The sequence below is a fragment of the Xanthomonas maliensis genome (assembly GCF_009192945.1).
GTDB classification, from domain to species: domain Bacteria; phylum Pseudomonadota; class Gammaproteobacteria; order Xanthomonadales; family Xanthomonadaceae; genus Xanthomonas; species Xanthomonas maliensis.
Map to the genome: position 1 here is coordinate 114,042 of NZ_NSET01000019.1, position 57,671 is coordinate 171,712.

Annotated in this window: 47 protein-coding genes, 1 other RNA gene and 1 pseudogene (1 of these 49 only partly in view); 20 read left to right on the top strand and 29 right to left on the bottom strand. The window is 66.7% G+C overall.

The window, feature by feature from the left end; all coding sequences use genetic code 11:
- Positions 1 to 156: 156 nt before the first annotated feature.
- Both CKY51_RS05095 and CKY51_RS05100 read right to left on the bottom strand, forming a co-directional pair.
- On the bottom strand, positions 157 to 339 hold the full coding sequence (locus CKY51_RS05095; RefSeq protein ID WP_022974055.1) for a 30S ribosomal protein THX: 183 nt from the start codon (positions 337 to 339) through the stop codon (positions 157 to 159).
- Between the two features lie 123 nt (positions 340 to 462).
- Positions 463 to 879 carry a MerC domain-containing protein gene (locus CKY51_RS05100; RefSeq protein WP_031340675.1) on the bottom strand — a complete coding sequence of 139 codons (417 nt, stop codon included), beginning with the start codon at positions 877 to 879 and terminating at the stop codon, positions 463 to 465.
- A 159-nt stretch (positions 880 to 1,038) separates the two neighbouring features.
- On the opposite strand from CKY51_RS05100, the gene CKY51_RS05105 reads away from it, so the two are divergent.
- Both CKY51_RS05105 and CKY51_RS05110 read left to right on the top strand, forming a co-directional pair.
- On the top strand, positions 1,039 to 3,105 hold the full coding sequence (locus tag CKY51_RS05105) for a TonB-dependent receptor (RefSeq protein WP_022974057.1): 2,067 nt from the start codon (positions 1,039 to 1,041) through the stop codon (positions 3,103 to 3,105).
- Positions 3,106 to 3,813: 708 nt separating this feature from the next.
- Positions 3,814 to 6,192, top strand: a complete 2,379-nt coding sequence (locus tag CKY51_RS05110) for a TonB-dependent receptor (RefSeq protein ID WP_152248962.1) — start codon at positions 3,814 to 3,816, stop codon at positions 6,190 to 6,192.
- Between the two features lie 255 nt (positions 6,193 to 6,447).
- Here the strand turns inward: CKY51_RS05110 and CKY51_RS05115 are convergent, their stop codons facing one another.
- Positions 6,448 to 7,656 (bottom strand): MFS transporter, encoded by a 1,209-nt coding sequence (locus CKY51_RS05115; protein ID WP_052172303.1) that lies wholly within the window; start codon positions 7,654 to 7,656, stop codon positions 6,448 to 6,450.
- A 100-nt stretch (positions 7,657 to 7,756) separates the two neighbouring features.
- Here CKY51_RS05115 and CKY51_RS05120 point away from each other — a divergent pair, with 100 nt between their 5' ends.
- The gene (locus CKY51_RS05120) at positions 7,757 to 8,701 is read left to right on the top strand and encodes a LysR family transcriptional regulator (protein WP_052172304.1); all 945 of its coding nucleotides are present in this window, start codon (positions 7,757 to 7,759) and stop codon (positions 8,699 to 8,701) included.
- A gap of 7 nt (positions 8,702 to 8,708) precedes the next feature.
- Here the strand turns inward: CKY51_RS05120 and CKY51_RS05125 are convergent, their stop codons facing one another.
- A complete protein-coding gene (locus CKY51_RS05125; RefSeq protein WP_022974064.1) occupies positions 8,709 to 8,921 on the bottom strand; it encodes a hypothetical protein in 213 nt (70 codons plus the stop codon).
- 171 nt (positions 8,922 to 9,092) lie between these two features.
- Here CKY51_RS05125 and CKY51_RS05130 point away from each other — a divergent pair, with 171 nt between their 5' ends.
- Positions 9,093 to 9,998, top strand: a complete 906-nt coding sequence (locus tag CKY51_RS05130) for an AraC family transcriptional regulator (protein ID WP_022974065.1) — start codon at positions 9,093 to 9,095, stop codon at positions 9,996 to 9,998.
- Between the two features lie 182 nt (positions 9,999 to 10,180).
- On the opposite strand, the gene CKY51_RS05135 is transcribed toward CKY51_RS05130, so the two are convergent.
- From CKY51_RS05135 to CKY51_RS05150, 4 genes are read right to left on the bottom strand one after another with little or no spacing between them, the layout of a single operon-like run.
- On the bottom strand, positions 10,181 to 10,876 hold the full coding sequence (locus CKY51_RS05135) for a TetR/AcrR family transcriptional regulator (RefSeq protein WP_022974066.1): 696 nt from the start codon (positions 10,874 to 10,876) through the stop codon (positions 10,181 to 10,183).
- Positions 10,869 to 12,359, bottom strand: coding sequence for an efflux transporter outer membrane subunit (locus CKY51_RS05140; protein WP_031340682.1), 1,491 nt, complete (start codon positions 12,357 to 12,359; stop codon positions 10,869 to 10,871). The genes CKY51_RS05135 and CKY51_RS05140 overlap by 8 nt, the downstream gene beginning before the upstream one ends.
- Positions 12,360 to 12,361: 2 nt before the next feature.
- On the bottom strand, positions 12,362 to 15,502 hold the full coding sequence (locus CKY51_RS05145; protein ID WP_152248963.1) for an efflux RND transporter permease subunit: 3,141 nt from the start codon (positions 15,500 to 15,502) through the stop codon (positions 12,362 to 12,364).
- A gap of 15 nt (positions 15,503 to 15,517) precedes the next feature.
- Positions 15,518 to 16,723 carry an efflux RND transporter periplasmic adaptor subunit gene (locus tag CKY51_RS05150; RefSeq protein ID WP_031340686.1) on the bottom strand — a complete coding sequence of 402 codons (1,206 nt, stop codon included), beginning with the start codon at positions 16,721 to 16,723 and terminating at the stop codon, positions 15,518 to 15,520.
- Positions 16,724 to 16,841: 118 nt separating this feature from the next.
- Between CKY51_RS05150 and CKY51_RS05155 the strand changes: the two genes are divergently transcribed.
- Positions 16,842 to 17,465, top strand: coding sequence for a TetR/AcrR family transcriptional regulator (locus tag CKY51_RS05155; RefSeq protein WP_152248964.1), 624 nt, complete (start codon positions 16,842 to 16,844; stop codon positions 17,463 to 17,465).
- Between the two features lie 186 nt (positions 17,466 to 17,651).
- Here CKY51_RS05155 and CKY51_RS05160 read toward each other — a convergent pair whose 3' ends face one another.
- From CKY51_RS05160 to creB, 10 genes are all read right to left on the bottom strand, one after another.
- Positions 17,652 to 18,146 carry a transcriptional repressor gene (locus CKY51_RS05160; RefSeq protein ID WP_022974072.1) on the bottom strand — a complete coding sequence of 165 codons (495 nt, stop codon included), beginning with the start codon at positions 18,144 to 18,146 and terminating at the stop codon, positions 17,652 to 17,654.
- A gap of 14 nt (positions 18,147 to 18,160) precedes the next feature.
- The gene (gene gltX, locus CKY51_RS05165) at positions 18,161 to 19,564 is read right to left on the bottom strand and encodes a glutamate--tRNA ligase (protein ID WP_022974073.1); all 1,404 of its coding nucleotides are present in this window, start codon (positions 19,562 to 19,564) and stop codon (positions 18,161 to 18,163) included.
- A 63-nt stretch (positions 19,565 to 19,627) separates the two neighbouring features.
- Positions 19,628 to 20,719 (bottom strand): DUF3616 domain-containing protein, encoded by a 1,092-nt coding sequence (locus CKY51_RS05170; RefSeq protein ID WP_022974074.1) that lies wholly within the window; start codon positions 20,717 to 20,719, stop codon positions 19,628 to 19,630.
- A gap of 41 nt (positions 20,720 to 20,760) precedes the next feature.
- On the bottom strand, positions 20,761 to 21,645 hold the full coding sequence (locus CKY51_RS05175; RefSeq protein WP_022974075.1) for a carbon-nitrogen hydrolase family protein: 885 nt from the start codon (positions 21,643 to 21,645) through the stop codon (positions 20,761 to 20,763).
- Between the two features lie 74 nt (positions 21,646 to 21,719).
- Complete coding sequence (locus CKY51_RS05180; protein WP_031340688.1) at positions 21,720 to 22,331, bottom strand: GNAT family N-acetyltransferase; 612 nt, start codon at positions 22,329 to 22,331, stop codon at positions 21,720 to 21,722.
- 132 nt (positions 22,332 to 22,463) lie between these two features.
- Complete coding sequence (locus CKY51_RS05185) at positions 22,464 to 22,865, bottom strand: hypothetical protein (protein ID WP_031340689.1); 402 nt, start codon at positions 22,863 to 22,865, stop codon at positions 22,464 to 22,466.
- A gap of 7 nt (positions 22,866 to 22,872) precedes the next feature.
- The gene (gene creD / locus CKY51_RS05190) at positions 22,873 to 24,192 is read right to left on the bottom strand and encodes a cell envelope integrity protein CreD (protein WP_022974078.1); all 1,320 of its coding nucleotides are present in this window, start codon (positions 24,190 to 24,192) and stop codon (positions 22,873 to 22,875) included.
- Positions 24,193 to 24,333: 141 nt separating this feature from the next.
- The gene (locus CKY51_RS05195; RefSeq protein ID WP_022974079.1) at positions 24,334 to 25,152 is read right to left on the bottom strand and encodes a C1 family peptidase; all 819 of its coding nucleotides are present in this window, start codon (positions 25,150 to 25,152) and stop codon (positions 24,334 to 24,336) included.
- A gap of 643 nt (positions 25,153 to 25,795) precedes the next feature.
- On the bottom strand, positions 25,796 to 27,238 hold the full coding sequence (gene creC, locus CKY51_RS05205; RefSeq protein WP_022974080.1) for a two-component system sensor histidine kinase CreC: 1,443 nt from the start codon (positions 27,236 to 27,238) through the stop codon (positions 25,796 to 25,798).
- 128 nt (positions 27,239 to 27,366) lie between these two features.
- On the bottom strand, positions 27,367 to 28,068 hold the full coding sequence (creB, locus tag CKY51_RS05210; RefSeq protein ID WP_022974081.1) for a two-component system response regulator CreB: 702 nt from the start codon (positions 28,066 to 28,068) through the stop codon (positions 27,367 to 27,369).
- Between the two features lie 34 nt (positions 28,069 to 28,102).
- Between creB and CKY51_RS05215 the strand changes: the two genes are divergently transcribed.
- The 3 genes from CKY51_RS05215 to mfd all read left to right on the top strand — a co-directional run bounded on the left by CKY51_RS05215 (position 28,103) and on the right by mfd (position 33,367).
- Positions 28,103 to 28,978: a 23S rRNA (adenine(2030)-N(6))-methyltransferase RlmJ gene (locus tag CKY51_RS05215; protein WP_022974082.1), complete on the top strand. Its 876-nt coding sequence runs from the start codon at positions 28,103 to 28,105 to the stop codon at positions 28,976 to 28,978.
- A gap of 165 nt (positions 28,979 to 29,143) precedes the next feature.
- Positions 29,144 to 29,686 (top strand): GNAT family N-acetyltransferase, encoded by a 543-nt coding sequence (locus CKY51_RS05220; protein ID WP_022974083.1) that lies wholly within the window; start codon positions 29,144 to 29,146, stop codon positions 29,684 to 29,686.
- Between the two features lie 213 nt (positions 29,687 to 29,899).
- Positions 29,900 to 33,367: a transcription-repair coupling factor gene (gene mfd / locus CKY51_RS05225; protein ID WP_022974084.1), complete on the top strand. Its 3,468-nt coding sequence runs from the start codon at positions 29,900 to 29,902 to the stop codon at positions 33,365 to 33,367.
- Between the two features lie 3 nt (positions 33,368 to 33,370).
- Here mfd and CKY51_RS05230 read toward each other — a convergent pair.
- A non-coding RNA gene (locus tag CKY51_RS05230) (sX9 sRNA) lies at positions 33,371 to 33,446 on the bottom strand.
- A gap of 632 nt (positions 33,447 to 34,078) precedes the next feature.
- Between CKY51_RS05230 and CKY51_RS05235 the strand changes: the two genes are divergently transcribed.
- From CKY51_RS05235 to CKY51_RS05265, 7 genes and pseudogenes are all read left to right on the top strand, one after another.
- Positions 34,079 to 34,408, top strand: a complete 330-nt coding sequence (locus tag CKY51_RS05235) for an STAS domain-containing protein (RefSeq protein WP_022974085.1) — start codon at positions 34,079 to 34,081, stop codon at positions 34,406 to 34,408.
- Between the two features lie 14 nt (positions 34,409 to 34,422).
- Complete coding sequence (locus CKY51_RS05240) at positions 34,423 to 36,414, top strand: chemotaxis protein CheA (RefSeq protein WP_022974086.1); 1,992 nt, start codon at positions 34,423 to 34,425, stop codon at positions 36,412 to 36,414.
- Between the two features lie 59 nt (positions 36,415 to 36,473).
- Positions 36,474 to 38,475 (top strand): annotated as a pseudogene (locus tag CKY51_RS05245) (methyl-accepting chemotaxis protein); the annotation flags it as partial.
- A gap of 161 nt (positions 38,476 to 38,636) precedes the next feature.
- Positions 38,637 to 39,152, top strand: coding sequence for a chemotaxis protein CheW (locus CKY51_RS05250; RefSeq protein ID WP_022974088.1), 516 nt, complete (start codon positions 38,637 to 38,639; stop codon positions 39,150 to 39,152).
- 23 nt (positions 39,153 to 39,175) lie between these two features.
- On the top strand, positions 39,176 to 40,459 hold the full coding sequence (locus tag CKY51_RS05255; protein WP_022974089.1) for an EAL domain-containing response regulator: 1,284 nt from the start codon (positions 39,176 to 39,178) through the stop codon (positions 40,457 to 40,459).
- Positions 40,460 to 40,461: 2 nt separating this feature from the next.
- The gene (locus CKY51_RS05260) at positions 40,462 to 41,268 is read left to right on the top strand and encodes a CheR family methyltransferase (protein WP_022974090.1); all 807 of its coding nucleotides are present in this window, start codon (positions 40,462 to 40,464) and stop codon (positions 41,266 to 41,268) included.
- A gap of 14 nt (positions 41,269 to 41,282) precedes the next feature.
- The gene (locus CKY51_RS05265; RefSeq protein WP_022974091.1) at positions 41,283 to 42,392 is read left to right on the top strand and encodes a protein-glutamate methylesterase/protein-glutamine glutaminase; all 1,110 of its coding nucleotides are present in this window, start codon (positions 41,283 to 41,285) and stop codon (positions 42,390 to 42,392) included.
- 92 nt (positions 42,393 to 42,484) lie between these two features.
- Here the strand turns inward: CKY51_RS05265 and CKY51_RS05270 are convergent, their stop codons facing one another.
- From CKY51_RS05270 to gpmA, 4 genes are all read right to left on the bottom strand, one after another.
- A complete protein-coding gene (locus CKY51_RS05270) occupies positions 42,485 to 44,047 on the bottom strand; it encodes a phospholipase D family protein (protein ID WP_152248965.1) in 1,563 nt (520 codons plus the stop codon).
- Positions 44,048 to 44,185: 138 nt separating this feature from the next.
- Entirely contained in the window at positions 44,186 to 46,291 is a 2,106-nt protein-coding gene (locus CKY51_RS05275) for a M13 family metallopeptidase (protein ID WP_022974093.1), read from the bottom strand.
- 178 nt (positions 46,292 to 46,469) lie between these two features.
- Positions 46,470 to 46,787, bottom strand: coding sequence for a hypothetical protein (locus tag CKY51_RS05280; protein ID WP_022974094.1), 318 nt, complete (start codon positions 46,785 to 46,787; stop codon positions 46,470 to 46,472).
- Between the two features lie 127 nt (positions 46,788 to 46,914).
- Complete coding sequence (gpmA, locus tag CKY51_RS05285; protein ID WP_022974095.1) at positions 46,915 to 47,664, bottom strand: 2,3-diphosphoglycerate-dependent phosphoglycerate mutase; 750 nt, start codon at positions 47,662 to 47,664, stop codon at positions 46,915 to 46,917.
- A 101-nt stretch (positions 47,665 to 47,765) separates the two neighbouring features.
- Here gpmA and nfi point away from each other — a divergent pair, with 101 nt between their 5' ends.
- The 3 genes from nfi to CKY51_RS05300 all read left to right on the top strand — a co-directional run bounded on the left by nfi (position 47,766) and on the right by CKY51_RS05300 (position 50,174).
- Complete coding sequence (gene nfi, locus CKY51_RS05290; protein ID WP_031340700.1) at positions 47,766 to 48,479, top strand: deoxyribonuclease V; 714 nt, start codon at positions 47,766 to 47,768, stop codon at positions 48,477 to 48,479.
- Positions 48,480 to 48,573: 94 nt separating this feature from the next.
- Complete coding sequence (locus CKY51_RS05295) at positions 48,574 to 49,464, top strand: pirin family protein (RefSeq protein WP_022974097.1); 891 nt, start codon at positions 48,574 to 48,576, stop codon at positions 49,462 to 49,464.
- A gap of 248 nt (positions 49,465 to 49,712) precedes the next feature.
- Complete coding sequence (locus CKY51_RS05300) at positions 49,713 to 50,174, top strand: hypothetical protein (protein WP_022974098.1); 462 nt, start codon at positions 49,713 to 49,715, stop codon at positions 50,172 to 50,174.
- A gap of 109 nt (positions 50,175 to 50,283) precedes the next feature.
- Here CKY51_RS05300 and CKY51_RS05305 read toward each other — a convergent pair whose 3' ends face one another.
- Positions 50,284 to 50,709: an OsmC family protein gene (locus CKY51_RS05305; protein WP_022974099.1), complete on the bottom strand. Its 426-nt coding sequence runs from the start codon at positions 50,707 to 50,709 to the stop codon at positions 50,284 to 50,286.
- 39 nt (positions 50,710 to 50,748) lie between these two features.
- Entirely contained in the window at positions 50,749 to 51,606 is an 858-nt protein-coding gene (locus CKY51_RS05310; RefSeq protein ID WP_022974100.1) for a pirin family protein, read from the bottom strand.
- Positions 51,607 to 51,832: 226 nt separating this feature from the next.
- Here CKY51_RS05310 and CKY51_RS05315 point away from each other — a divergent pair, with 226 nt between their 5' ends.
- Both CKY51_RS05315 and CKY51_RS05320 read left to right on the top strand, forming a co-directional pair.
- The gene (locus CKY51_RS05315) at positions 51,833 to 53,905 is read left to right on the top strand and encodes a carbon starvation CstA family protein (protein WP_022974101.1); all 2,073 of its coding nucleotides are present in this window, start codon (positions 51,833 to 51,835) and stop codon (positions 53,903 to 53,905) included.
- The gene (locus CKY51_RS05320) at positions 53,905 to 54,129 is read left to right on the top strand and encodes a YbdD/YjiX family protein (protein WP_022974102.1); all 225 of its coding nucleotides are present in this window, start codon (positions 53,905 to 53,907) and stop codon (positions 54,127 to 54,129) included. The genes CKY51_RS05315 and CKY51_RS05320 overlap by 1 nt, the downstream gene beginning before the upstream one ends.
- Before the next feature lie 247 nt (positions 54,130 to 54,376).
- On the opposite strand, the gene CKY51_RS05325 is transcribed toward CKY51_RS05320, so the two are convergent.
- From CKY51_RS05325 to CKY51_RS05340, 4 genes are all read right to left on the bottom strand, one after another.
- Positions 54,377 to 55,063, bottom strand: coding sequence for an HAD-IA family hydrolase (locus tag CKY51_RS05325; RefSeq protein WP_022974103.1), 687 nt, complete (start codon positions 55,061 to 55,063; stop codon positions 54,377 to 54,379).
- A 53-nt stretch (positions 55,064 to 55,116) separates the two neighbouring features.
- Positions 55,117 to 56,364 (bottom strand): DUF819 family protein, encoded by a 1,248-nt coding sequence (locus tag CKY51_RS05330; protein WP_022974104.1) that lies wholly within the window; start codon positions 56,362 to 56,364, stop codon positions 55,117 to 55,119.
- Between the two features lie 130 nt (positions 56,365 to 56,494).
- Positions 56,495 to 56,710, bottom strand: coding sequence for a hypothetical protein (locus CKY51_RS05335; protein WP_022974105.1), 216 nt, complete (start codon positions 56,708 to 56,710; stop codon positions 56,495 to 56,497).
- A 543-nt stretch (positions 56,711 to 57,253) separates the two neighbouring features.
- Positions 57,254 to 57,671, bottom strand: the 3' portion of a protein-coding gene (locus CKY51_RS05340) for a nucleotidyltransferase family protein (RefSeq protein WP_022974107.1). The gene runs 194 nt beyond the window's last position; only the last 418 of its 612 coding nucleotides appear in the window; the start codon falls outside the window, past its right edge — the gene reads right to left on this strand; the stop codon is at positions 57,254 to 57,256.

A 57,671-nucleotide genomic window follows, 5' to 3' on the forward strand; every position in this document is an offset into this window, starting at 1 on the left:
CGACAAACTCAGCATCCACTGCACGGCAGCGGGCCGTACCTCTTTGGCTTTAGCGCAGGCGACATTCCGTGCCTCCTCCACGGGGCCGTTCGCATCATGGCGCCCACAAAAAACGCGGCGCAAGCGCCGCGTTTTCGATCACTCAGCAGGCTGGACTCAGCCGGCCTTGGCGACGGTCTTCTTGGCGACGGCCTTCTTGGCCGGAGCCTTGACCACACCCTTCTTCGCGACCGGGGCGCCGGCGCCGACGACGACCTTGCTCACCGCATGCGAGCGGGAATTGCCGTAGCTGGAATTGTAGCGCTTGCCCTTGGCGGTCTTGCGGTCACCCTTACCCATCTGTTCGACTCCTGAATGTGATTACGAATCCCCGTGCGGACACGGGGTCTGGCGAGTGAAGCCATAAGGCGCCCTCGCGCGAGGCCGGCAAGCCTATCACGTCGCCCGTGGTGGCGCAGCTAGCTAGTGGGCGCAACTGGCGTCGTGGACGTGACCGTGGCCATGGTTCAGGCGCAGATTGACCAGATGGGCGATGCCCACCAGCGACCCGCCCAGCGTCATGACCACTGCGTGCGGCACCGCGGCGTGATGCAGGGCATCGACCAACAGCCCTGCCCACAGCAGCACCAGCCCCGGCAGCAACAAGGCCAGGGCATGCAGGGCCCGGTGACGGCGATAGCCGAGGATGAGGCTGAATGAGCCGAGCAGGCTCACGAACACCACGATCGCCAATTCCACCCCATCGCTGAGCCAGAACGACAGGCCCAGCGACGGCGCCAGCGCCAGCGCTACCGGCAGTACGGCACAGTGGACCGCACACAGCAACGAGCCGGTCGCACCGAAACGATCGAGCACATGACGAAAGGGTGACAAGGGCATGACTTCCGGCAGAAGGTCGCGACAACGTGGAATAATATAACATCTCCGTGTTCCAGGCCTGAATCGCTGCATTGCATGGCCTGCACCCTTCCCCGCGGCGGCCCGCCGCGACCTCCTCCTGCTGATCCTTCGTCACAACCTAAAGAGCCCAGATCTGCCATGTCACCACGTCTCGCCGTTTCGTTGCGCCGCTCCACCCTCGCGCTGGCCCTGGCCAGTCTCCTGACCCCGGCACTGGCCATGGCAGAGGAAACGTCGACGGCGACCGACCCGCAGACGCCGCCCCGTTCGGACACTCGCCACGATGCCAGTGCCAGCAGCGGCCGCCACATCAAGGACCTGGACCAGGTGGTGGTGACTGCCAGCCCGCTGCGCGACGCCGCCGGCGAGCTGAGTCGACCGGTGGCCGTACTGGCCGGTGAACGTCTGGACGAGAATCGCGCCGCCAGTCTGGGCGAGACCGTGGCCAGCCTGCCGGGCGTGCAGAGCTCCAATTTCGGCCCCGGCGTGGGCCGGCCGATCATCCGCGGCCTGGATGGCCCCCGCGTGGCGGTGTTGCGTGACGGCCTGTCCACGCAGGACGTGTCCACGGTGAGCCAGGACCACTCGCCGGCGATCGAACCATTCCTGGCCAACCAGATCGAAGTGCTCAAGGGTCCCTCCACCCTGCTCTACGGCTCGGGCGCGATCGGCGGCGTGGTCAACGTCGTCGACGGCCGTATCGCCGAAACGCCGGTGGATGGCTTCAACGGCCGTGCCGAAGTGCGCTTCGATGGCGGCGACAAGGATGGCAACACCGACATGTTCCGGGTCGACGCCGGCAACGGCAGCGGCCTGTCGATTCATGCCGATGGCGTCTATCGCAATCAGAAGGACTACGACACGCCGGAAGGCCGCCAGGCCAATTCCTGGATCGACTCCAAGGTCGGCTCGGTCGGCGCCTCGCTGGCCGGCGACTGGGGATTCGTTGGCGTGTCGGCCTCGCGTTTCCGCGACAACTACGGCAATCCCGGTGAACCCGGCGATCTGTCCATCGGCGAGCGCGGCGTGTCGCTCAAGCTGCAGCAGGACCGCTACGACCTCAAGGGCGGCCTGACCGATCCCTGGGGCGATGGCAGCGCGCTGCGCTATAGCTTCGGACACACCGACTACGCGCACACCGAATTCGAAGGCGAGGAAGTGGGCACGATCTTCTCCAAGCGCGCCAACGAAGGACGCGTGGAAGCCTCCTTCAGCTTCGGCGGCGGCTGGCAGACGGCGTTCGGCGTACAGGGCAGCGACTCCACCTTCCAGGCCATCGGCGAAGAATCCTTCGTGCCCAAGACCGATACCCGCGCAATCGGTGTGTTCGGCGTCGCGCGCAACACCTGGGACCGCATCAGTGCCGACGTCGGCGCGCGCGGCGACAAGGTCAAGTACCGCACCGACACTGGCGTGGACCGCAACTTCAGCCCGACCAGCTTTTCGGCCAGCGCCGGCTTCCGCTTCAACCCACAGTGGCGCCTGACCCTCAACCTGGACCATGCCGAACGCGCGCCGGCCGAGGAGGAACTGTTCGCCAACGGTCCGCACATCGCCACGCTGGCCTATGAGATCGGCGGCGCCAACCTCAAGACCGAAAAGGCCAACCAGGCCGAACTCGGACTGAGCTTCCAGAACGACTGGGTGGATGCCAAGGTGTCGGCGTACTACAACCGCTACAACGACTTCATCTACATCGTCGACACCGGCGAACAGTGGTTCCACGAAGAAGACAACGACTTCCTGCCGATCCGCCAGTGGACACAGGCCGATGCCATCTTCCACGGTTTCGAAGGCGAAGCCACCTTCCACCTGGCCAACAACGACACCGGCGCCTGGGATCTGCGCGTGTTCGGCGACACGGTGCGGGCGCGCCTGAAGGATGGCGGCAATCTGCCGCGCATCGCGCCCGCGCGCGTGGGCGCGCAGATGCGCTGGAACGCCGACCAATGGCGCGCCTCGCTGGGTGCGACCCGCACCATGAAGCAGGACAAGGTGGCGGTGAACGAGACGCCCACCGACGGCTACACCATGGTCGATGCCCACCTGGCCTACCACGTGGACCAGGGCAGCACCGCATGGGAAGTGTTCCTGGATGGCAACAATCTGACCAATCAGGACGCGCGCGTGCACACCTCCTTCCTCAAGGACGACGTCATGCTGCCCGGACGCAATGCTTCGTTCGGCGTGCGCCTGTTCTTCTGACGGCAGGCATTCTGCGCTATCGACTGAAAGCGAGGCCGCCTACGGGCGGCCTCGTCACATCGGGAACGCGGTGGCGTTGTCGCGCTGGCGTTCGCTGACAGCGACGCGTATCGATGCAGTGTGATCGACGGCGAAGGCACGCAGCGCCGTGCACCTGACCGCCATGGCCGCGGTGCGACACGATCGCTTGACGCACGCCAGCGCTCTCGAGGCCAAGCACGCAGCGAACGCCACGCATACGACAGTCCCGCCTGGCAACGCATCCGACATCCGCAACACGGTTGTCGCGCCATCGCATTGCCCTGCGCGGCGCCCGCATCGTCGGCCCGCGCCGCACACGCATCGCGACGTCACTGCAGCGCATTGCGTGACTGACCTAACGCGTCGCAAGCGCATCTCACCGTGGTCACGTACATCGTTGCGATATCGCATATTGCGCACCTGCGACGCTGCCGTTGCGCACGCTTGCGACGTGCTGCGTTTGCGTTTAATCGCCGCGGATTCGGCCGCGCAAGCTGCGTGCATTGGCCGCAGGTTGTCGCGGTGCACAACATGTTTTGTCAGCGATTCCGTTAGAACTTCCGAGAGCATCCGTCGCCACGCCATCGCACGCGAGCCGCGGATGTGTCGCCCTTCCCACTTCGATCCGCGCGCGCCGCGCGCAGGGACCGCATCCGCCTCATCCATCCATTGCCCGGGAGAACCCGCATGATTCCTTCGATGCCTCGGTACGCGCTGTCATTGGCCATCGGCGCCCTGCTTGCCCCGTCCGCACACGCACAGCAGGCCACACCTGCCACGACGCAGCAGCAGGCCACTACGCTGGATGCGATCGTGGTCAGCGGTACCGCTCGCTTCAGCGGTGTCTCCAAACGCGATGCCAGCTTTTCGATCACGACCGCCAGCCCCGAACAGATCCAGCAAGCCGTGCCGCAAAGCACTGCGGACCTGCTGAAGATCGTGCCGGGCGTGTGGGCCGAACCCAGCGGTGGCGGCACCGGCGCGAACATCTTCGTGCGGGGCATGCCCTCCGAAGGCGATGCGCCGTTCGTGACCATGCAATTGGACGGCTCGCCGCTGTTCCCGCCACCGACGTTGTCCTTCCTGGAGAACTCCACGTTGTTCCGCGTCGACGACACCGTCGAGCGAATGGAGGTGCTGCGCGGCGGCTCCAGTCCGATCTTCTCCAATGGCCAGCCCGGACTGACCGTCAATTTCATCCAGAAGAAGGGCCAGGACGAACCCGAAGGCAGCGTGCGCGTGACCGGCGGCAACAATGCCTTGCGCCGGATCGACCTGTTCAACAGCGGGCCGATGGGCAACGGCTGGTATTACAGCATCGGCGGCTTCTTCCGCGAGACCGATGGCGTGCGCGATCCGCAGTTCGCCGCCGACAAGGGCGGACAGTTCAGCGCCACCCTGAGCAAGCGCTGGGACAGCGGCGAGCTGAGCTTCTACGCGCGCCACACCGACGACAACAATGCCTTCTACACCGCCATCCCCTTGCTGTCGCGCAACGAGGGCCGCGACCTCTCCAGCTTCCCCGGATTGGATGCGCAAAGCGGCACGCTGCTCGGACGCGACTTCCGCAATGTCGACTTGCTGGTCGGGCCGAATGGCCAGAGCCTGCGCCGTGATCTGGCCGACGGCCGCGGCATCAATATCGATCTCTTCGGCGGCGAACTGAACTGGGACGTGGGCGACTGGACGCTCGCCGACCGCTTCAACGTGCTCGGCGGCACCGCTCCCACCTATGCACTGTTCACTGGCGACGCCCCACAACGCCTGGGCGACTTCATCGCCAGCTACGGCAGCGGCGGCACGGCTACCTTCACCAATGGCGGCGGGGTGGTCGATCCCAACCAACAGGTACTGGAAGCTGGCTGGTGGTCGGTCGACAAGCGCCTGAACTCCTTCACCAACGATCTGCGCCTGAGCCGCACGCTGTTTGCCGGCAACACGCTGACGATCGGTAGCTACTACGCCAAATATTCGTCCACCGACACCTGGTATCTGGGCAACAACATGCTGCTGACTGCGCAGAACAACGCGCGTCGCATCGATGTGGCGCTCGACGATGGTCGCCAGGTCACGCGCCAGGGCTTCACCAGCACGGCGTTTCTCAACCTGCGCGCCCGCTACAACGGCGAGAATCTGGCGGCCTTCGTCGCCGACGAATGGGAACTCAACGAGCGCCTGCGCCTGGACCTGGGGGCCCGCTACGAGCGCCAGCGCGTCACCGGCGACGTGCATGACACCACTACTGTCGATCTGGACGGCAATCCGGCCACGCTGTACGACAACGCCACCTCGCTGGCGCTGCCGAGCACCCGCCACATCGACCAGGACGACGAAGCGGTGTCCTGGACCGCCGGCCTGAACTTCACCCTGGATGCGAACAACAGCCTGTTTGCGCGCGCCAACTCGGGGGTCAAGTTCCCAGGCTTCGACAATCTGCGCGATGGCCAGTCCCGCAAGCAGGAAGTCGACCAATACGAGCTGGGCCTCAAATCCGGCGCGAGCAATTACGACCTGTATCTGACCGCTTTCTACAACACCTTCAAGAACTCGCCGTTCCAGGCCTTCCTGTCGGATGGAACCAACTTCACCGCCAGCGGCGATTCGCGCGCCTATGGCATGGAGGTAGAAGGCGCCATTCGCCCGTTCGGCGGCTTCGAGCTGGCCGGCACCGGCGTGTGGCTGGATGCCAAGTACCGCAACTACCGCGAGTTCACCGGCAACCAGGTGATGCGTCAACCCAAGCGGCAGTTCCGCCTGACGCCGAGCTATTACTGGATGCTGCCGTTCGGCGACCTCAAGCTGTTCGCCACCTATTCCTATATCGGCGAGCGCTTCGCCGACCTGGCCAACAGCCAACGGCTGCCGTCCTACGACATGCTGGATATCGGCGCCAATCTGCACGTAGGCGACCACTGGGAAGTCACTGCCAGCGGCAGCAACGTCACCGATGCACTGGGACTGACCGAAGGCAATGTCCGCGTGCCGGGGGCAGCGACTGGCGGGGTCTTCATGGGACGGCCGATTGCCGGGCGGCAATACCAGATGTCGATCGCCTATCGCTGGTAGTCGATCGACGCCGGCGGCGTAGCTGACGGCCGCCGCCGCAATCGCTTGCCGAGGCCTGTGCTCCATCACCAATGCCTTGTACACGCCGGTGATGCAGCACGAATAGAACATGGGTGAGGCACAGCGGCCTACGCTGATCGCCCGTTGCAGCAGGCATCGTGCCGACCAGCCATTGCTATAGGCGATACGACTGCCGGCACGCTGTCCTCGAAGGTCGCGTTGCTGGCACCTCGCGCATATTGCCGCAGCGCCACCTCAGCGCGTCTGCAGACAGGCGTCGGCGCCAATGGCGCAGCGACGCTGCACCCGTACGCTCCACACCGCGATGCCCAAACCAATGGCGCTCAACAGCGCAGCGACCCACGGGGTGGCCAACAGACCCGCCTGCGTGGCGATCACCATCCCGCCCAGCCAAGCGCCCAGCGCGTTGCCGAGGTTGAACGCGGCGATATTGAGACTGGACGCCAGGTTCTGGCCGGCACCGCGCGCATGTTCAAGTACCCGCAGCTGCAGCGGCGCCACGGTAGCGAAAGCGGCCACACCCAACAAGCCGACAAACAGCACCATTGCGGGCTTGCTGTGCAGAACGAAACCCATCGCCCCCAGCACCGCCACCAGCGCGCCCAGACTCCCCAGCAGCGCAGCGGTCGGACGACGATCGGCCAGCCGCCCGCCCACGAGGTTGCCGACGATCATTCCCACGCCGAACACCAGCAGCACCGGCGACACCGCCGTCTGTGCAAAGCCGGTGACCTGCACCAGCAACGGCTGGATATAGGTGAACACCGCAAACACGCCGGCATAGCCCACTACCGTCATCGCCAGTGCCAGCAGCACCTGGCCGCGCCCGAGTACCGTGACTTCCTGTCGCCACGACACCGTTGCTGCAGCTCCTGCGGCGGCCGGCACCCACAGCATCACCGCCGCGGTCGCGAGCAGGCCAATCAGGGTCACTGCCCAGAAGGTGGCGCGCCAGCCCAGCTGCAGGCCCAGCCAGGCACCGACCGGCACGCCGAGCAGGGTCGCCACGGTCAGCCCGGCAAACATCAGCGAGATCGCCGAGGCACGACGCTCGGCCGGCACCAGCGAGGTCGCCACGACCGCACCCACGCCAAAGAAGGTGCCGTGGGCCAGCGAGGTCAGCACGCGCGCCGCCATCAGCACGCTGTAGTCCGGCGCCAGTGCGCAGGCCACGTTGCCGACGGTGAAGATGCCCATCAAACCGACCAGCACCGCCTTGCGCGGCAAGCGCGCGGTGGCCAGCGTCAGCACCGGCGCGCCGACAAACACGCCCAGTGCATACCCGCTGATCAGCAGGCCAGCAGCGCTGAGCGATACCCGTAGATCGGTCGCCACCTGCTGCAGCAACCCCATGATGACGAACTCGGTGGTGCCGATGCCGAAGGCACCGATCGTCAAGGCCAGCAAGGCCGGTGGGAGGCGGGACGAAGCGGAGCGGGACATGAGCGTCAGCCAGGAAGGAAGGCGCACAGCGTGCGCTGGCAAGCCCTGTGCAAAAAGCCTTGGTATGCTGATTCACTATCAACGGATCATTGAGAATCGCGTGGACCGCCTGGGTGACATCGCCTTGTTCCTGCGCGTGCTCGACCTCGGGTCGATCACCGCCGCCGCCCGCAGCCTGGACCTGTCGGTCGCGGTCGCCAGCCAGCGCTTGAAGCGCCTGGAGCGCGACCTGGGCGTGCGCCTGCTGCACCGAACCACGCGCCGCCTGCATCCCACCGCCGAAGGGCAACAGCTGGCCGAACGTGGGCGCGTGCTGGTGGAAGATCTGGACGCCCTGGCCGACGACCTGCGCGAAAGCGCCCAGGATGTCGGTGGCACCCTGCGGATGACGCTGTCGGCCACCTTCGGGCGCCAATACGTGTCACCGCTGCTGACCGAATTCCAGGCACGCCATCCACGCCTGCGCATCAGCGCGCACCTCAGCGACGACGTGGTGGATCTGGTCAAGCAGGGCTTCGACCTGGCGATCCGCATCGGTCCGCTGGACGACTCCGGACTGGTGGCGCGGCGCATCGCCGACAACCGCCGCACCCTGGCCGCCTCGCCCGACTATCTCCGTCGCCACGGCACCCCGCGCACGCCGGACGAGCTGGCGCAACACGTCGGCGTGCTGTTGATGGGCCGCGACGGGCGCCAGGACGTGTGGACCTTGCAGACGCCGGCCGGCGACCTGGTCCGGGTGCGCATGCAGAGCCGCTTCGAGAGCAATCTTGGCGAGCTGGTACGCGACGCGGTGGTGGCCGGCCAGGGCATCGCCGTGCATTCGTACTGGCATATCGCCGATGAGTTGCGTCACGGCCGACTGGTGGAAGTGATGCCCGACTACCGCCCCCCGGCCTCGCAGATCAGCGCGGTGATGCCGGCACGGCGTCTGCAACCGCCGCGCGTACGCGCCTTCGTCGACTTCCTGTTGGAACGCTTCGGCGAGATTCCGCCCTGGGACAGCAGCCCGCGCTCGCAAGCGCGCGAACGCCGGCGGCGATAACGCGCGCTCAAGCCGAACGGCCGGCAGCGCGCTGTAGCCGCCGCCGCAAGCCGCGACGCTGCATATCGCTGAGCAAATGGCCGTGGGTGGTCAGCAACCCGACGATGTGCTGGTGCGCCAGCTGGGTCCGCCTGGCGAGCTCGGCCTTGGCGGCCTGTTCGATCGCCTTCCACTCGGCAGGCGTTGCGGGATCGGCAGGGAGCGGGCGTTTTGCGGGCATGGACAAGGCATCGGGACGAAGACGCCGCATGATACGAGCCCGCCGTGAGCATGCGATCAGTCCCAGGGGCACGCGCGCCATCGGGCACTGTCGGTGATGAGGCGACCACGCCCGCTCTTGTAGCATCGGCGCATTGCCGGGCCCGTCCACTCCAGCCCAGGAACGTACCGCATGTCCTCTTCCAACGCCGATCTGGCCGACGTCGTCTTGCGTCACGCGCCCACCGAAGGCAGCTACGACACCGCCGTGCCCGGCTTGCGCTTGATCCATTGGTCCACGCCGAGCAGCGCCATCCCGACCGTCTACACCCCGACCCTGTGCCTGGTGGCGCAAGGACGCAAACGGGCGATGGTGGGCGCCACCGTCTATCACTACCATCCGGACATGTACCTGGTGGCGTCGGTGGATCTGCCGGTCATCGGTTCGGTGATCGAAGCAAGCCCGGCGCATCCCTATCTGTGTGTCAGTCTGGATCTGGACGTCGCCATCCTCAGCGACCTGGCCATTCGCCACCCGGACCTGAGCATGGCTGCCGGCGATCCCCCCAGCGCCGGCCTGTCGCTCAACCGCAGCACCCCGGAGCTGCGCGACACCGCGCTGCGGCTGACCCGCCTGCTCGACCAACCGCGCGACATCGAGGCGCTGGCGCCGCTGATCACCCGCGAGCTGCTGTATCGGTTGATGGCCGCCCCAGGCAACGCCATGGTGCGCCAGATGGCGGTGGCCGATAGTCGGCTCAATCAGATCTCCCGGGCCATCGTGTGGTTGCGCGAACACTATGCGCAGCGTTTCAGCATCGAGCAGATCGCCGACCTGTCGGCGATGAGTCGCTCCACCTTCCATGCGCACTTCAAGGCAGTCACCTCGATGACGCCGCTGGAATACCGCTCGCACCTGCGCGTCCAGGAAGCGCGCCGACTGATGGTGGCCGAGTCACTGACTGCCGCCGATGCAGGCTTCCGGGTCGGCTACGAAAGCGCCTCGCAATTCAGCCGCGACTACGCCCGACTGCTCGGCGTCCCGCCGGCACGCGATGCGCAACGCTTGCGCGCGGCGGAGACGGTAGAGGTGGCGTAATACCGCGACAGGCTGCGGAGCCGCGCGCAGCGAGCGACTCGACAGCTCGGCGGGCGGTTGCCGCAGCGCCCGCACCACCGCGCCTCGCGCCGGACCGGATCAGGCGGCCGACCGCCGGCATGCACGCCAAGTGCACGTACCGGCCGCCTGCACCGGGCAACCGTCGATACCCGCACGCCAGCTTACGTCCGCGTTCGCCGGCGGCTGCCAGCTACTGCCGCTGTCCCAGCCTGCGGCGCCGCGCCGGGGCCGGCAGCCTGACCATAGATCGACAGGAACAAGGCGACCGCCCTGGCCGCCACGGCGCGCTGATGCACCAGGCCGTCGCGGCGGCCGCCAGGCGCGCTCACCAGCGGCAGCCCGGTCACCAAGCCGAAGAAATGCGCCGAGGCCTCGGGCGCGTCGTCGATCGACAGTCTGCCGCGGGCGACCTCGCGGGCGAGCAACACGCGCATGACCGTGTCATAGCGTTCGAAACGCAGCAAGAGCAATTGTTCGTGGACGTGTTCCGGTAGCGTTGGCGGCTGCAGCAGGGCATAGGCCGCCTCGCCCAGGCAATGCCGGCTCCATACCCGCAGCACGCGTTGCGCCACTGCTGTCAGGCGCTGCTGCAACGACCCACGGGTGTGCAACAGCGTCCGCCATTCATCGCGGGCAGCATGCGCTTCCGCCTCCAATGCGGCGCGGCACAGCAGCTCCTTGGACATGAAGTGCGTATAGACCGTCGCCTTCGACACCATCGCCAGCGTGGCCACCGCCTCCATCGTGGTTCTGTCGAAGCCCTCGCGCAGAAACAGCATGCGCGCGGCGGTCAGGATCGCGTCGCGCTTGCCGCGATGGCCGCCGCCCGCAGGCCTTCCCTCCTCGGACTCATCCATGGCGGGGCTCCTGGGTCTGCTCTGCCGAGGCCCGCTCCGCCTGCCAACCGCCCCCCATCGCCCTGTAGAAGGTCACCAGGTTGGTCATCCGCGAGAGCTGGGTATTGATGAGATTCTGCTGGGCGCTGTAAAGCGTGCGTTGCGCATCCAGTACCTGCAGATAACTGTCGACGCCGCGCTCGAAGCGGGCTTGCGACAAGCTGTAGCTGTCCGCACTGGCCACCACCAGTGCCTGCTGAGCTTGCAGTTGGCGCCTCAGCGTATCGCGCGCCACCAGCGCGTCGGACACTTCGCGAAAGGCGGTCTGGATGGCTTTTTCGTACCGCGCCACCTCGATCTCGCGGTTGGCCATGGCACTGTCCAACTGCGCTCGGTTTCGTCCTGCATTGAAGATGGGCAAGGTCAGACTGGGCACGAAGCTCCAGGCGCGGGAACCGGCATCGAAGAGCCGCGACAAGCCGCTGCTGGACGACCCCAACGACGTTGTCAGGCTGATGCTGGGAAAGAACGCCGCGCGTGCGGCACCGATATTGGCGTTGGCCGCACGCAGCGTGCGCTCTGCTTCCAGAATGTCCGGGCGGCGTTGCAACAATTGCGAGGACAGTCCGGCAGGAATCGTGGCCAGGATATTGGCCTCCACGCTCGCGTCGGCCGGCAACGCCCGCGGCAACAGGGTGTCGGGCAGCTGGCTGCCGACCACCAAGGCCAGCGCATTGCGATCCTGCGCCACCAGTGCGGTATAGCGCTCCACATCGACGCGCGCGCTCTCCCTCTGCGTCTGCGCCTGGCGCAGGGTGAGTTGGGACGCCACGCCCAACTCGACACTGCGCTGCTGCAGCCGAACGCTCTCGTCCTGGCTGCGCAGGGTGGACTGCGCCAGCTGCAGCAACGCCTGATCGGCTGCCAACGTCAGGTAATCCGTGGAGACCTCGGCGACCAGGCTGATGTGGGTGCTGCGGCGTGCCTCGACGGTGGCCAGGAACGACTGCAGCGCCTGCTCCTTGAGACTGCGCACGCGTCCGAACACATCCAGCTCATAGGCGCTGATGCCCAGGTTGGCGCTGTAGCTGCGCACGACCGGCGGCTGCCCCGGTACCGCCAACTCGCTCGGCGTGCGTGCGTTGTTGGCGGTACCGGTCGCATCCACCGCGGGCAGCAGCGCCGCGCGCTGCACCCGGTACTCGGCTCGCGCCACCTCGATATTGAGCGCGGCCACGCGTAGGTCGCGATTGTTCTCCAGCGCCAATGCGATCACCTGCTGCAACGCCGGGTCGGTGAACACCTCGCGCCATCCGATGTCGGCAATCAGCAGCGTATCGGCAGCGTCGCCGACCGCCCCGGCTTGCGACGGCACGCTAGGCGGCACGGCCGCAAACCGATCCGGTACCGGGGTGTCGGGGCGGACGTAACGCGGCATCAGGCTGCAGCTGGACAACACGGCGGCAACAGCGACCGCGACAAGCGATTTGTAGCTCGTGTGCATGATCATTGTCCCAGGGGTTGCGGCACGGGTGCGGTCGGTTGGCTGCCGCACCGGAACAGGCGACACACCGACACGAAGAACAAGGGGACGAACACGATCGCCAGCACGGTGCCGGACAACATGCCGCCGATCACCGCCGTGCCCAACGCGTGCTGCGCGCCGGCACCGGCACCGCTACCCAACACCAACGGCAACACGCCGAGGATGAAGGCCAGCGACGTCATCAGAATCGGGCGTAGCCGCATGCGTGCCGCGTCCAGCGCGGCATCGATCAGACTGACGCCACCGGCGTGTAGCTCCCTGGCGAATTCGACGATCAGGATCGCGTTCTTGCAGGCCAGCCCGATCGTGGTCAGCAAGCCGACCTGGAAATAGACATCGTTCATCTTCCACGTCAACAAGGCGCCGAGCAGCGCACCGAAGACGCCCAGCGGCACCACCAGAATCACCGAAAAGGGAATCGCCCAACTCTCGTACAGGGCCGCCAGGCACAGGAACACGATCAGGATCGACAAGCCGTACAACAAGCCGGTCTGGCCACTGGAGGCCTTCTCCTGCCGCGACAAACCCGTCCACTCGTAGCCGATGCCTGGCGGCAGCTTGGCCGCCGCGGCCTCGACGATGGCCAGCGCCTGGCCACTGGAGGCTGCACCTGGCTTTGCCATGCCAAGGATCTCCACCGACGGCACGCTGTTATAGCGCTCCAGCCGCGGCGATCCACTGGTCCAGCTGGCCTTGGCAAAGGACCCGAACGCGACCATGGCCCCGGCGCTGTTGCGCACGTACCAACGATCGATATCCTCCGGCAGCATGCGGTACAACCCATCGGCCTGCAGCATCACCTTCTTGACTCTGCCCTTGTCGATGAAGTCGTTGACGTAGGTACTGCCCCAGGCGCTGGAGAACGTGCTGTTGATATCGGCAATCGACAAGCCCAGCGTTTCGGCCTTGTGTGCGTCGATGTCGAGCTTGAACTCGGGCGCATCTTCCTGCCCGTTCGGACGCACCGCGACCAGCCGCTTGTCCTGCGACAGCTCGGCGAGCAACTGATTGCGCGCCTGCATCAGCGCGGCGTGCCCGAGGTTGCTGCGGTCCTGTAGCATCAGGTCGAAGCCGGTCGCGTTGCCGAGTTCGGACACCGCCGGCGGCGCGAAGGCGAAGACCTTGGCATCACGGATACCGGCAAAGAACGCGCTGGCCTTGGCCGCCACACCGGTCACACTCTGGTCCTTGCCGGTGCGTTCGTTCCACGGCCGCAGCTTGACGAACGCGAAGCCCACGTTCTGCCCGCTGCCGGCGAAACTGAAACCGGACACGGCGAAGATGCCGGCAACCGAATCCTTCTGCTCGACCAGGAAGTGCTGCTCGATCTGCCGGATCACCGCGTCGGTCCGCGCGGCGGTCGCGCCCGGCGGCAGCTGCGCCAGCACGAACAGCGTGCCCTGGTCTTCGTCGGGCAGGAAGCCGACCGGCAACTTCATGAAACCGACCACCACCAGCGCCAGCACCCCCGCATAGACCAGCATGTAGCGCCAGCCTTTGCCCAGCATGTGGCGCACGATGCCCTGGTAGCGGCCGTTGCCGCGATCGAACATGCGGTTGAACCAGCCGAAGAAGCCGCCGGTGGCCAAGCCATGCTGCGTGGACGGCCTGAGCAGGGTCGCGCATAGCGCCGGGGTCAACACCATCGCCACCAGCACCGATAGCGTCATCGCCGCGACGATGGTGATCGAGAACTGCCGGTAGATCACCCCGGTGGAGCCGCCGAAGAACGCCATCGGCACGAAGACCGCGGCCAACACCAGGGCGACGCCAACCAGCGCGCCGGTGATCTGCCCCATCGACTTGCGTGTGGCTTCCTTGGGCGACAACTTCTCCTCGCTCATCACCCGCTCGACGTTCTCCACCACCACGATCGCGTCGTCCACCAACAGGCCGATCGCCAGCACCATCGCGAACATGGTCAGCGTGTTGATGGTGAAGCCGCACGCGGCCAGCACGCCGAAGGTGCCCAGCAACACCACCGGCACGGCAATGGTCGGGATCAGCGTGGCGCGGAAGTTCTGCAGGAACAGGTACATCACCAGGAACACCAGCACGACCGCCTCGACCAGCGTGCGCACCACCTCCTCGATCGAGATACGCACGAACGGCGTGGTGTCGTACGGCTTCTGCACCTTCATCCCTGGCGGGAAGAACTTCTCCTGCTCGGCGATGCTGGCATCGATCGCCTTGACCGTATCCAGCGCGTTGGCACCCGTGGCCAGCTTGATCGCCAGGCCGGCAGCGGGCTTGCCGTTGTAGCGGCCGACGGTGTTATAGCTCTCGCTGCCTAGTTCGATGCGTGCCACATCGCGCAGCCGGACCTGCGACCCGTCGGACTGCGTACGCAGCAGGATGTCCTCGAACTCGGCGGCGGTCTTCAACCGGGTCTGCGCGGTGATCGTGGCGTTGAGTTGCTGGTTGGCCGAGGCCGGCAACGCACCGAGCTGGCCGGCAGAGACTTGCGCATTCTGCGCCTGCAGTGCGGTCTTGACGTCCAGTGGAGTCAGGCTGAAGTTGCTCAGCTTGTTGGGGTCCAACCAGATTCGCATCGCGTATTGCGAGCCGAACAAGGTCGTGTCGCCGACACCTTCGACGCGGCTGATCGCTTCCTGGACATTGGCCGCCACGTAATCGGACAGATTCGAATCGCTCATGCTGCCGTCTTCGGAGGTGAAGGCCAGCACGTTGAGGAAGTTGGTCGCCGATTTGGTGACAGTCACGCCCTGCTGCTGCACTTCCTGCGGCAGTAGCGGCGTCGCCAGCGACAACTTGTTCTGCACCTGTACCTGCGCGGTATCGGGGTCGGTGCCGTTGTCGAAGGTCAGGGTGATGGTCACCTGGCCGCTGGACTCGCTGGTGGAGGCCATGTAGCTCAGGTGGTCAAGGCCCTTCATCTTCTGCTCGATGACCTGGGTGACGGTGTCCTCCAGGGTCTTGGCCGAGGCGCCGGGATAGTTGGCAGTGATCGCCACTGCCGGCGGTGCGATGCTCGGATATTGCGCGATGGGCAAGGTGACGACTGCCAGAATGCCGGCCAGCATCACGATGATGGCCAGCACCCAGGCGAAGATCGGGCGGTCGATGAAGAAGCGTGCCATGTCGTGTGCTCCGCCTCAGTGCGCTGCGCGTTGCGGGGCCGGCGACGTACCGCCGGCTGGCGCTGGGTCCGGAGCGGCGTGCGCTGGCGTCCACGGCACCGTCTTGACCTCGATTCCGTCGCGCGCGCGTGACAGCCCGTCGACCGCCACCTGCTCGCCCGGCTGCAAGCCGCCGCGCACCAGCCACTGATCTCCCAGCGCACGCTCGGTGTCCAGCACGCGCAGATGCAATTTGCGGTCGGCTCCCACCACGAACGCGGTCGGCTTGCCGGCTCCGTTGCGTGACACCGCCTGCTGCGGCACCAACACGGCCTGCTGTTTGACGCCCTCCTGCAGCACCGCACGTACGTACATGCCCGGCAGCAAGTCGGCATTGGGATTGGGGAAGACGGCGCGCAGGGTGATCGAGCCGGTACTCTGATCGACGGTGACGTCGGAGAATTCCAACCGCCCGGGCAGCGGATAACGGCTGCCATCCTCCAGCAGCAGCTCCACCTTGGCGGCGCCACCAGCCTGCTCCAAGTCGCCGTGCGCCATCGCCTGCCGTAGCCGCAGTACCGCGGCGCTGGGCTGGGTGACATCGACGTAGATCGGATCCAGTTGCTGGATCGTGGTCAGCGCGGTGGCTTGGTTGGCGGTCACCAGCGCCCCGGGTGTCACCGTGGAGCGACCGATACGACCGGAGATGGGAGCATCCAGGCGGGCGAACGCCAAGTTGATGCGCGCGTTCTCCACACTGGCCTTGCCCGCCGCCACGTCGGCCTCGGCCTGCCCCAGCGCCGCGGCGGTATCGTCGCCGTCCTGTTGACTGATGGCTTTGATCTGCACCAGTTCGCGATAGCGGTCGGCTTTCAACCGCGCAGTCCGCAGATTGGCTTGTGCCTTGGCCAGGGTGGCCTGTGCGCTGGCGTAACTGGCGCGATAGGTCGCTGGATCGATCTGGTACAGGGTCTGGCCGGCGCGGACGTCGGCCCCTTCGGTGAATTGACGGGACTGCACGATGCCACCGACCTGCGGCCGCACCTCGGCGATCAGATAAGGCACGGTCCGCCCCGGCAATTCGGTACTGAGCGTGACCGGCCGCGCTCGCAGCGTTTGCACCCCGACCACGGGCATCCCTTCCGGCGCTGGTGGACCACCGGGAGGACTGCCGCAGGCACTGAGCAGCAAGGTGGCGACGAGAGCGAACAGGACTGAACGGTGGCAGGCATGACGACGCACGAGGATTCTCCAGGGGAGGAAAATAAAACGGTACGGTTCGGTATCTTAAAAGCACGGTCGCGGCCGGTCAAGCATTCCTGCCCTGCCGGTATACTTATGGCATCACAGGAGTCAGACGATGCGGGTTCGGACCGAGGAAAAACGCGCTGCCATCCTTCAGGCTGCCGGCGAAGTGTTCCTGGAGCTTGGCTTCGAGGGCGCATCGATGTCGCAGATCGCCGCCCGGGTCGGCGGCTCCAAACGCACGCTCTACGGCTACTTCCCGTCGAAGGAGGAGTTGTTCATCGCGGTGGCGCATGCCAAGGCCGAGCGCTATATCGAGCCGCTGCTGGACGCGCTTTCGCAGAGCGCCGCGCCGATCGACGTTGCCCTGCAACGCTTCGGCGAGGATCTGCTCGCCTTCGTCTGCTTGCCCGAATCCATCGTCACCTGGCAGACAGTGATCGGCGTGTCCGGACGTTCGGATGTCGGCGCGCTGTTCTTTCGCAGCGGCCCGGAACAGGCCATGCAACGGATCGCGCAGATCCTGCAGACGCAGATGGACAACGGTCAGCTACGCAGCGGCGACGCCCAGTTGGCGGCCAGGCAGTTGAGCGCCCTCTTGCAAGCGGAAACGCTGATGCCCTGCCTGTTCGGCATGCTCAAGGCGCCCTCGCCGCAGTTTCTGCGCCAGGCCACGCAAGGCGCGGTGGCGGCCTTCCTCTGCGGTTATGGACATCCAGCGCCGCTTGCCTCGGCGTGACCCCGCGCGCCCATGGCGGATCTGGCACATGCCACCTGGCCGCGGCTCGCACGAAAGTGACGATGGCGGCGACCAGGTGCCGTCGTAAGCGCCTATCGCGTCGGAAAGCGCGTCACGCGTGCCCGCCCATCGACGCAACCATGACCTTCAGACCGGCAAGCCAACTTGCAAGCGGTACGCGACGATCTAACCGGCCAGCGCGCACTTGGCGCACAGCCCATGCACTTCCAGCGTCTGCGCCTGTGGCTGGAAGCCTAAGGCCTTGGCGCGCGCATCCAACTGCGAGACCACGTCGCGGTCTTCCAGTTCCACCGCGCTATGGCAGCGATCGCAGATCAGAAACGGCACCGAATGCTGTGCGCTGTTCGGATGGTGGCAGGCGACGAAGGCGTTGACCGATTCGAGCTTGTGCACGAAACCGTTGGCCATCAGGAAGTCCAGCGCGCGATACACCGTCGGTGGCGCATCGGCGCCGACGCCCTTGCCTTCGCGCACCCAGTCCAGCAGCTCGTAGGCCTTGACCGGCTTGCCGGCATCGGCGATCAGCCGGAGAACGTTGGCGCGGATCGGCGTCAGCCGCAGCCCGCGCTCGCTGCAGGCGCGTTCGACCGCCCGCACGAACCCATTGGCGTCGTCGACGTGGTGATGCGGGTCGGTGCAGGCGTGGTCGTGATTCTTCATGCGGGGCTCCGGCGTCAGGCCGCTTCCACCTTAATGCGTGCCGCGTCGATGCGTTTCAAGGCCTCGTCGCGGCCCGCCAGGTAGACGGTGTGGGAAATGTCCGGGCTCACCTGGGTACCGGTGATCGCCACGCGCAGCGGCTGCGCCACCTTGCCCATGCCGATCTCCAGCGCAGCAGCGGCCGCATGCAGCGCGCTCGAAACGCTTTCCACGTCCCAGCGCTCCAGCGCCACGAGCTGCGCGCGGGCCGCGTCCAGCGCCAGCTCGGCGCCCGGCTTGAGATGCTTGGCCACCGCCGCCGCATCGTAGCTTTCCAGCGGCTGGTACCAGACCAGCGCCTTTTCGGCCATTTCCTTCAGCGTCTGCACGCGCTCGCGCAACGCGATGACCACGTCGACCGTTGCCGGGCCGTGTGCGGGATCAACGCCGAGCTTGCGCAGTTGATCGTCCAGCTGCGGAGCGATCGTCGCCGGATCGTCGGTCTTGAGGTAATGCTGATTGACCCAGCCCAGCTTGGCCATGTCCAACCGCGCAGCCTTGGAGTTGACGTTGGTGACGTCGAACAGATCGATCAGCTCCTGGCGGCCGAACAGCTCCTGGTCGCCATGCGACCACCCCAGGCGCGCCAGATAATTGATCAAGGCATGCGGCAAATAGCCGGCATCCTTGTACTGCATCACGTCGGCAGCGCCGGTGCGCTTGGACAGCTTGGCGCCCTGCTCGTCCAGGATCATCGGCATGTGCGCGAATTTCGGCACCGGCGCGCCCAGCGCCTGGTAGATGTTGATCTGGCGCGGGGTATTGTTGATGTGGTCGTCGCCGCGGATCACCTCGGTGATGCCCATGTCCCAGTCGTCCACCACCACCGCGAAGTTGTAGGTGGGGTAGCCGTCCGGACGAAAGATCACCATGTCGTCCAGCTCGCTGTTGGCGATCTCGATGCGACCCTTGATCAGATCGTCGAAGGCCACCACGCCATCGGCGGGATTCTTGAAGCGGATCACCCGATTGGGATCGTCGCGATACGGCAGCTGCTGCTCGCGCGCCGCGCCGTTGTAACGCGGCTTTTCCTGCCGCGCCATCGCCGCCTCGCGCATGGCGTCGAGTTCCTCGCGGGTCTCGTAGGCGTAATAGGCCTTGCCCTGGGCCAGCAAGTGCTCGGCCACCTCGCGGTAACGCTCCAGGCGGCGGGTCTGGTAGATCGGACCCTCGTCGTAATCCAGGCCCAGCCACTCCATCGCTTCCAGGATGGCGTCGATCGCCGCCTGGGTGCTGCGCTCGCGGTCGGTGTCCTCGATGCGCAGCACGAACTGCCCGCCACGGTGACGCGCCTCCAGCCAGCAGTACAAGGCGGTACGGGCGCCACCGATGTGCAGATAACCGGTGGGGCTGGGGGCAAAACGGGTGCGGCAGGTCATGGAACGCTCGGCGAACGGGGATCGCCCGATTTTACCTTGCCCGGCCCGCCGCTGCCCGGCGCACTAGCGATTGCGCAGCAGGTCGCCGTAGACCACGTTTTCTTCGGGGTTGCGCTCGGTGGCGGGCGCGTCGTACAGCACCAGCCAGCTCGGGGTGGCACCGGCCAGCCGCGGCGGCAGGTCGCACAGCGCCTCCGCGCGGTCGCAATCCTTGCCATGCGGCAGCACTGCCGCGGTGAGCAGTTCGTGCTGGAAGCGCACCGGCGCGCGGTTGGCGGCCAGGATCGCACGCGCGCCGGGCCACTTGAACAGGCGGATCTCGCCGTTGAGCACCATGGTCGGCCCGGCCAGCACGTAGAGATCGTCGCCGGAATAGTGCAGGTCGCGCACACCCAGCCCGCCCAGTTGCAGGAAATGCTTGCGCAACAGCGTGCCGTCCTCGTCCAGAGGGGCCAGCCGCAGAGACTCGCCATGCGCTTCCACTGCGATTTCCAGCAGCATCGACCAGCCACGCAGCACCGGGCCGCGCAGGCCCAGCAACAGGCGCGCGCCGTCGACCACGATGCCCTCGATGTCCAGGCCGTTGTCCTTGCCGGGGATCTGCAGGAACGGGCCGATGTGCGGGTCGTCGGCCAGCAAGTCGGTCAACTGATTGTGCTTGGCATCGCCCTTCAGACGCCGGGCGCGGCGGCCATCGGCCGCCTCGCGCACCAGCAGCGGCGCGCCATCGGCGTCATGCTCGATCGGCAGGCAGGCCAACAGGCGGCGATTGGCATCCAGTTTGAGCTTGCTCAGTCGCTTGGCGTTCTCGGCGTCGTCGCGACCGGGCTTGGCATTCTTGCGCTTGAGCCCATGCGAGCCGACGACCCACAGATAGCCGTCCGAGAGCCCCATGCCCTCCAGGTCGGCCTCGTCGTCGGCAGTGCCAGGCAGATCCAGCAGTGCGGACAGCGGGAAGCTGCGGCCCTGGCCAAAGCGCAGCGTCTCGCCATGGGCCGACTCGAGCCGACGCAGCCGATCCACCGCACAGGCCTCGTCGCCGGCCACCCACAGCCAATCGTCGGTGAACGCCGCGCCGGAGAGATTGCTGTGGACCAGGGCGCCGGGATTGAACTCCAAGCGGACGCGATGCGGGAACAGGGTTTTCTTGGCCATGGCAACCTGCTGGGCGGCGAGACCCGCCGCCCCGGCCGGGATCAATCGAACGCGACCAGCTTCGCATGCGTCAGGCCCGCGGCCAACTGGCCGCGCCAATCGCGGTCATTGGCGACCTGGGCCTGTGCCCGGCTGGTCTCGAAGGCGTGGAAATCCAGCTCGGCATAGGCCCACACCGTCTCGCCATGCGTCTGCGCCAACACGCCATCGGCAGGGAAGCCGACATCCATCGGCGCATACACCGCCGCCTCGCCGGTATTGACGTCCAGCGCCGGGCTCCATGCTGCCTGCCCGGCGGTGACGGACTGGGCGACGAAGAGGCGGTTCTCCAGCGCACGCGCCAGGCAACCGATCCGCACGCGGGTCGCGCCGGCCTCGGTATCGGTGCAGCTGGGCACGATCAACAGGCGCACGCCGGCCTCGTACTGTGCGCGTACCGGCAGCGGAAACTCGCTGTCGTAGCAGATGGCGATGGCGGCGCGGATGCCGTCCAGCTCGAACACATGCAAGGCATCGCCCGGCACGATCAATCCGCTCGCCTTCTCGAAACCGGTGAGCTGCAACTTGTCCTGCCACGCATGCCCGCCGTCGGGCGTGAACCAGTCGCTGCGATTGCGGTAGTGGCCAGGCGCCACTTCCAGCAGGAAACTGCCGGCAATCACGTGCACCTGGTGCCGCCGCGCCAGCACCGAGAACAGCGCCAGCCACTGCGCGCGCAGCGCCTGGATCGCCGCCAGCGACTCGGCCAGGCCCGCCGATACCTGCGGCCCAAAGGTCGCCGCCAGTTCCAACGACAGATATTCCGGCAACACCACCACCCGCGCACCGGCCCCGGCGGCTTCGCCGATCAGATCGCCCAGACGGGCGGCGAAGGCAGCCACATCGGCGGGCTTGCCGATCGGGTATTTGGCGACGGCGATCTTCATCTGAAATCCTCGGGTGACGAAACGGCGTTGGGTGGCGATCGATGGGACGCGGGCTCGCCCCGGGCAGGCGATCTTCAACGCGGGAGCGCGCGGGTCCAGACCTGCAGGCGGTGCGCGATCTCCCCGTGTTGCAGTTCCGCCCAGCGGAGGTGGACCTGCATCTGCGGCTGCGGCGCGTACCCGCGCTTGCGCCAGAATGCCTCGTTGCTGCGTGCGTCGGCAGGCCGACGCGGATCGTCGGCCGCGCGTTCCACCGCGCAGAAGGCCGTGCATTCGAAACGCCCCAGCGCTTGCGCATGGGCCTCGCGGCGGTCGAAGAAGGCATGCCCCAGGCCGTGCCCGCGATACGCCGGCAACAACACCGATTCGCCGAAGTAGAACACGCTCGCCGGCGCGATGCCCGCCGCGCGGAACGGCTGCTGGAACGCCTCATCATCGTCGACCAACGGCAATCCAGTGGACGCACCGACGATCTGCTCGCCATCGCGGGCCAGCACGAACACGCTGTCCGGTGAGTCGGCATAGGCCGCCAGGTATCCACGCTCGTAATCGGCGTCGCCGTCGTAGAGATAGGGCCAATCGCGGAACACGGCGATCCGCAGCCGTGCCACTGCCTCCAGGTAAGGCAATACCGCAGTGCCGTGCACCGTTTCCACGCTCAGGGAGGAACTGCTCATGGACGGCATGATACGACCGCCCCGGCACCGGCAACCAGGCCGGGCGCGTGCGCCGCGCTTGCGCCGACTGCCATGGATGCGCGGCCGCTCCCGCTGCACGCGGCGGGACCAGCACACCCTCCCTCCGCCGCAGCGCCCTGGCTACCACCAGACCAGCCAGACCGTTGCCTGCGCGGCATCCAGCACGGCCACGCAGCGCAGGTCGACCGCAGGGCTCCAGTAACGGTTGGGGCCAAGTCGCTGCCAGGGCCGGTAGCGCCAGCGTTCCTGCCGCAGGCACCGCGCTTGGTCCGCGATCGCGACAGGCGCACGCGTCACCTGCGCCTGCTGCAGGAACCCGAGCCCCTCGGTGCAGATCCGCTGGTGCGTGCAGGGATGCAGGCGCAGCCCGACCCTGCCCACTCGCCGCGCGCCTGGCAACGACAAGGCCGCCAACGGTGAGGCTTCCCAATCGCTCGCCGTCGCTGGCAACACCCCCACAGTCCGGATCCCGGCGGGCAGCCGCTGCTGCACGCGCCGGTACATCCGCATCGGAACGAACATCCCGTCCTCAGCGCAGGCTGTGGCCGAGCTCATACCAGTCGACCTTGCGGGTCACCCACATGATGGCGGCAAGAATGCCGAACAGCAGCAGCGATCCCATCAGCAAGGCGTTGTCTTCGGAAATCAGCAAGCTATAGAGCACCGCATACAGCGCGGTCAGCATCACCGAGAAGCCCGCTGCCCGCGCCCAGCTGCGCAACACACCCGACAGATAGACGCATTGCAGGCCGATGCACGCCACCGCCGACAGCAGATAGGCCTGCCAAAACGCAATGTGCTCGGACAGGCTCAAAAGCAGCAAGAAGAAGATCGCCAAGGCCAGGCCGACCAGCAGGTATTGCAGCGGATGGATCGGCAGCCGCTTGATCAGCTCGAACAACACGAAGGCCACGAAGGTCAACACCACGAACAGGATGCCGTACTTGCTGGCGCGATCGGCCTGGGTATAGACGTCGACCGGGTCCACCAGGCGCACGTCCAGCATGTCCAGCGACGCGTCATTGACGTTGAGCTGCGCCTGCGCGCCGGTGGCCAGCGAGGACAGCGACCAACTGGCATCGAAGCCCTTCGGGCCGATGGTCGGCGCATTGGGCAGGAAGCGACCGCCGAACAACGGATGCGGCCAGTTGGAGCGCAGCGTGATGTCGTTACTGTCGGCGATCGGGGCGATCGACAGGCTGCGGGTCCCGTCCAGCACGAAGTGCAGGTCCACCGGCCCGGTGGCCGGCAGGCTGCCGGCCGTGGGATCGGACAGTGGCGGCAGATCGGCATGGATGCCACGCGAGCGAGCGGCCAGGCCACCTGCCCCGCTCTGCAAGGCCAACGCCTGCCCGTTCACGCGCAACTGCGGGCTGCCGACCAGGCCACGGACATCGGAGATGCCGATCGCCAGATGCGGCTGGCCATAACGGCGTCCGGCCACCGCCGGGTACACCAATGGATCGAAGTCGGCGCGCAGTTGCGCATGCCATGCGTACACCGGCACCCGGAACAAGCCAACCGTGCGTTCGGACGGGGTCAGGGTACCGTCCAGCTGCAGGCCACGCGGCGCCTGCAGCAACTGGCCCTCGCGGCTACGCCAGACCTTGCGCAGCACGCCTTGTTCGTCGGGCTCGCTGACCTGGACCTGCTCGGTATAGGGCAGCACGCGCACCGGTGCAATGAACGCCTGTTCGCCAGCCTTGCTCTGCGCCACCCGCTCCACGGCCTGGTCGCGGTAGCTCACCCGGTCCTGCACGGTGCCGCGGATCAACAGCAGCGGAATCAACAGCAGTAGCGCCAGCCCAGCCACGGTGGCGAAACGCAACAGGAGTTTCAGGGATTTCATCGGCGGTCCTCGCAATGGGAGGCCGCCAGCGTGGCGTCGGCACGTGTGCCGCGATTGAGGCGAATTTGAAGCCAATGTGAAGTGGCGGTCGCCAGGCCCACACTGACGTGCGGCCCGGCGACGCACGGGCGATCCTGTCGCCTAGTGGACGACCACGGCCCCGATCACATCCTTGGCCACCACCGCCCAGGACAGCTTGGCGAAGCCCTTGTTGCCCCAGTTCTCGCCCCAGCTGTTCTCGATCAACAAGCCCTCCCTGTCGTAACCCAGTGCGATGACTTCATGACCGCCGAGGATCGCGCTGTGGGTGTCGTAATCGACCTGATGTTTGGCATCGAGGTCCTCGAAGCCCTGGCGCACTTCGAATCCGATGGCGACCGGGGTGGATGCAGCCAGCGCGCGCTTGATCTGCTCGATCAGCGCAGCGCCGCCATTGCCATTGCCCGAGTACAGCACGGTGTAATTGCGGTACGGGGTCGGATTGGCGGCCGCATCGGCGCGATCGGCCGCGGTCGGCTGATGCTGCCAGTCGTAATTGCCCCAGGAATAGTTCTGCTCGGTGGCGATACCTTGCGCGACCGCGATATCCAGCGGCGCTTCCATCGTCGAGCCCTCGTCCACGCCGCCATCGACCTGGCTGTAGAGATACATCGGCGCAAAGCGCGTCTGCGTTTGCTTGGCGACGTTGGCATACCAGCCGGTCAGCGTATGCGCGGTGGCCCAGGAGGCGCAGGAGCCGACCTGCCCCTGGTCGCCGGGCGCGATTGCCCAAGACGTCAGATCCACCTTGGCAGGCAGGGCGGTCGCATCGGTGCTGGCGGTACCGAACAGCGGCAGCACCGGCTGCAACTGCGATGAGGGCTTCAAACCCATGCCATGCCGCGGCGGTTGCGCTGCCGCCGACGCGGCAACGCCAAGCCCAAGCAGCAGGCACGCAGACAGAAAGCGGTCATTGATCATCAGAATGCTCCACGATAGGAAGACGGGAGATCGCGCCGATGTCCCCAACGGCATGATCCGTATGACGAACGATCCGAATCAGAACGCGTGCGTCGCCCCTGTTCGTACCGTCATCCGCGTAACGGGATGACCCTTGACGCATCGCCACGGCATCGTTGCGCTTTGCCATCCGCTGCTCTGCAATGCAGGCGAAACGGGTCCGCGATAACGGAAGGCGGGTGTGGGCAGCGTCCGCAGTTTCGTGTGTCGACGGATGTCGGCGTGACCCGGTCGCTGCCTGCGACCGGGTTACCTAGAACGTGCATGCCCTTTGAAGTGAGTGCGAAGCGTCCTGTGGTGCGTCGAGACCAGACGTGCGCCTTGCCCAGGCTGGCTCTGCCTGGGCAAGGCGCGCAACGCGGTCTCGGCGCGCCACAGGGCGCTTCCGGCAGGGTTGACCGCCAGCGGCACGGAGCGTGCGCCGCGCGACTAGCCGTGGCGCCACCACGCCGGCGCCACGCAGCAGCCGCGCCGCACCGCTGATGGCCAACGCAGCGCATCTGAACGTGCATAACGCGCTCTAGCTGCGCGGTTGCGCCGACGCAGCGCGCCACTCAGGCGGTTCGGGCTCCGCGGGGCGGCGTCCTGCTTGTGCAACGGGCGATCAGGCCGTTGGCAAGCGCAGCACGGCGGCCACGCCGCCGCCTGCGCGGTTGCTCAGCGCCACTCCACCGCCATGCAGGCGCGCCACCTCGCGCACGAACGGCAGACCGAGCCCGGAGCTGCGCTGGCCGGTGTGCGGGCGCGCCAGCGAATAGAAGCGCTCGAACACACGTTCCAGCGCGTAGTCCGGCACCCCGCTGCCGCGATCTTCCACCCGCAGGTGCAGCTGACCGGGCGCCATCTGCACACGCACCACCACCTGCCCGCCCGCCGGCGAGAACGCCAGCGCGTTCTCCAGCAGGTTGATCAGCGCCTGCCGCACCAGATAGGGATCGCCATGCAGGTCCGGCACAGCGGCCGGCAGCGGATCCAGCGCCACCGACACCTCCGCGGCCGCTGCACGCGCGGACACCGCTTGCAGCACCGCATGCAGCAGCGCCGACAGATCGATGCGCTCGCGCGTCTGCAGCCAACCATGTTGCTCGACCTCGGCCAGCGCCAGCAGCTTGTCGATGGTCTCGGTCAGCCGATGCTCCTGGGCGCGGATGCTGGCCACGAACTGCTGGCGATCGGCCTCTGGCAAGGGATCGGCCAGGAGTTCGGCCGCCGCCCGGATGGCAGCCAGCGGGCTCTTCATCTCGTGTGTCAGCGACTGCACGTACTGCTCCACGTAGGCCTTGCCTTCCAGCTTGCGGCGCATGCGCTCCAGCGCCTGGCCGAGATCGCCGATTTCGTCGCGTGCGGGTGTCGGCGGCGGCACTGGCTCGCCCGCGCTGACCGCTTGCGCATAGCGGTTGAGCCGACCAATCCGGCGCGTCAGCCATGCGGTCATCCCTAGTCCGATCAACGCCGAGATGCCGATCAACCAGGCGCCACGCTGCAGGATGTTGCGTTGGCTGGCGGCGATGAAGGGGTCGATGCTGCGATTGGGTTGCGCCAGCGTCAGCACGCCGATCAGCCGGCCGGGCGCATCCGGCGCATAGATCGGCGCGGCCACGTGCATCACGGTTGCCCCTGCCGGGCCGCCATCCTCCGGACTGGAACGGGCACCGTATTGGCCGCGCAAGGTGCGGTAGACATCGTTCCAGCGCGAATTGTCGCGACCGATGTCGCGGCCGGCCGAGTCGAACACCACCACGCCGCGCACGTCGGTGATGGTCACGCGGTAGTCCACCTGATGCTTGCGAAAACGCCAGACCCAGGCCTTGGGGTCGCGCTGCTGCGCCTGCGCCACGTCGCGCGCGAAGCGGCCATCGGCGATGTGGCCGGCGGCCAGTTCGTCGGCGGCCAGCGCGGCCAGGACATTGGCCGCATCCACCAGGGTGGACTCCATCGCCTGCCGCACCCCTGGCTTGACCTCGTTGACGAACACCCGCATGACGAAGAACGCGGCCAGACCGACGATCAGGAAGAACGCCAGGAACAGCTTCAGACCCAGCCGCATGCGATCACCCCCCGTGCCGGCATGGTGTGACGCGTCGCCGCACCGGCACTGCCGCACGCACCGGCCTGTCGAGGCGCTGGCCTGACCAAACCGTCCTTCACTGCCGTTGCTCCCTGCCCACGCACGCGCTACAGCTCCAACGCGTAACCCAGCCCACGATGGGTCCGGATCGGATCGGCCGCCGCACCGGCCTGGCGCAGCTTGGCGCGCAAGGTCTTGACGTGGGTGTCGACGGTGCGGTCGGCGCTGTCGGCGCTGGCATCCCAACCGCGGTCCATCAACTGGGCGCGGCTCAGGATCGCGCCCGGCCGTTGCAGTAGCGCGGCCAACAAGGCGTATTCGTAGCGGGTCAATGGCAGCAGCGCATCGCCATAGCGGATCCGGTGGCCTTCGCGATCGATCGCAAAGGCACCGATGTCCTGCCAGCCGCTGGCCGGCGCGGCGACCGCACTGCGGCGCAGACGTGCGCGTATCCGCGCCAACAGTTCGCGCGGCGAAAACGGCTTGGCCATGTAGTCGTCGGCGCCCACCTCCAGCCCGAGCACGCGGTCGATCTCCTCGTTGCGCGCGGTCAGGAAGATCACCGGCACCTCACTGAAGCTGCGCAGGCTGCGGCATACCTCCAAACCGCTGAGATCGGGCAAGCCGACGTCCAGCACCACCAGGTCGACCGGCTCGGTGCGCAGTTGTGCCAGCGCTTCGCGCCCGAGCACGCAATGCGTCGGCAGATAGCCTGCGCTGCGCAAGGCGTACAGCACGGTCTCGGCGATGGCAGGTTCGTCCTCGACGAGCAGGACGCGGGCGGGAGCATCGGACATGGCGCGCAGCATAGCCGCACGCGGGCGCGGTCCGTACACTGCCGCGATGAACTACCGCCATGCCTTCCACGCCGGCAACCATGCCGACGTGCTCAAGCACATCGCCCTGCTGGCGTTGATCGACACCCTCAAGCGCAAGGACAGCCCGTTCTTCGTGCTCGATACCCACGCCGGGCGCGGCCGCTACGCGCTCGGCGGCGAGGACAGCCGCAAGACCGGCGAAGCCGACGCCGGCGTCATGCGACTGATGGCCGAGCCACGCCTGCCGGAGGCGGTGGAGCGCTATCTGCGCGCCGTGCAGGCCGACAATGCCGACAGCGCGCGCGCCAGCGGAATCCAGATCAGCCATTACCCCGGCTCGCCGGCGCTGGCCGCGCAGGCACTGCGCACCCAGGACCGCATGGCCTTCTGCGAAATGCAGGCCGACGAGGCGGCAGCGCTGAAGTCCCTGTTCGCCCACGACAGCCGGGTGCGGGTGCACAGCGGCGATGGCTATGCCGCAGTCCGGGCGTTTCTGCCGCCGCGCGCCGGCACGTCGAAGATCGGCCGCGGCCTGGTGCTGATCGACCCGCCGTACGAGGCGCAGGATGCGGAGTATCCGCAGATCCTCGCCAGCGTGCGCGAGATCCTGAGCCGCTGGCCGCAGGCGATCTGCATGGTGTGGTACCCGATCAAGCTGCGCCGCAGCCTGCAGCCGTTCCTGCGCAAGGCCGCCGCGCTGCCGGCCAAGTCGGTGCTGGTCGCCGAGTTGCAGGTCCGCCCGGACGATTCGCCGCTGCGGCTGACCGGCAGCGGCCTGCTGATCGTCAATGCCCCCTGGCAGTTCGACCAGGTGCTGGCACCGGTGCTGCCAGTGCTGAAGACCCTGTTGGGCGAAGCCGGCGCATCCACTCGACTGGAATGGCTGCGCCAGGACAGCTGAGGCGCGCCTGGACGCGGAATGCTCACGGCCGTCTCACGGCGTCGCTCGGTACAGTGGGACCGGAAGACTGCCACCCGGTTGGCCGCCATGCTGCGCACCGGAATCGTTCATGGTCGCGCTTTGGTCAGGTGCCAGAATCTTCCGATCTTTAAGGAATACCCGGTCATGGCCATCCGCAACCGCATGCCCCCCTGGCATGAAAACTTCAGCCTGCCCAATGGTCGCGTCCTGTTGCTTCGTCCGATCCGGCCGGAGGATGGCCCGCCGCTGCAAGGCGCCTTCAGCCTGCTGGGACCGGAGGAGATTCGCGCCCGCTTCGTGCGCTCGGCCAGCGAGATCACCCCGGAAATGGTGCAGCGGCTGACCCATCCCAATCCCAAGAGCGAGATCGTGCTGGTGGCTGCCGAACAACTCCCGCCGGGCGAGGCGCTGGTTGGCGCGGTGGCACGGGCCGCGCTGGTGCCGGGCACCCGCCAGGCCGAATACACCATCCTGGTCAGCAGCTTCGTGGCCGGCCAGGGCCTGGGCCGGCAGTTGATGCGCAAGCTGGTCAAATGGGCGCGACGCAAATACCTGGACTGCCTGTACGGCGACGTGCTGCAAAGCAACGTCCCGATGCTGCAGCTGGCCGAATCGCTGGGCTTCAAGCCGCAGCCGCACCCGGACTCGCCCGAACTGGTACGCATGGTGCTGGAGCTGGATACCTGAGGCGATCGTCGTCCCCTAGCGCGTGCAGCGACGACCGGCACACCGGCAGCGATTGATCGCCGGACAGTTCCCAGGCGTACCGCACTGGCCGCCTCGGCCAGGCGGATCACGGTGTCCCCGTCGGCATCCGCCTCCGCCCCCCTGCCCGACAGCCCGACGCGTTCACGCCGGTTGGACCGGCCGCGCCAGGGGCTCTGTTAAAATCGCCTGCTGATGCCGTCGCCTACCTTCCCTTCCCCGCCGCTGCCCAAGTCTGGCCAGCTCCGCGCCTACTGGCGTACTCCCGCTTCTCCGACTGCGCTGGCGTGGTCGATCGCCCGCGCTGCCGAGGCCCATGCCGGCCCGGTGCTGGTGATCGCGCGCGACAACCAAAGCGCCCACCAGATCGAGTCGGACCTGCACACCCTGCTGGGCGAGCACTCGACGCTGCCGGTCGTGCCGTTTCCCGACTGGGAAACCCTGCCCTACGATCAGTTCAGCCCACACCCGGAAATCGTCAGCCAGCGGCTGGCCGCGCTGCACCGGCTGCCGGCCCTGCGCCAGGGCGTGGTGGTGGTGCCGGTGCAGACCCTGCTGCAACGGCTGGCGCCGCTGAGCTACATCGTGGGCGGCAGCTTCGACCTGAAGGTCGGCCAGCGGCTGGACCTGGAAGCGGAGAAGCGCCGGCTGGAAAGCGCTGGCTACCGCAACGTGCCGCAGGTCATGGACCCGGGCGACTTCGCGGTGCGCGGCGGCCTGCTCGATGTGTTCCCGATGGGCACCGAAGCGCCCCTGCGCATCGAACTGCTGGACGAGGACATCGATTCGATCCGTGCCTTCGATCCGGAGTCGCAGCGCTCGCTGGACAAGGTCGACGCAGTCAAGCTGCTGCCCGGACGTGAAGTGCCGATGGACGATGCCAGCGTGGAGCGGGTGCTGGCCTGCCTGCGCGAACGCTTCGACGTGGACACCCGCCGCAGTGCGCTGTACCAGGATCTGAAGGCCGGTCTGGCGCCGTCGGGCATCGAGTACTACCTGCCGATGTTCTTCGGCAAGACCGCCACCTTGTTCGACTATCTGCACAAGGATGCCTTGCCGCTGGTTGCCAGCGGCGTGTCCAACGCCGCCGATGCGTTCTGGAGCCAGGCCCAGCAGCGTTACGAACAGCGCCGGCACGACGTCGAACGCCCGTTGCTGCCGCCGGATGAGCTGTATCTGTCGCCGGACGCACTGCGCGAGCGGCTCAATGGTCTGGCGCGCATCGAAGTGTGGCCCAGCGACCATCCACGGCTGTCCGAGGCCGCGCCGTTGGGCGACCAGCCGGTTCCCGCGCTGCCGGTGGCGGCCAAGGACGCGCCGGCCGGTCAGGCGCTGGCAACCTTCCTTCAGCACTACCCGGGCCGAGTGCTGGTGGCGGCCGATTCGGCCGGCCGCCGCGAAGCCTTGATGGAAGTGCTGGCCGCCGCGCAGCTCAAGCCGGACGTGGTGGCCGACCTGCCTGGCTTCCTGGCCAGCCCGTCGCCGCGTTTCGCCATCGCGGTGGCGCCGCTGGAAGATGGCTTTGCGCTGGACGCACCGCAGATCGCCGTGCTCACCGAGCGCCAGCTGTTTCCCGAGCGCGCCAACCAGCCCCGCCGCACGCGGCGGGCCGGCCGCGAGCCGGAAGCGATCATCCGCGACCTGGGCGAGTTGTCCGAAGGCGCACCGATCGTGCACGAGGATCACGGCGTCGGCCGCTACCGCGGCCTGATCGTGCTCGACGCCGGCGGCATGCCCGGCGAGTTTCTGGAGATCGAATACGCCAAGGGCGACCGGCTGTACGTGCCGGTCGCGCAGCTGCACCTGATCAGCCGCTACTCCGGCGCCTCGGCCGAGACCGCGCCGCTGCACTCGCTGGGTGGCGAGCAATGGACCAAGGCCAAGCGCAAGGCCGCCGAGAAAGTGCGCGACGTGGCGGCGGAATTGCTGGAAATCCAGGCCCGCCGGCGCGCCCGCGCCGGGCTGGCGCTGCAGGTGGACCGCGCCATGTACGAGCCGTTCGCCGCCGGCTTCCCGTTCGAGGAAACCGGCGACCAGCTGGCCGCCATCGATGCCACCTTGCGCGACCTGGCCAGCAGCCAGCCGATGGATCGGGTGGTCTGCGGCGATGTCGGCTTCGGCAAGACCGAGGTGGCGGTGCGCGCCGCCTTCGCCGCGGCCAGCGCCGGCAAGCAGGTGGCGGTGCTGGTGCCGACCACGTTGCTGGCCGAGCAGCACTACCGCAATTTCCGCGACCGCTTCGCCGACTATCCGCTCAAGGTCGAGGTGTTGTCGCGTTTCAAGAGCACCAAGGAGATCAAGGCCGAGCTGGAAAAGGTCGCCAGCGGCGATATCGACGTGATCGTCGGCACCCACCGGCTGCTGCAGCCGGACGTGAAGTTCAAGGATCTGGGCCTGGTCATCGTCGACGAGGAGCAGCGCTTCGGCGTGCGGCAGAAGGAGGCGTTGAAGGCAATGCGCGCCAACGTGCACCTGCTGACCCTGACCGCCACGCCGATCCCGCGCACGCTCAACATGGCCATGGCCGGCTTGCGCGACCTGTCGATCATCGCCACCCCGCCGCCGAACCGGCTGGCGGTGCAGACCTTCATCACCCAGTGGGACAACGCGCTGCTGCGCGAGGCCTTCCAGCGCGAACTCAGCCGCGGCGGCCAGTTGTACTTCCTGCACAACGATGTCGAAAGCATCGTGCGCATGCAGCGCGACCTGGCCGAGCTGGTGCCGGAGGCGCGCATCGGCATCGCCCACGGCCAGATGCCCGAGCGCGAGCTGGAGCGGGTGATGCTGGATTTCCAGAAGCAGCGCTTCAACGTGCTGCTGTCGACCACGATCATCGAATCGGGCATCGACATCCCAAACGCCAACACCATCGTCATCAATCGTGCCGACCGCTTCGGCCTGGCCCAGTTGCACCAGCTGCGCGGACGCGTCGGGCGCTCGCACCATCGCGCCTACGCCTATCTGGTGGTGCCGGACCGGCGTTCGATCACGCCGGATGCGGAAAAGCGCCTGGAGGCGATCGCCTCGATGGACGAGCTGGGCGCCGGCTTCACCCTGGCGACCCACGATCTGGAAATCCGCGGTGCCGGCGAACTGCTGGGCGAGGACCAGAGCGGCCAGATGGCCGAGGTCGGCTTCAGCCTGTACACCGAACTGCTCGAGCGCGCGGTGCGCAGCATCAAACAGGGCAAGCTGCCGGACCTGGATGCCGGCGAAGAGGTGCGCGGTGCCGAGGTCGAATTGCACGTGCCGTCGCTGATCCCGGAAGACTATCTGCCCGACGTCCATACGCGCCTGACCCTCTACAAACGCATCTCCAGCGCACGCGACAGCGAGGCGCTGCGCGAGTTGCAGGTGGAGATGATCGACCGCTTCGGCCTGCTGCCGGATCCGGTCAAACATCTGTTCGCCATTGCCGAGCTCAAACTACAGGCCAATACGCTGGGCGTGCGCAAGCTCGACCTCGGCGATAGCGGCGGACGCCTGGTGTTCGAGGCCAAGCCGTCGATCGACCCGATGGCGGTGATCCAGATGATCCAGAAGCAGCCCAAGCTGTATGCGATGGATGGCCCGGACAAGCTGCGCATCAAATTGCCGCTGCCCGAGCCGGCCGATCGCTTCAATGCGGCGCGAGGCTTGCTGACGGCGCTGGCGCCGCATTAGAGCGGCTAACAAAACGTAGCGAGCAGCCGTCAGGTGGGCGCGGACGGCGCGCAGGAACCGCAGTGTACGAGTGGTCCATGAGGATTCCGAGCACCGGCCGCGCCCGCCTGGCGGCTGCGCAGTAGTTTTATTATCTGCTCTTAGTCGCCACCATCGCGATGCCCGTGCCCGTGCCCGTGCCCGCGGCTGCCGGGGCGACTGGCGCGCTTGTGCAGTGACGGAGGTCTGCCAAGGGCGGCCGCCGTCTGCTGTGTGAAACCATTGAGCCACGCGCTCGGGGATCGCGCGGCCGGCAACGCAGACGCGGCTCGGCATGACAGGGCGCCGCCTGCCGTCATCCGATTCTGCTGACCCAAGACCCCAGCCGTTCCAGGGTCGACCCACCGCTCTCTCCTACGCCACACCGCGGCTACCGCGACTGCGGCCTTTGCCTGCTCTTGGCCTGCCCTCGGCAACGCGTCGATGAACGAGCGCCCCTGATTGCGCTCGTTTGCTTAGCACATCAGCACGTTTCAACAAAGCTGAGCCATTAACCCGCCAGAGGTGATCGAATTCGCAAAACCATCATCGTGATGAATTTTGCCTAAATATTCCTGCCGCGCGCCGATACCTGCATAGACCGATCGGCTCGTGTGCGCTGTGGCGCCTGCGGCACCGACCGCTCTCCTCCCGCGTCATGGCACCCAGCGCACCACCGCCCCCGAGGCACCGATGAACATCCTATTGCCCGACCTGCCCGCCCCACTGACGCTCGCCCTCGAAGGCGAGATGACCATCCGTCGCGCGGCCGAACTCAAGCCCCTGCTGGAGCCGGCACTGGCGCATCCGGGTGGCGTGCGGCTGGACCTGGCGGCGGTTAGCGAGATCGACACCACTGGCCTACAGCTGCTGTTGGCGACCAAGCAGGCCATCCAGGCCGATGGACGGCCGTTCTCGCTCACCGATTCCAGCCGCGCCGTGGTGGACGTGATGGAACTGCTCGGCCTGCTGGAGACGCTGTATCCGCACGCAGCCACCGGGCTGGACGAACGCCTGCACTGAGGGACGGCGCCGCAATGGATATGACCCAATTGATGCAGACTTTCCTGGCGGAGAGCCGGGATCTGCTCGAAGACATGGAACGCCACCTGCTACAGGCCGAGCGTGGCGAAGCAGCACCGGATGCGGTCAATGCGATCTTCCGCGCCGCCCACACCATCAAGGGCTCCGGCGGTCTGTTCGACCTGCCGCAACTGGTGGGCTTCACCCATGTGGTGGAGAGCGTGCTGGATCTGGTGCGCGAGGACAAGCTGACCCTGCAATCGGAACTGATCGCGCTGCTGCTGGTGTGCTGCGATCATATCCATGCGCTGGTCGAGACCGCTGCCGATCCCAGCCATGCCGACCCGGCCGCGCTGGCCGCCGAGGCCGAGCCGTTGCTGGCGCAACTGCAAACCTATCTGCAAGGAGCGGCCTGCGGCACGACCGCCGAGGCGATCCAGCGCAGCACGCCGGAAAAGCAGAGCGGCTACTGGCGTATCACCCTGAAACTGTTCGCCGACGCGCTGCGCTTCGGCAATTCGCCGCTGAAGCTGATCCGTAATCTGCGCGGCCTGGGCTCGGTCGAATCGGTGCGAACCGACGCCAGCCAGTTGCCCGCGTTTGCCGAGCTGGATCCGGAAGCCAACTACCTCGGCTTCGAAATCCTGCTGCGTGCCGATGCCGATCGCGCGGCGATCGAGGACGTGTTCGAATTCGTACGCGAAGACTGCGACCTGGAGATCGTCGCACTGCCACTGCCTGGCAGCGCCGAAGCCCAGGCGGCGGCCGTGCCAGCCGTCGCACCGCCGCCCCACCCCGCCGTGGCAGCCACCACGCCGGCACGCGCGACGCCGGACGCTGCCCGTCATGCCGAAGCGCGCTCCATCCGCGTGGATGCCGACAAGCTCGATCGCATGATCGATCTGGTTGGCGAACTGATCATCGCCGTCGCCAGCACCGGCGCCAATGCCCAGCGCACCGGCGATGCGCAATTGCTGGAATCGGCCTCGATCCTGGCTGGCCTGGTCGAAGACGTGCGCGAGAGCGCCTTGCAACTGCGCATGGTCAAGATCGGCGGCACCTTCAGTCGCTTCCAGCGCGTGGTGCACGACGTCGCGCGCGAGCTGGGCAAGGACATCGCGCTGGTGGTGGCCGGCGAAGACACCGAACTGGACAAGTCGGTGGTGGAAAAGATCGGCGACCCGCTCACGCATCTGGTCCGCAACGCGATGGACCACGGCATCGAACCGGCCGAGGTGCGCGTGGCGCGCGGCAAGCCCGCGCGCGGCACCGTCGGGCTCAATGCCTATCACGACTCCGGCAGCATCGTCATCGAGATCACCGACGATGGTGGCGGTCTGAACCGCGACAAGATCCTGGCAAAGGCGGTGGAGCGTGGCCTGGTCGAACCCGGCCGCCAGCTCAGCGATCGCGAAGTGTTCGCGATGATCTTCGAGCCCGGCTTCTCCACCGCCGAAAAGGTCACCAACCTGTCTGGCCGCGGCGTCGGCATGGACGTGGTCAAGCGCAACATCACCGCATTGCGCGGCACCGTGGAGATCGACAGCACCGCCGGTGTGGGCACCACCATTTCGGTGCGCCTGCCGCTGACGCTGGCGATCATCAATGGCTTCCAGGTCGGGGTGGGCAAGTCGGTGTTCGTGGTGCCGCTGGACCTGGTGGAGGAGTGCGTGGAATTCACTCCCAACTATGCCAGCGACTACATCGACCTGCGCGGCACCGTGCTGCCTTATGTGCGCCTGCGCGAGCTGTTCGCACTCGGCGGCAAGACGCCGGTACGCGAGAGCATCGTGGTCATCCGCCAAGGATCGCAGCGCTTCGGCCTGGTGGTCGACACCTTGCTCGGCGAATGGCAGACCGTCATCAAACCGTTGTCCAAGGTCTTCGCACAGGCCAAGGGCATCAGTGGCTCGAGCATCCTCGGCAGCGGCGAGGTCGCGCTGATTCTCGACATTGCCAGCCTTATCCAGCAGTTGCAGCCCAGCCAGGACGCCCTGGCAGCCTGAGCCTCACCGTTCGTCCAACCATCGTGTCCGTTCTTGCCTGACATCAGGAAGCCGTCGCCATGTCGCACCGTGTTCCCGCCGCCACCCAATTGTGGCTCACTGCCGCCGTCGCCATCGCTCTCCCCGTGGGCGCGAGTGCGATCGGCATCGCCTTGTCACTCTCGCCCGGCGTGCTGCTGACCGGCATCGTGCTGGCCGCGTTGACCGGTGGCGCACTGCTCGCCTGGGCAGTGCGCACCGCTGCCGACACGCTACAGCTGGCGACCACGACGCTGGAAGCCTTCGCGCAAGGCAACTTCGAGTTGGCCTTGCCGCAGGTCCGCGATGACCAGTCCAGCGATGTGCTGCGTGCGCTACGCAAGCTGCAAAGCGGCGTCCGGCACGTGAACGACGAGATCCATCGGGTCTCGCGCGAGCACGACGCCGGCGACATCGACGTGCGCATCGACGTCACCCGCTTCGATGGCGACTTCCGCGGCATGGGCGAAGGTATCAATCGCATGGTTGCCAGCCACATTGCGGTGAAGAAACAGGCGATGGCCTGCGTGGCCGAGTTCGGCCGTGGCAACTTCGCCGCCGAACTGGAACGCTTGCCCGGCAAGAAGGCCTTCATCAACGAGATCGTCGACCAGATCCGCGGCAACCTCACCGGCATGGTCGCCGAGGTCAACCGCATGTCGGCCGAACACGATGCCGGCGATATCGACGTCGTCATCGACCCGCAGCGCTTCACCGGCGACTTCCGTCGCATGGCAGAAAGCATCAATGCCATGGTCGCCAGCCATATCGCGGTCAAGAAGCAGGCGATCGCCTGCGTCGAGGAGTTCGGCCGCGGCAACTTCACCGCCGAGCTGCCGCTGCTGCCGGGCAAGAAGCGCTTCATCAACGAGACCATCGAGCGGGTGCGCGGCAACCTGACCGGCTTGATCCGCGAGATCAACCGCATGTCGGCCGAACACGAAGCCGGCGACATCGACGTGGTGATCGACACCAGCCGCTTCGATGGCGACTTTCGCACCATGGCTGCCGGCATCAACCAGATGGTCGGCGCGCATATCGCGGTCAAGAAGCTGGCGATGGGCGTGGTGGCTGAATTCGGTCGCGGCAACTTCGACGCGCCGCTGGCGCAGCTGCCGGGCAAGAAGGCCTTCATCAACGAGACGGTGGAGCGTGCGCGCGGCAACCTGCGCAGCATTTCCGAAGTGATCCAGGTAATGGGCGCGATGGCCGACGGCGATCTGACCCACACCGTGGAAGGCCGCTACGAAGGCGCATTCGCCGACATGCAGCGCTACGTCAACACCACCATGCGTCGGCTGACCGAAATCGTCGACGAGGTGAACCGCAACGCCGAGAACCTGGCCAGCGCATCGGAAGAAGTCAGCGCCACCGCACAAGCGCTGGCGCAGGCCGCCAGCGAGCAGGCCGCCGGTGTCGAGGAAACCAGCGCTTCGCTCGAGCAGATGACTGCCTCGATCGCGCAGAACACCGAGAACGCACGCATCACCGACAGCATGGCGGCCAAGGCGGCGACCGAAGCCTCCGATGGCGGCGACACCGTGCGCGCCACCGTGGTGGCGATGAAGGACATCGCCAAGAAGATCGGCATCATCGACGACATCGCCTATCAGACCAATCTGCTGGCCTTGAACGCGGCGATCGAAGCCGCGCGCGCCGGCGAGCATGGCAAGGGCTTTGCGGTGGTGGCGGCGGAAGTGCGCAAGCTGGCCGAACGCAGCCAGGTCGCCGCGCAGGAGATCGGCGAGGTCGCCGAATCCAGCGTGCAATTGGCCGAACGTGCCGGCCGCGTGCTCGGCGAGATGGTGCCGTCGATCCGCCGCACCTCCGACCTGGTGCAGGAAATCGCGGCGGCCTCCGAGGAACAGACCGCCGGCGTCAGCCAGATCAACACCGCTGTCGGTCAGTTGAACCAGACCACCCAGTCGGCAGCGGCCAATGCCGAAGAACTGGCGGCGACCTCGGAGGAAATGAGTGCGCAGGCCGAGCAGTTGCAGCAGTTGATGGGCTTCTTCCGGCTTGCCGGCGACAGCCACGGCGCCAGCGCCGTCCGGCCGACCGCCGCACGGCGCGCGGTCCAGACCAGCAGCTATGCATCGCCCAACGTCGCTCACCGGCGCAGCAACGTCCGTCCGATCGGCGTGGCAGCGGCAGGCGCCGAAGCCATCGACGAAAGCCAGTTCGCCAGCTTCTGAGGCCAGACCATGCAACCGCAACGCGCAGCCTCGACCAGCGTGACGCCCTCGTCACCGGCGCAGCAATACCTGACCTTCATGCTGGGCACGGAACTGTTCGGCCTGGCCATCCTGGGCATCAAGGAAATCATCGAGTACCGCACGCCGACCGATGTGCCGATGATGCCGGCGGCGCTGCGTGGGGTCATCAACCTGCGCGGCGCGGTGGTGCCGGTGCTGGACCTGCAGCAACGCTTCGGCCGCAGCGCCAGCCCCATCACCAAGCGCAGTTGTATTGTGATCGTGGAAATCGCCCAGGCGCAGGGCTCGCAGGTGCTGGGCCTGCTGGTGGACGCGGTCAGCGAAGTGCTGGAGATCGCGCATGAAGAGATCGCCGCCGCGCCCAGCTTCGGGACGGCAATCCGCCGCGACTTCATCCAGGCGATGGGCCGCATCGGCGAGCGCTTCGTCCTGCTTCTCGACGCCGACGCCGTGCTGAGCAGCGATGCCCTCGCCCAGCTGGCCGCCACCGACCTGGCCGCCTGACCTGGCTGCCCAAGGATTGCCTCATGCGTTCCGCCCTTCTCTCCTGCAACTGTGCGCTGGCAGGCCCCGTCCTGGTGGTCGACGACAGCGCGGTCCAGCGCGAACATGCCATGGCGCTGTGCCGGCAACTCGGCGCGGCGGCCGTGGATGGCGCCAGCGATGGCCTGGCCGCGCTGGATTGGCTGGCGCACGCGAGCGCGCCATCGCTGATGCTGATCGACCTGGAAATGCCAGGCATGGACGGCGTGCAGCTACTCGATGCCTTGGCGCGCGGCCAGCAAAGCGTCCCGGTGATCGTGGTTTCCCAGCGCGGCAGCGCGTTGATCGATGCCGTCACCCAACTCGGCCGCAGCGCCGGGTTGCGGGTGCTGGGCGGATTGGAAAAGCCACTGACCCTGCAGGAACTGGCCACGGCGTTGAATTGCGTGCCGGGGACCGCGCCCAGCGAACCGGCGCCGCCGCCAGTCGCCATCAGCGCCTTGCTCTCCAGCGGTGGCGCAGCCGCCTCGCGGCTGGACCGCGCCATGCGCCGCGGTGAGATCCGCGTGGCCTATCAGCCCAAGCTCGATCTGCGCGACGGTCGCCTGCGCGGCGTGGAGGCGCTGGCCCGTTGGCGGCGCCCGCAAGGCGACATGATCGGACCGGATCGCTTCATTCCGTTGGCCGAGCGCGAAGGCCTGATCCATGCGCTGACCCAGCAGGTGGTCGACAAGGCGATCAAGCAACTGGTGGACTGGCGCGGCGAAGGCCTGCACCTGACGCTGGCACTGAACCTGTCGCCGACCCTGCTGGGCGAAGCCGACTTCCTGGAGCAGTTGTGCGGCAAGCTGGCCGAGCACGGGCTGACGCCGGCCGATCTGGTCCTGGAACTCACCGAAAGCGCCCTGGTGGAACCGGCCAACGCGCTGAGCATGCTGGCGCGCTTGCGCCTGCATGGCTTCGGCCTGTCGATCGACGACTACGGCACCGGCTTCTCTTCGCTGCAGCGTCTGGCCAGCATCCCGTTCACCGAACTCAAGCTGGACCGCAGCTTCGTGCATGCGGCCCATCGCAGCCGCAGCCAGCGCACCGTGCTCGAGTCGACGCTGGAGCTGGCGCATCGGCTGGAACTGACCGCCGTGGCCGAAGGCGTGGAAACGCCCGACGATTGGCGGCTGCTGCGCGACCTCGGTTGCGATCTGGCACAGGGCTACCTGATGGCATCGCCGATGCCCGGACCGATGCTGTCCGACTGGTGGCGCACCCATGCCTTGCGCATCGCCGGCCTGTGCGGCACCACCCTCGCCGACGATGCGGACGTGGCCTGAGCATGAGCAGCGCCACCGCCATCACCGAACAGGAATTCGGACGCTTCCAGCGTTTCATCTTCGAAGCCGCCGGCATCAGCATCTCCAGCGGCAAGAAGGCCATGTTGTGCGGCCGGTTGGGCAAGCGTCTCAAGGAACATCGCTTCGAGAGCTATACGCAGTACCTGCAGCTGCTCGAAAGCCGCCAGGACAAGGTCGAGATCCAGACCGCGATCGACTTGCTCACCACCAACGAAACGTACTTCTTCCGCGAGCCCAAGCATTTCGACCTGCTGCGCCGCCTGGCCGGCGAGCACCGTGGCCCGGCGCCCCTGCGTTGCTGGAGCGCGGCCAGCTCCAGCGGTGAGGAGGCATACAGCATGGCGATGGTGCTGGACGATTGCCTGCAGGGCCGCGCCTTCGAGGTGGTGGGCACCGACATCAGCACGCGCGTGCTGGCCAAGGCGCGGACCGGCCACTACGCGCTGCAGCGCATCGACGGTATTCCGCCGGCCTACCTCAAGCGCTATTGCCTGCGCGGCCAGGGTGAGTACCAGGGCACCTTGCTGATCGAACGGCGTCTGCGCGAGCGCGTGCAGTTCGTGCACGCCAACCTCAACGCCGCGCTGCCGATGTTGGGCAGCTTCGAGCTGATCTTCCTGCGCAATGTGATGATTTATTTCAACGGCCAGACCAAGCGTGAAGTGATCCAGCGGGTGCTGAACCACCTCAAGCCGGGCGGCCACTTCTGCATCGGCCATTCGGAGAGCCTGAGCGAACTCGACGTCGACCTGGTCCAGGTGGCACCCTCGATCTACCGCAAGGCCTGAGCCGAGGAGTGCCCATGTCCACCGCGCTGCCCCGTTCCGCTGCAAACCCCAACACCATCAAGGCGATGGTGGTCGACGACTCGGCGGTCGTGCGCCAAGTGTTGGTCGGCGTACTCAACGAAGCACAGGGCATCGAGGTGATCGCCACCGCTGCCGACCCATTGCTGGCGATGGACAAGATGCGCCAACAGTGGCCCGACGTGATCGTGCTGGACGTGGAAATGCCACGCATGGATGGCATCACCTTCCTGCGCAAGATCATGAGCGAGCGGCCGACGCCGGTGGTGATCTGCTCCACCCTCACCGAGAAAGGCGCCCGCGTCACCATGGACGCGCTGGCCGCCGGCGCGGTAGCGGTGGTCACCAAGCCACGCCTGGGCCTGAAACAATTCCTGACCGAATCGGCCGACGAACTGGTCGCCACTGTGCGCAGCGCCGCCCGCGCCAACGTCAAGCGGCTGGCGGCGCGCGCCACTGCCACGCCGCTGGAAGCCGACGTCAAGCACAACGCCGACGTGATCCTGCCGGCGCAAAGCGGCCGCGCACTGGCGCAGACCACCGAGCGTGTCGTCGCCATCGGCACCTCCACCGGCGGCACCCAGGCGTTGGAAGAAGTCCTGACTGCGCTGCCGCGCGTCTGTCCCGGGATCGTAATCGTGCAGCACATGCCGGAAAAATTTACCGCCGCCTTCGCCGCACGGCTGGACGGCCTGTGCCAGATCGCGGTGAAGGAAGCAGCGAACAACGATCGCGTGATGCCGGGACGTGCGCTGATTGCGCCTGGCGGCAAGCATCTGCTGCTACGCCGCAGCGGCGCGCAGTACTTCGTCGAAGTGCTCGAAGGCCCGCCAGTCAATCGTCACCGGCCGTCGGTAGACGTCTTGTTCCGCTCGGCCGCACGTGCAGCCGGCAGCAATGCGCTGGGCATCATCATGACCGGCATGGGCGATGACGGTGCCGCCGGGCTGCTGGAGATGCGCCAGGCCGGTGCCCGCACGGTGGCGCAGGACGAGCAGACCAGCATCGTATTCGGCATGCCCAAGGAAGCCATCAAACGCGGCGGTGCCGATCGCATCCTGCCGCTCGGCGCGATGGCGCGCGAGATCGTCACCCAGCTGCAATAAGGCGCGACGGCCGAGCTGATCTGCCGACGCTCCTGACCGCAGTGCATCACCGGCGCGACTGCTGTGCAGACCTAGATTCGGCCATCTTCCTCCTACAACTGCGACTCCAGCGGTAGCCAGCCCAGCACCGTCGCCGCGCTGCGCCGCCACAGGCTGGCCGCCGGCTCGCGCTTCCAGGTCTCCGGGGGCTGGGCCGCGTCGTCGTGCCAGCGCAGTTGTCCCTGTTCGAGCACGACGCGATAACTCAACGCCGGCCCGGCCTTCTGATCGTAGAGCCGCTCCAGTTCGGCGCTGGCGGCGCGGTTCTCGAACAGCAACCCCATCTCGGTATTGAGATTCATCGAACGCGGGTCGAGATTGAACGAGCCGATAAAGCTGGCGGTATCGTCGACCACGAACGCCTTGGTATGCAGGCTGGCACCGCTGGATCCGAACAGGCTGCCCTCCCTGCGGCCCATCGGCTTGAGCTCGTACAACCGCACACCCTGCGACAGCAGCGGCACCCGCGCAGACGCGTAGCCGCTGTGCACCGCCACCACATCGTTGGCTGCCAGCGAATTGGTCAGTACGCTGACCTGCACCCCGCGTTTGCGCAGGCCACCGATCCAGCCGACGCCCTCCTCGCCCGGCACGAAGTACGGCGAGATCAATTTCAGTTCGTGCTGCGCCCGTGTCATCTCGCCGATCAGCGTCGGGGTCATCCAATCGGCCTGCGGCGTTGCACCCTCGGCCTTTTCTGGCGGGTCGGACACGATGCGCGCCTGTTGCAGCCAATGCAGTGGGCGTCCGCCATCGAGCAGGTTGTGCACATTCGGCGAGCGCTGCAGTCGCTCGACATAGGGACGCGCCTGCGTCGATTGCAATCCAGCGTCCAGGCTGGTCCGCACCGCCTGCAGCGCCTGCGACGGCGCCGTCGCCAGCGCCGCCAGCGGCACGGCATTGGCGCTGTTCCAGTAGGCATCGAAGACCTGCTCGGCTGCCTGCACCGTCGGCCCGATCAGCGCCGCATCGACATCCATGAAGTTGGTATCGCGCGAGGCATCGAAATATTCGTCGCCGACGTTGCGCCCGCCCAGCACGGCAACGCGGCCATCGGCGATCCAGGCCTTGTTGTGCATGCGACGGTTGATGCTGAACATGCGCAGCACCATTTCCACGCCGCGCATCAGCGTGCCCTCGCGGGCGCGGGTGGGATTGAACAGGCGCACCTCGATCAGCGGATGGCTGTCGAGCGCCGCCAGCACGGATTTGCTGCCGTGCACGTTCATGTCGTCAAGCAACAGCCGCACCCGCACTCCTCGGTCGGCCGCACGCAGCAACTCACGATGCAGCAGGTTGCCGGTGAAGTCGGTATGCCAGATGTAGTACTGCAGGTCCAGACTGCGGCCGGCGGCACGTGCGGTCAACGCTCGCACGGCAAAGGCATCCACGTTGTCGGACAGGATCACCATGCCGGTCTGGCCCGCATGCGCCAGCTGTACCGGTGCGACCGCGCGATCGATCGCGGTGGCAGCGGCAACCACCGGCAAGGCGTGGCTGGCTGCACCACGCAGGTGGCCGGCGGACCGTCCATAGCCATACAGCGAGAGCAGGCCCACCGCCAGCAGCACCAGCAGGCCGATGCCCGTCCATTTGATCCTTCCAAGCTTGCGCACGACCGGTCCCTGCTGCCTCCGGCCCGCAGTGTAGAGCGCCTGCTTGTGGCCGGTGTGCACGGCCCGCCTAAGCGACCGCGACCAAGGCGACTATTCCTGTCCGCCTTGGACGCGCGTTGCCGACGCGCGCACAGGCGCCTACCAGATCGTCACGCGCTCCTTGTCCCCGCGCACCATCGCATCGCCGGGCTTGCACTGGAAGGCCTGCGCGAACGCCGGCATGTTCGATGGCGCACCGTTGGCGCGGAAATTGGCTGGCGCATGCGGATCGGTATTCAGACGGACGCGCAACTCGCCATCGGTGAAGTTGCGGCGCCACACCGTGGCCCAGTTCATGAAGAAGCGCTGGTCCTGCGAATAGCCATCGACGTCCTTGTTGGCCGCGGGCTGTGCCTGCAATGCCATCTGCAAGGCATCGTAGGCCACGGTCAGCCCACCCAGGTCGCCGATGTTTTCGCCCAAGGTCAGCTTGCCCTTCACATGGACACCGGGCAGTGCCTCATAGCCATCGAACTGCGCCACCAGGCGATCGGTGCGTTCGGTGAACCGCTTGCGATCGGCATCGCTCCACCACGAATCGAAATTGCCCTTGGCGTCGAACTGGCTACCGGAGTCGTCATACCCGTGCATCATTTCGTGGCCGATCACCGCGCCGATGCCGCCGTAGTTCAGTGCCAGGTCGGCCTTGGGATCGAAGAACGGCGGCTGCAGGATCGCCGCCGGAAACACGATCTCATTGCGGGTGGCGTTGTAGTAGGCGTTGACCGTCTGCGGCGTCATGTGCCACTCGCGCTTGTCCACCGGCTTGCCGATCTTGTCCAGCATGTCGCGATAATTGAACGCCTGCGCCGCCTGCATGTTGGCCAGGAATCCCTCGCTGCGGATCTGCAGACCCGACCAATCGCGCCACTGATCGGGGTAGCCGATCTTCGGGGTGAAACTGGCCCACTTCTCCAGCGCTCGTTGCTTGGTTTCCTCGCTCATCCAGTCCAGCTGCTGCAGCCGCGCCTTCAGCGCCAGCGACAGGTTCTGCACCAATTGCTGCATCTGCACTTTGGATTCGGCCGGGAACGCGGATTGCACATACAGCTGGCCCAACGCCTCGCCCATCGCCGCGTTGACCGCGTTCAAGGTGCGCTTCCAGCGCGGCAGCATGTCCTGCTGGCCACGCAGCGTCCTGGAATAGAAATCGAAATTGGCCTGCTCGAACGGCTTGGCGAGATAGGGGGCGGCCTCGTCGATGCTGTGGAAGCGCAGATAGGCCTTCCAGGTCTCGAGCGGCGTATCGGCCAGCATCGCGTCGAACTCGGCGAAGTATCCCGGCTGGCTCAGCGAGAACGTGCCGGCCGGTATCTTGAGCGCGGCGAAGAACGCCTGCCAGTCGAAATGCGGCGTGACCCGGTTGGCGGCCGCCACATCCACCGGGTGATAGCGATTGGCCGGGTCACGTAATTCGATCCGCGACAGCGAGGCCTTGGCCAACCGCGTTTCGAACGCCATGACCGACTTGGCCTGCGCCTGCGCTTGCGCTACCGGCACTCCCGACAATTCCAGCATCCGCGCGATATAGGCGACGTACTGGCTGCGAATGTTGGCCTGCCCAGGCTCGCTGTAATAGCTCTTCTCCGGCAGCCCCAATCCGCCCTGGCCGGCGTAGGCGATCATCTGCTCGGAATTCTTGTAGTCGGCATTGGCGCCGAACGAAAACACGAAGCCCTGCCCCTGGGCGTAACTGTCGCGCAGCCAGCCGGCAATGCCGGCAGGATCCTTCAGCGCATCGATGGCCTGCAACTGCGGTTGCAAGGGCGCGATGCCGGCCTGGTCGATCGCCGCCTCATCCGAACCGGTGCGCCACAGGTCGGCGATCTTGGCATCCACCGACCCCGGCGACAGCGTGCCGCGCGCGAGCTGTTCGACCAAGGCATGCTGGATCGTCAACGACCGCTCGGCCAACACCTCGAAACTGCCCCAGCTGCTGCGATCGGACGGCACTGGATTGGCCTTCAACCATTTGCCGTTGACGAAGCCATTGAGGTCCTGGCAGGCGCTGACCGCAGGATCCAGATCGCCGCTCCCGAAGGCCACGATCGGCGCATCCAGCTTGGATACATCCACGGTGGCCGGCGGCGCGGCCCGCGCCGCGGGAAAGGCGGCCTTGGTGGTGTCGTCGGAGGCGCCGCAGGCCGACAGCGCCACCGCGACAGCCAAGGCAAGCGGCAGCGGGACGAAGGTGCTCAACTTCATTCAATTCTCCAAAGCCGGTGATGGCGTGGCGCATGATCCAAAACGCTGCGGGCCCCGATCGCCAACGCAGGCTACATCCATCTTTACGACGGTGGCGCGACTGCGTGATGCCGCTACCGCCCTATGTCGAACTCTGCCGACGCGCGCCGCCTACAGGCTCGCACGCCCTATTGGGCCGCTAGCGCCGCCGGTAAAACGGAGCCAGCAACAGGTACACCGGATACGCCAGCAGCATCAGCACCAGCGCCACCTCGTGCCCCGACGCAGCACCGGCCCAAGCCTCCATCTGTTGCGCCGGCCCGAACAAGCCGAATGCCAGCAGCACCAAACCGATCACACAGATCAGCAAGGCCAGCAGCAAGGCATTGCTGGAGACGCTACCGGCGGCCAAGCCAGCGAATGCACCACTTCCACCGGCCAACAACAGGCCCAGGGTCACCAGATAGGCGCGGCAATAGGTCGCGCTGATCTGCTGGGTTTTACGTCGTCCAGACATCCACCATGCTCCAGGATTTGCACACTGCCTACTCGCTCTGCGCTGCGCAGCGCATCCAACCGCCATGGCCGTTGCCTGCTCACCGCATGGTGCAGGCAACGGGCACGCGCCGCGGGCGCCGACTGGACTACTTGGCCTTGCCCTGGTTGGCGACCGCTTCTGCCGCGCGCTTGGCCGCTTCCGGGTCACCGAGATAGCGGTAGCTCTGCACCTGCAAGGCCTCGTCCAGCTCGAACAACAACGGAATACCGGTGGGGATGTTGAGCTCGAGGATCTCCGCATCGGAAACGTTGTTGAGGTACTTGTAAAGCGCGCGCAAGGAATTGCCGTGCGCAGTCACCAGAACGGTTTGCCCGGCCTTCAACTGCGGAGCGATCGCATCGTGCCAATACGGCAGCACGCGCACCAGCGTGGTGGCCAGCGACTCGGTACCGGGCAACGCGTTGCGGTCCAGCGTGGCGTAGCGGCGATCGTGGACCGGGTGGCCCGGATCCTCCACGCGCATCGCCGGCGGCGGGATGTCGTAGGACCGACGCCAGATCTTGACCTGCTCTTCGCCGTGCTTGGCGGCGGTCTCGGCCTTGTCCAGGCCTTGCAACCCGCCGTAGTGGCGCTCGTTGAGGCGCCAGCTCTTGAACACCGGCAGCCAATCCTGGTCCAGCTCCTTCAAGGCGCCCTGCAAGGTGTGGATCGCGCGCTTGAGCACCGAGGTGTGCGCGACATCGAACTGCAGGCCTTCGTCCTTCATCAACTTGCCGGCAGCCGCCGCTTCCTGCCGGCCCTGTTCGGTGAGATCCACGTCCACCCAACCGGTGAAACGGTTGTCCAGGTTCCATTGGCTCTGGCCATGGCGCAGCAGTACGAGTTTGCGGGTCACTACGATTCTCCGATGGGGCCGATCAGCCTGCGATTGTAGCGGCAGCCGATGCAGCGCTGGCGTGCACGGTGTGGCGACAGGCAGCGCGCAATGCTGCGCGCATGCAGACCGCCATCGATCCCGTGTTCGCCGGTTGGGACGGCAGCGTCCGTCAAGCGCGTCAGTTGCAACAGCAACTGGCTGGGCAGGTCGTGCTGGACGATCGATGGACGCCCACACCGCAACTGCTGGCCGGCTTCGATGTCGGCTTCGAGGATGACGGCCAGACCACCCGCGCAGCCGCGGTGCTGCTGGATGCCCACACGCTGTTGCCGCTGGAGACGCAGGTGGCGCGCGTGCCCACCAGCATGCCCTATGTGCCCGGCCTGCTCAGCTTCCGCGAACTGCCGGCGTTGCTGCAGGCGCTGGCGCTGTTGTCGCGTACGCCGGACCTGGTCTTCATCGATGGTCAGGGCATCGCCCATCCGCGCCGGTTGGGGATCGCGGCGCACTTCGGCGTGGTCACCGGGCTGCCGAGCATCGGCGTGGCCAAGCAACGGCTCGCCGGCGAGTGTGCCGACCCTGGCCCGGTACGCGGCGACCACACACCGCTGCGCCTGGGCGGCGCGCAGATCGGTTGGGCCTTGCGCAGCAAGCCACGCTGCAATCCCTTGATCGTCTCGCCTGGCCACCGGGTCTCGCTGCAGGGCGCACTGGACTGGACACTGCGCACCCTGCGCAGCTACCGGCTACCCGAACCAACCCGGCTGGCCGACCGCCTGGCCTCGCGGCGCGGCGACATCACGCTCGACGCCAGCGGCGATCTGCTGGCGTGAACATGGCGCAGAACGGAGCGTCTTGCGCCGGCTTGGCGCATGCCAAGGACAGCCGTGCCAAGCTGCGGGTCCAACTCCCAGCCACGAGCCCGCCATGACCACCTTGATCGCGCCGCGCGTCCACGACATCGGCGGCCTCCAGGTCCGTCGCGCCGTTCCGACGTTACAGGCACGCAGCGTTGGCCCGTTCGTCTTCGTCGACCACATGGGGCCGGCCTCGCTGGCGCCCGATCACGGCATCGACGTGCGTCCGCATCCGCATATCGGCCTGGCGACCGTCACCTTCCTGTGGGACGGCGAAATTGGCCACCGCGATACCCTCGGTTCGGATCAGGTGATCCGGCCCGGCGACGTCAACTGGATGACCGCCGGCCGCGGCATCGCCCATTCCGAGCGCACGCCTGGCCCGGAACGCAGCCGCATGCATGCGTTGCACGGCATGCAGACCTGGGTCGCGTTGCCACGCTCCGCCGAGGAGACCGCACCGGCCTTCTTTCACCATCCAGCCGCCAGCTTGCCGCAGCAGCGGCGCGACGGCGTGTGGCTGCGGGTGATCGCTGGTCGCGCGTATGGCGAAGAATCGCCGGTGCAGGTCTTCAGTGGCACCCTCAACGTCGCCCTCGATCTGGCAGCGGAGGCGGAGCTCGACCTGGACGCGGGGCATGCCGAGCGCGCGCTCTACATTCTGGATGGAGAAGCGCAGCTGGATGGCGCCGACGTGCCGGCGCGCCATCTGATCGTGCCCTCGCCCGGAGCACGCGGGCGATTGCGCGCCAAAACGCCACTCAAGGCGATGCTGCTCGGCGGCGAACCGCTGGACGGCCCGCGTCACCTATGGTGGAACTTTGTTTCCAGCTCCAAGGAACGCATCGAACAGGCCAAGGAGGACTGGCAGGCCGGTCGCTTCGGCAGCATTCCCGGCGACGATCAGGAGTTCATTCCGCTGCCCGAGACCCCGGCCCCCAAACCGGTCAATTACCCTTGAAACCATGCGCAAAACCGTGCTGGCGAGCGCAAGCACGCCAGGTCTCGTCGCGGAAGTACCGCGCTGCACGGGCGATGCCGGTCGCGGCTGCAAATCGGCTTGAGACCGGCGCTGGAACTGTGATAGTGATACCCACGTAGTCGGAGCACGTTGCGTGGACGGCACGCTCGAACGGGGAGTTCGAGCCGGTGCAGCGGCACGTAGGACGACGTCGCCCGCATCGTCTTCCATCGCCGGGGATTACTTGAATGAAGCGCGCATCCTGTCTAGTCGGCTTGTCCCTGCTGTTGGCCGCCGCCACCGCCAATGCCCAATCCTCGCCGGTCTGCCCGCCACTGCCGCCCGCCTCGGGCCTGCAATGGAACCAGTTGGCCGGCGCGGATTATTTGGTCTGCAAGGCGACGACCGCCGATGGCCGCCAGGTGCTGGGGGTCATGCTGACCACCCGCGACCCGGACATGGTGCTGTCGCGCGACCGGCGCGCCGAAAAGGGCCAAATCCAGCAGGAGGAGTTCTACTGGTACAAGCTCGATCTGGGGGGTCGTGAGGTTCCGGGCATGGATTCGCGCCGCGTCACCGTAGTCGAACTGGGCAAGAAGCGTTATGCGCAGCTGTGGATCGACGGCACCAGCGGCGAGGAGCTGAGCTCGATGCAGTCGCTGGTGCAGAGCATGGACCTGCAGCCGGCCAGTCTGGCGCTGCAGCGCTGATCGTCTGCATCAGGCAGTGGCCGGCGACTGCGCCGACCACTGCCCATTGGCACAACGAAGACTCACCGGCAGCCCGCGATGCCTGCCAGCAGCGACCTGCCTAGCCAAGTCAGCGGTCGGATGCGCCGCTGATCGTCGGCGCCTGCAATGCGGTCGCGACCCGCACCTCACCTGTCAGCAAGCGATGGATCGGGCATTTCTCCGCCACCTCCAGCAAGCGCGTGCGCTGCGCATCGTCCAGCGCGCCTTCGAGCACAAGCTCGCGCTCGATCGTGGTGACGCTGCCGGCACGCTCGCTGTAGCGCAGATGCACATGCACGGCCGTCAGCGGCCACTGCTTGCGGGCCGCCACCATCGAGACAGTGATGGCCGTGCACGCGCCCAGTGCCCCCAGCACCTGCGCCTCCGGGTCCGGCCCGGCATCGGCGCCGCCGTTGGCGGGCTGGGTATCGCCCTGCCACTGGTGCTGCCCATCGTCGATGGTGACGGTGTAAGGAACCGCGCCGGTGACGACACGAACGGGGCGATCAGACATTGATGGCACTCCGGGATGAGGTTGGGAACCGCTGCCTGCTCAAAACCGGCCCTCCTGGAAGTCGACAAAGGCCTGCATTAATTCCTGCTTGGTATTCATCACGAACGGACCATGCCGCATCACCGGCTCGTTGAGCGGACGCCCGCCGACCAAAATCAGCCGAGCGCCCTCGCCCGCAGCACGCAGCAGCACGCGCTCGCCACCGCCCAGCACGGCCAGCTCCTGGGACGCCACGCTGCGTGCGGCATCGCCCTCACCGACCGTCACTGCGCCCTCGAACACATAGGCGAAGGCGTTATGGCCGCTGGGCAATGCGTACTCCCACGCGCGCTCGGCTTCCAGGGCGATATCCAGGTAGACCGGCGCGGTGGCCGGCTGCACGATCGGCCCCTGCTGCTCGCCCACCTGCCCGGCGATGATCTTCACCGTCACGCCGTCGGCCGGATGCACCAGCGGAATGCCTTCCGGCGCGTATTCCTGGTACTTCGGATCGGTCATCTTGTCGCGCGCAGGCAGGTTCACCCACAGTTGAAACCCACGCATGCGCCCGGATTCCTGCTCCGGCATTTCCGAATGGATCAGCCCGCGGCCTGCAGTCATCCACTGCACGCTGCCCGGCGTCAGCAGGCCCTCGTTGCCGTGGTTGTCCTTGTGCCGCATGCGCCCATCGAGCATGTAGGTCACCGTCTCGAAGCCGCGATGCGGATGGCTCGGGAAGCCGGCGATATAGTCTTCGGCCTGATCGGTGCCGAACTCGTCCAGCATCAGGAACGGATCCAGCGCCGGCAGTTGCGAGGTACCGATCACCCGCGTCAGCTTGACGCCGGCGCCGTCGGAGGTGGGCAGGCCGCGAATGCTGCGCAGGACGTGCGCCGCAGCGGCGGAGGTGAGGCTCATCGGACGCTCCTTGAACGGATCAAGCCAGCATCATGGAGGCAACGGATGCGCGTCCCAACTGCTCCCGGCGCAACCGATCGTTCCATCGCCGCCGGTGGCGGGCGCCAATCCGGGCACACCGTTGCAAGACGCACTACGACCAAAGTTCTAGCCTGGCCGAGGCGGCCGCCATTGACCCCGGCGGACCCGGGCGCGACCCTAGCCGGATCGATCAGGAGAGGCATGCATGAAAGGGTTCTCGAAGCTGGCCTGGGGCGCACTGGCGCTACTGGCCGCGTTCTGTCTGGGTACCGTGGCGCTGCGACGCGGCGAGCACATCAACGCGTTGTGGATCGTCGTCGCCGCGGTGTCGATCTACCTGATCGCCTACCGCTTCTACGGCCTGTTCATCGCCGACAAGGTGATGCAGCTCGATCCCACCCGCGCCACCCCCGCGGTGATCAACAACGACGGCCTGGACTACGTGCCCACCAACAAGCACGTGCTGTTCGGCCACCACTTCGCCGCGATCGCCGGCGCCGGCCCCTTGGTTGGCCCGGTGCTGGCCGCGCAGATGGGCTACCTGCCCGGCCTGTTATGGCTGGTGGTGGGTGTGGTATTGGCCGGCGCGGTGCAGGACTTCATGGTGCTTTTCCTGTCCAGCCGTCGTAACGGACGCTCGCTCGGCGACCTGGTCCGCGAGGAAATGGGCCAGGTGCCAGGCACCATCGCGCTGTTCGGCGCCTTCCTGATCATGATCATCATCCTGGCGGTGCTGGCGATGGTGGTGGTCAAGGCGCTCGCCGAGAGCCCCTGGGGCATGTTCACGGTGATCGCCACCATGCCGATTGCGATCCTGATGGGCGTGTACATGCGCTACATCCGCGTCGGCAAGATCGGCGAGATCTCGGTGGTGGGGTTGATCCTGCTGCTGGGCGCCATCTGGCTGGGTGGCAAGGTGGCGGCGGACCCGACCTGGGGCCCGGCCTTCACCTTCACCGCCAAGCAGATCACCTGGATGCTGATCGGCTACGGCTTCGTCGCCTCGGTCCTGCCGGTCTGGCTGCTGCTGGCGCCGCGCGACTACCTGTCGACCTTCCTCAAGATCGGCACCATCGTCGGCCTGGCGATCGGCATCCTGGTGGTGATGCCCGATCTGAAGATGCCGGCGCTGACCCAGTTCGCCGCTAGCGGCGACGGCCCGGTGTGGAAGGGCGGCATCTTCCCGTTCCTGTTCATCACCATTGCCTGCGGTGCGGTCTCCGGCTTCCATGCGCTGATCTCCTCCGGCACCACGCCCAAGCTGCTGGCCAACGAGGCGCACATGCGCTATATCGGCTACGGCGGCATGTTGATGGAATCGTTCGTGGCGATCATGGCGCTGGTAGCGGCCTCGATCATCGAACCGGGCATCTATTTCGCCATGAACAGCCCGGCCTCGCTGGTCGGCAGCGACACCGTCGCGGTGGCAGCCAAGATCAGCGAGTGGGGCTTCAGCATCACGCCGCAGGTGCTCGAGGCCACGGCACGCGATATCGGCGAGCACAGCATCCTGGCGCGCGCCGGCGGCGCACCGACGCTGGCGGTCGGCATCGCACAGATCCTGCACCAGGTGCTGCCCGGCGAGGACACGATGGCGTTCTGGTACCACTTCGCCATTCTGTTCGAAGCCTTGTTCATCCTCACCGCCGTCGACGCCGGTACCCGTGCCGGGCGCTTCATGCTGCAGGACCTGTTGGGCAACTTCGTGCCGGCCCTGCGCCGGACCGAGTCGTGGACCGCCAACATCATCGCCACCGGCGGTTGCGTGGCGCTGTGGGGCTACCTGCTCTACACCGGCGTGATCGATCCGTTCGGCGGTATCCAGACGCTGTGGCCGCTGTTCGGCATCTCCAACCAGATGCTGGCCGGCATCGCGTTGCTGCTGGGCACGGTGGTGTTGTTCAAGCTCAAGCGCGACCGCTACGCCTGGGTGACCATCGTGCCGGCGCTATGGCTGCTGCTGTGCACCACCTACGCCGGGCTGATCAAGATCTTCGACAGCAATCCGGCGCAGGGCTTCCTGGCGCAGGCGCACAAGTTCCAGGCCGCCATCGCCAGCGACACCATCACCGCACCGGCCAAGAGCGTGGCGCAGATGCAGCAGATCGTCACCAACGCCTACGTCAACACCGGCCTGACCGCGCTGTTCCTGTTCGTGGTCGCGTCGATCCTGATCTATTCGATCAAGACGATCGTGGCGGCACGTCGCAGTCCCCAGCGCAGCGACCGCGAGGCGCCCTACGTGGCCTTGCAGCCGCATCAAATGGCAGACCTGTGATGGGCACCCAACTCGTTCCCATCAGTCACTACCAGGCGCATCGCCGCATCTGGCGGCGCCTGGTACAGACCGCGCGGCTGTGCTGCGGCATTCCGGACTACGACAACTACGTGCGGCATATGCTCGAGCGGCATCCGGATCGGCCGGTGATGGATTACCCGACCTTCTTCCGCGAGCGCCAGGACGCGCGGTACGGCGGCAAGAGCGGTTTCCGCTGCTGCTGAGCGGAACTGCCTGAACCAGCGAGGCGAAGGGGCGCGGCGACGCGCCCTTTCGCTTATCAGTCGCCTGGTTGCCGATGAAACGCGCGGGACGTGCGGTCGTCCATCCGGCGAGCCGGGTCATGCAGCAGCGCGCGCCGGTACCGGCTGTGGCGACACGCGCCGTCGCCCTTTCACCCAACCCGCCTACAGTCCGTGCAGCGACCCCATCGCCAGCCGTCTGGCTCAGCCAGACAGCACTCGCAGCGTTCTAGCCGGCGGCAGCCTGGGTCAACTGCACGAAGAGTTCCGGCAAGGCACGCATATCGTCGAACACCTCGCGCACGCCCAAACGCCGCAAGGCCTCGGCATGCCCCGGCGGCACGTGGCCGGCGCCGGTAAAGCCGAGTACCTGCATGCCCGCCGCCAGCGCGGCGGTCGCGCCGGTCAGGCTGTCCTCGATCACCAGGCAGTGCGCAGGCGCTACGCCCACGGTCTGGGCGGCCAGCAGATAGACATCGGGCGCCGGCTTGGGCCGCTCGACCATGTCGGCGGCGAAGATCCGCCCCGCCGCGCGCTCGCTGAGGCCAGCGCGCGCGACCGAGGCGACCACATTGTGCCGGCGGCTGTTGGAGGCCACTGCCAACGGCAATGGAATCTGCTCGAACGCGGAGCGAACACCGGCAATCGGCTGGACCTGCGCAGCGATCAAGGCCTCGCTGCGGGTCTGGATCTGCGTCAGCAAGGTCTCGGGCAATTGCAGCGCGAATTGCTCCTGCACCCGCCGCAGCACCTCGCGCGTGGTTTGGCCGAAGGTGGTGGCCAACAAGCGCTCCAGCGGCTCCAGCGGCACGAACGCCGCCAGCGCCTCGCGCATGACCTGGTCGGCCAGCACTTCGCTGTCGACCAGCACGCCGTCGCAATCGCTGATCAGAAGCTCGAATCGATGCCTGTACATGGCGCCCTCGCAAAGAACGCCATTATGACTGCTGCAGCGCAACAACGCAGAGCTCAGTGACCCGCCATGGCCCGCAGGGTAATGCCGACCAGATAGGCGAGATAGGTCCCGGTGGCATAGCCCAGCGTCCCTAGCAGCACACCGACCGGGGCCAGTGCCGGATGGAAGGCCGTGGCGACCACCGGCGCCGACGCCGGCCCGCCGATGTTGGCCTGCGAGCCGATCGCAAAGTAGAAGAACGGCACCCGCAACAGGCGGGCCAGGCCCCACAGCACGGCGATATGGACCAGGATCCACAGCAGGCCCAGCAGGAACAGCCAGGGGCGATCGAGCAAGGCCAGCAGGTCCATCTGCATGCCGATGCAGGCGATCAGGAAATACAGCAGCACGGTGCCGATCCGCGATGCGCCGGCTCCTTCCAGGGTGCGGGCACGGGTACAGCTCAACAACAGCCCCAGACTGGTTGCCAGCACCACCACCCAGACGAACGGCGCATCCAGACTGAATTGCGACGCCCACGGCAGCCGCGCCTTGCACCACCCCGCCAGCGGCGTGGCCAGTGCATGCGCCAACCCGACCCCGCCAAACCCGACGCCGACGATGACCATCAGGTCGGCGAGGCTGGGAATCCGGGCATGCATGGCCTGGAACTGCGCCATCTGCGCTTGCAGCGCATCCAGCGCACGGGTATCGGCACCGCTGCGGGCATCCAACCGGGGAGCATGCTGTGCCAGCGCGATCAACAGCGCCATCCAGACGTAGCCCACGCCGACATCGATCACCGCGAACTGACCAAAGGTGGTGGCGTCGACGGCGAAGATTTCCCGCATCGCCAGCATGTTGGCGCCGCCACCGATCCAGCTACCCGCCAACGCGGCCATCCCGGCCCAGGTATCGCCGGCGACCGTGGCCGGATGCAGCCACTGCATCAGCCAGAACGCCACTACGGCGCCCAGCATCACGCTGAGCGACGCGCCCAGATACATCACCAGTAGCCGTGGCCCGAGTTGCAGAATCGCCTTGAGATCGATGCCCAGCGTCAGCAACACCAATGCGGCAGGCAGCAGGACATCGCGGGCGATCGGGTTGTACAGCCGGGTGCTGCCACCACCGATCAAGCCGACGGTGTTGTAGATGCCCGGCAGCAGGTAGCACAGCAACAAGGCCGGGACCACGGCATAGAACCGCCGCCACGGCCCGTGCTCGCGGGACGATGTCCAGAACACCGCCCCCAGGGTGGCGGCGATCAAGCCGAACACCACGATATCGTTGTCGATCAGAGCGGTGTTGGCGACGGTCAACGCGGATGGACTTCCTGCCGGCGACCGCCAGCGTACGGGCCGGCCAGCATGGCCGAGCGGTTCAATCTAGCCACGCCGCCCTGCAACGCAAGCCTTCTCCAAGCCGACCTTCGCCCGCACGCCGCCGGCGTCAACCGTAACGACGCACCACGCGCTCGCCCTTGTCCGTGCTCAGCACCACGCCGCTGGGCTGGCCGGTGGTCAGGCAGTGCAACTTGGCCATCAATTCGGCGTTTTCCAACGCCCCCTGCTCTCGCAGATAGCGCAACGGCGACCATTGCGGCCGCGTGACCCACCAACCATCGGGCTCGGAATGAATGCGTACGACGTATCGGGATTCGTCCATCTGGCCTCCAGCCAAGGTATGTAACGATCGAACGGCGACAATGTGCGGCCACGAGCGTGGCAGCATCTGGGACAACCTGCTTCCTGCAGCGTGCCGGCGGGCCCTTACTCAAGGGGCCGCGAGGTGAGTGGCCGATGGCCCCGCGTCCGGCATAGCCAGCATGCCTGCTGGCCTATGTCTCGCGCCGTCGGGCGAACCCTGGCGCATGAGTAGGAAAATACTTACGTGACATCCGTCACGACCAACATTACAGTAAAGTTCAGATAGTGCCTCCGGGGAGGGTCAGCATGTATCTGCTCAAGAAGTTCCAATGGCCGGTCAAGACTGCCATGGTGATCGGTTACATCTTGATGATTCGCCAGGCGATTGTGCTCTGGACTTGAGCCCGGCCAGCCACTCTACCGTGACCGAATTCGCATTTGAGGACACACCGTCGCATCGGCGGCGCGAAGACGATGTGTAGATCGGCCGAGTGCTGGTGGCTGCAACCCCGGGGGCCAGAAGGCCTGTGTACGCGGGCGCCGCGTGCGTCTGGGCGCGGGATCAATCCGCGTCCACCCAGCCGCGCTGGCGGGCAGCGTCAAGGTCGCCGGGCGTGTCGATGTCCAGCGCCAGCGCTGGCGCAGTGACGCAGCCCAGCACCGGGGCCTCCAGGCTGGCAAACAGGCCACGCAAGCCTGCATCGGCCTGCAGCGGCACGGCTGCCCACACCTGCTGCGTGACCACCACCGGGATCCCGCGCACGCCGGCATAACCGCTGGTCGCACACCCCGACGGCGCACGTTCGGCCTCCTTCAACAGCGCCCGCAGATGTGGCGCATCCAGCGCTGGTTGATCGCAGCCGAGGATCAGCACGCGATGAATCGCCTCATCCTGCTGTACCACCTGACGAAGCGCCGCCAAGCTGCTGCCCATTCCCGCTTCCCACTTGGCGTGGTGCACGATCTCCACCTCCAGGCCA

Coding starts and splice junctions, on each gene's coding strand:
- CKY51_RS05095 (WP_022974055.1), bottom strand. CDS start 339: ATGGGTAAGGGTGACCGCAAGACCGCCAAGGGCAAGCGCTACAATTCC.
- CKY51_RS05100 (WP_031340675.1), bottom strand. CDS start 879: ATGCCCTTGTCACCCTTTCGTCATGTGCTCGATCGTTTCGGTGCGACC.
- CKY51_RS05105 (WP_022974057.1), top strand. CDS start 1,039: ATGTCACCACGTCTCGCCGTTTCGTTGCGCCGCTCCACCCTCGCGCTG.
- CKY51_RS05110 (WP_152248962.1), top strand. CDS start 3,814: ATGATTCCTTCGATGCCTCGGTACGCGCTGTCATTGGCCATCGGCGCC.
- CKY51_RS05115 (WP_052172303.1), bottom strand. CDS start 7,656: ATGTCCCGCTCCGCTTCGTCCCGCCTCCCACCGGCCTTGCTGGCCTTG.
- CKY51_RS05125 (WP_022974064.1), bottom strand. CDS start 8,921: ATGCCCGCAAAACGCCCGCTCCCTGCCGATCCCGCAACGCCTGCCGAG.
- CKY51_RS05130 (WP_022974065.1), top strand. CDS start 9,093: ATGTCCTCTTCCAACGCCGATCTGGCCGACGTCGTCTTGCGTCACGCG.
- CKY51_RS05135 (WP_022974066.1), bottom strand. CDS start 10,876: ATGGATGAGTCCGAGGAGGGAAGGCCTGCGGGCGGCGGCCATCGCGGC.
- CKY51_RS05140 (WP_031340682.1), bottom strand. CDS start 12,359: ATGCACACGAGCTACAAATCGCTTGTCGCGGTCGCTGTTGCCGCCGTG.
- CKY51_RS05145 (WP_152248963.1), bottom strand. CDS start 15,502: ATGGCACGCTTCTTCATCGACCGCCCGATCTTCGCCTGGGTGCTGGCC.
- CKY51_RS05155 (WP_152248964.1), top strand. CDS start 16,842: ATGCGGGTTCGGACCGAGGAAAAACGCGCTGCCATCCTTCAGGCTGCC.
- CKY51_RS05160 (WP_022974072.1), bottom strand. CDS start 18,146: ATGAAGAATCACGACCACGCCTGCACCGACCCGCATCACCACGTCGAC.
- gltX (WP_022974073.1), bottom strand. CDS start 19,564: ATGACCTGCCGCACCCGTTTTGCCCCCAGCCCCACCGGTTATCTGCAC.
- CKY51_RS05170 (WP_022974074.1), bottom strand. CDS start 20,719: ATGGCCAAGAAAACCCTGTTCCCGCATCGCGTCCGCTTGGAGTTCAAT.
- CKY51_RS05175 (WP_022974075.1), bottom strand. CDS start 21,645: ATGAAGATCGCCGTCGCCAAATACCCGATCGGCAAGCCCGCCGATGTG.
- CKY51_RS05180 (WP_031340688.1), bottom strand. CDS start 22,331: ATGCCGTCCATGAGCAGTTCCTCCCTGAGCGTGGAAACGGTGCACGGC.
- CKY51_RS05185 (WP_031340689.1), bottom strand. CDS start 22,865: ATGTTCGTTCCGATGCGGATGTACCGGCGCGTGCAGCAGCGGCTGCCC.
- creD (WP_022974078.1), bottom strand. CDS start 24,192: ATGAAATCCCTGAAACTCCTGTTGCGTTTCGCCACCGTGGCTGGGCTG.
- CKY51_RS05195 (WP_022974079.1), bottom strand. CDS start 25,152: ATGATCAATGACCGCTTTCTGTCTGCGTGCCTGCTGCTTGGGCTTGGC.
- creC (WP_022974080.1), bottom strand. CDS start 27,238: ATGCGGCTGGGTCTGAAGCTGTTCCTGGCGTTCTTCCTGATCGTCGGT.
- creB (WP_022974081.1), bottom strand. CDS start 28,068: ATGCTGCGCGCCATGTCCGATGCTCCCGCCCGCGTCCTGCTCGTCGAG.
- CKY51_RS05215 (WP_022974082.1), top strand. CDS start 28,103: ATGAACTACCGCCATGCCTTCCACGCCGGCAACCATGCCGACGTGCTC.
- CKY51_RS05220 (WP_022974083.1), top strand. CDS start 29,144: ATGGCCATCCGCAACCGCATGCCCCCCTGGCATGAAAACTTCAGCCTG.
- mfd (WP_022974084.1), top strand. CDS start 29,900: ATGCCGTCGCCTACCTTCCCTTCCCCGCCGCTGCCCAAGTCTGGCCAG.
- CKY51_RS05235 (WP_022974085.1), top strand. CDS start 34,079: ATGAACATCCTATTGCCCGACCTGCCCGCCCCACTGACGCTCGCCCTC.
- CKY51_RS05240 (WP_022974086.1), top strand. CDS start 34,423: ATGGATATGACCCAATTGATGCAGACTTTCCTGGCGGAGAGCCGGGAT.
- CKY51_RS05250 (WP_022974088.1), top strand. CDS start 38,637: ATGCAACCGCAACGCGCAGCCTCGACCAGCGTGACGCCCTCGTCACCG.
- CKY51_RS05255 (WP_022974089.1), top strand. CDS start 39,176: ATGCGTTCCGCCCTTCTCTCCTGCAACTGTGCGCTGGCAGGCCCCGTC.
- CKY51_RS05260 (WP_022974090.1), top strand. CDS start 40,462: ATGAGCAGCGCCACCGCCATCACCGAACAGGAATTCGGACGCTTCCAG.
- CKY51_RS05265 (WP_022974091.1), top strand. CDS start 41,283: ATGTCCACCGCGCTGCCCCGTTCCGCTGCAAACCCCAACACCATCAAG.
- CKY51_RS05275 (WP_022974093.1), bottom strand. CDS start 46,291: ATGAAGTTGAGCACCTTCGTCCCGCTGCCGCTTGCCTTGGCTGTCGCG.
- CKY51_RS05280 (WP_022974094.1), bottom strand. CDS start 46,787: ATGTCTGGACGACGTAAAACCCAGCAGATCAGCGCGACCTATTGCCGC.
- nfi (WP_031340700.1), top strand. CDS start 47,766: ATGCAGACCGCCATCGATCCCGTGTTCGCCGGTTGGGACGGCAGCGTC.
- CKY51_RS05295 (WP_022974097.1), top strand. CDS start 48,574: ATGACCACCTTGATCGCGCCGCGCGTCCACGACATCGGCGGCCTCCAG.
- CKY51_RS05300 (WP_022974098.1), top strand. CDS start 49,713: ATGAAGCGCGCATCCTGTCTAGTCGGCTTGTCCCTGCTGTTGGCCGCC.
- CKY51_RS05305 (WP_022974099.1), bottom strand. CDS start 50,709: ATGTCTGATCGCCCCGTTCGTGTCGTCACCGGCGCGGTTCCTTACACC.
- CKY51_RS05310 (WP_022974100.1), bottom strand. CDS start 51,606: ATGAGCCTCACCTCCGCCGCTGCGGCGCACGTCCTGCGCAGCATTCGC.
- CKY51_RS05315 (WP_022974101.1), top strand. CDS start 51,833: ATGAAAGGGTTCTCGAAGCTGGCCTGGGGCGCACTGGCGCTACTGGCC.
- CKY51_RS05320 (WP_022974102.1), top strand. CDS start 53,905: ATGGGCACCCAACTCGTTCCCATCAGTCACTACCAGGCGCATCGCCGC.
- CKY51_RS05325 (WP_022974103.1), bottom strand. CDS start 55,063: ATGTACAGGCATCGATTCGAGCTTCTGATCAGCGATTGCGACGGCGTG.
- CKY51_RS05335 (WP_022974105.1), bottom strand. CDS start 56,710: ATGGACGAATCCCGATACGTCGTACGCATTCATTCCGAGCCCGATGGT.